Origin of the sequence: Nocardia salmonicida NBRC 13393 (genome assembly GCF_001613085.1) — a bacterium.
In the GTDB taxonomy this organism is placed as follows: Bacteria; Actinomycetota; Actinomycetes; order Mycobacteriales; family Mycobacteriaceae; genus Nocardia; species Nocardia salmonicida.
The window spans coordinates 343,964-394,827 of record NZ_BDBR01000009.1 but is presented as its reverse complement, the minus strand read 5'-3'; the positions used below and the strand labels follow the sequence as shown (position 1 = coordinate 394,827).

General features: G+C 68.4%; 38 protein-coding genes and 1 pseudogene. 19 read left to right on the top strand and 20 right to left on the bottom strand.

The annotated features are described in order from the left end of the window. Window positions 1–293 (top strand): annotated as a pseudogene (locus tag NS1_RS40775) (MBL fold metallo-hydrolase); the annotation flags it as partial. A 12-nt stretch (window positions 294–305) separates the two neighbouring features. Here NS1_RS40775 and NS1_RS11620 read toward each other — a convergent pair. Continuing rightward, entirely contained in the window at window positions 306–1,880 is a 1,575-nt protein-coding gene (locus NS1_RS11620) for a GMC family oxidoreductase (RefSeq protein ID WP_062984046.1), read from the bottom strand. A 23-nt stretch (window positions 1,881–1,903) separates the two neighbouring features. Further along, window positions 1,904–3,619 (bottom strand): aldehyde dehydrogenase family protein, encoded by a 1,716-nt coding sequence (locus NS1_RS11615; protein ID WP_062984045.1) that lies wholly within the window; start codon window positions 3,617–3,619, stop codon window positions 1,904–1,906. 288 nt (window positions 3,620–3,907) lie between these two features. Here NS1_RS11615 and NS1_RS11610 point away from each other — a divergent pair, with 288 nt between their 5' ends. From NS1_RS11610 to NS1_RS11585, 6 genes are all read left to right on the top strand, one after another. Further along, on the top strand, window positions 3,908–5,098 hold the full coding sequence (locus NS1_RS11610; RefSeq protein ID WP_062984043.1) for a PucR family transcriptional regulator: 1,191 nt from the start codon (window positions 3,908–3,910) through the stop codon (window positions 5,096–5,098). A 93-nt stretch (window positions 5,099–5,191) separates the two neighbouring features. Further along, window positions 5,192–5,773: a dihydrofolate reductase family protein gene (locus NS1_RS11605; protein WP_062984041.1), complete on the top strand. Its 582-nt coding sequence runs from the start codon at window positions 5,192–5,194 to the stop codon at window positions 5,771–5,773. 45 nt (window positions 5,774–5,818) lie between these two features. Beyond that, window positions 5,819–6,304: an Lrp/AsnC family transcriptional regulator gene (locus tag NS1_RS11600; RefSeq protein ID WP_062984039.1), complete on the top strand. Its 486-nt coding sequence runs from the start codon at window positions 5,819–5,821 to the stop codon at window positions 6,302–6,304. Window positions 6,305–6,460: 156 nt separating this feature from the next. After that, window positions 6,461–9,934 carry an indolepyruvate ferredoxin oxidoreductase family protein gene (locus NS1_RS11595; RefSeq protein ID WP_062984125.1) on the top strand — a complete coding sequence of 1,158 codons (3,474 nt, stop codon included), beginning with the start codon at window positions 6,461–6,463 and terminating at the stop codon, window positions 9,932–9,934. A 114-nt stretch (window positions 9,935–10,048) separates the two neighbouring features. After that, window positions 10,049–11,131 (top strand): Glu/Leu/Phe/Val dehydrogenase dimerization domain-containing protein, encoded by a 1,083-nt coding sequence (locus NS1_RS11590; protein WP_062984037.1) that lies wholly within the window; start codon window positions 10,049–10,051, stop codon window positions 11,129–11,131. Then, on the top strand, window positions 11,128–12,621 hold the full coding sequence (locus NS1_RS11585; RefSeq protein WP_062984035.1) for an APC family permease: 1,494 nt from the start codon (window positions 11,128–11,130) through the stop codon (window positions 12,619–12,621). The genes NS1_RS11590 and NS1_RS11585 overlap by 4 nt, the downstream gene beginning before the upstream one ends. Here the strand turns inward: NS1_RS11585 and NS1_RS11580 are convergent. Then, window positions 12,614–13,291, bottom strand: coding sequence for a TetR/AcrR family transcriptional regulator (locus tag NS1_RS11580; protein ID WP_062984033.1), 678 nt, complete (start codon window positions 13,289–13,291; stop codon window positions 12,614–12,616). The genes NS1_RS11585 and NS1_RS11580 overlap by 8 nt on opposite strands. Window positions 13,292–13,376: 85 nt before the next feature. Here NS1_RS11580 and NS1_RS11575 point away from each other — a divergent pair, with 85 nt between their 5' ends. Beyond that, window positions 13,377–14,189, top strand: a complete 813-nt coding sequence (locus tag NS1_RS11575) for a thioesterase family protein (RefSeq protein WP_062984032.1) — start codon at window positions 13,377–13,379, stop codon at window positions 14,187–14,189. A gap of 8 nt (window positions 14,190–14,197) precedes the next feature. On the opposite strand, the gene NS1_RS11570 is transcribed toward NS1_RS11575, so the two are convergent. Continuing rightward, the gene (locus NS1_RS11570) at window positions 14,198–14,938 is read right to left on the bottom strand and encodes an IclR family transcriptional regulator (protein WP_062984030.1); all 741 of its coding nucleotides are present in this window, start codon (window positions 14,936–14,938) and stop codon (window positions 14,198–14,200) included. Beyond that, window positions 14,935–16,428: an APC family permease gene (locus tag NS1_RS11565; RefSeq protein ID WP_062984028.1), complete on the bottom strand. Its 1,494-nt coding sequence runs from the start codon at window positions 16,426–16,428 to the stop codon at window positions 14,935–14,937. The genes NS1_RS11570 and NS1_RS11565 overlap by 4 nt, the downstream gene beginning before the upstream one ends. A 235-nt stretch (window positions 16,429–16,663) precedes the next feature. On the opposite strand from NS1_RS11565, the gene NS1_RS11560 reads away from it, so the two are divergent. From NS1_RS11560 to NS1_RS11550, 3 genes are all read left to right on the top strand, one after another. Next, on the top strand, window positions 16,664–18,229 hold the full coding sequence (locus NS1_RS11560; RefSeq protein ID WP_062984026.1) for a flavin monoamine oxidase family protein: 1,566 nt from the start codon (window positions 16,664–16,666) through the stop codon (window positions 18,227–18,229). Between the two features lie 29 nt (window positions 18,230–18,258). Further along, window positions 18,259–18,903 (top strand): Rid family hydrolase, encoded by a 645-nt coding sequence (locus NS1_RS11555; RefSeq protein WP_062984024.1) that lies wholly within the window; start codon window positions 18,259–18,261, stop codon window positions 18,901–18,903. A gap of 142 nt (window positions 18,904–19,045) precedes the next feature. Further along, window positions 19,046–19,897 (top strand): 3-hydroxybutyryl-CoA dehydrogenase, encoded by an 852-nt coding sequence (locus NS1_RS11550; RefSeq protein ID WP_062984022.1) that lies wholly within the window; start codon window positions 19,046–19,048, stop codon window positions 19,895–19,897. Window positions 19,898–19,960: 63 nt separating this feature from the next. Here the strand turns inward: NS1_RS11550 and NS1_RS11545 are convergent, their stop codons facing one another. The 4 genes from NS1_RS11545 to NS1_RS11530 all read right to left on the bottom strand — a co-directional run bounded on the left by NS1_RS11545 (window position 19,961) and on the right by NS1_RS11530 (window position 29,859). Continuing rightward, complete coding sequence (locus NS1_RS11545; RefSeq protein WP_084503653.1) at window positions 19,961–26,113, bottom strand: non-ribosomal peptide synthetase; 6,153 nt, start codon at window positions 26,111–26,113, stop codon at window positions 19,961–19,963. A 379-nt stretch (window positions 26,114–26,492) separates the two neighbouring features. Then, window positions 26,493–27,407, bottom strand: a complete 915-nt coding sequence (locus NS1_RS11540; protein WP_255284495.1) for a lysophospholipid acyltransferase family protein — start codon at window positions 27,405–27,407, stop codon at window positions 26,493–26,495. A 46-nt stretch (window positions 27,408–27,453) separates the two neighbouring features. After that, window positions 27,454–28,272 carry a GNAT family N-acetyltransferase gene (locus NS1_RS11535; RefSeq protein ID WP_056812233.1) on the bottom strand — a complete coding sequence of 273 codons (819 nt, stop codon included), beginning with the start codon at window positions 28,270–28,272 and terminating at the stop codon, window positions 27,454–27,456. Window positions 28,273–28,521: 249 nt separating this feature from the next. Continuing rightward, window positions 28,522–29,859 carry an NAD(P)/FAD-dependent oxidoreductase gene (locus NS1_RS11530; RefSeq protein WP_084503662.1) on the bottom strand — a complete coding sequence of 446 codons (1,338 nt, stop codon included), beginning with the start codon at window positions 29,857–29,859 and terminating at the stop codon, window positions 28,522–28,524. A gap of 145 nt (window positions 29,860–30,004) precedes the next feature. Here NS1_RS11530 and NS1_RS11525 point away from each other — a divergent pair, with 145 nt between their 5' ends. Further along, on the top strand, window positions 30,005–30,859 hold the full coding sequence (locus NS1_RS11525) for a LysR family transcriptional regulator (protein WP_062984016.1): 855 nt from the start codon (window positions 30,005–30,007) through the stop codon (window positions 30,857–30,859). Window positions 30,860–30,884: 25 nt separating this feature from the next. On the opposite strand, the gene NS1_RS11520 is transcribed toward NS1_RS11525, so the two are convergent. The 4 genes from NS1_RS11520 to NS1_RS11505 form a co-directional block, all read right to left on the bottom strand. After that, window positions 30,885–31,871 carry an aminoglycoside phosphotransferase family protein gene (locus NS1_RS11520; protein WP_255284494.1) on the bottom strand — a complete coding sequence of 329 codons (987 nt, stop codon included), beginning with the start codon at window positions 31,869–31,871 and terminating at the stop codon, window positions 30,885–30,887. Window positions 31,872–31,909: 38 nt separating this feature from the next. Next, window positions 31,910–33,481: a serine/threonine-protein kinase gene (locus NS1_RS11515; protein ID WP_084503652.1), complete on the bottom strand. Its 1,572-nt coding sequence runs from the start codon at window positions 33,479–33,481 to the stop codon at window positions 31,910–31,912. Between the two features lie 151 nt (window positions 33,482–33,632). Continuing rightward, window positions 33,633–34,589, bottom strand: coding sequence for an electron transfer flavoprotein subunit alpha/FixB family protein (locus tag NS1_RS11510; RefSeq protein WP_062984012.1), 957 nt, complete (start codon window positions 34,587–34,589; stop codon window positions 33,633–33,635). A 37-nt stretch (window positions 34,590–34,626) separates the two neighbouring features. Then, a complete protein-coding gene (locus NS1_RS11505) occupies window positions 34,627–35,412 on the bottom strand; it encodes an electron transfer flavoprotein subunit beta/FixA family protein (RefSeq protein WP_056812244.1) in 786 nt (261 codons plus the stop codon). A 187-nt stretch (window positions 35,413–35,599) separates the two neighbouring features. Between NS1_RS11505 and NS1_RS11500 the strand changes: the two genes are divergently transcribed. The 4 genes from NS1_RS11500 to NS1_RS11485 all read left to right on the top strand — a co-directional run bounded on the left by NS1_RS11500 (window position 35,600) and on the right by NS1_RS11485 (window position 41,319). Further along, a complete protein-coding gene (locus NS1_RS11500) occupies window positions 35,600–36,403 on the top strand; it encodes a class I SAM-dependent methyltransferase (protein WP_062984010.1) in 804 nt (267 codons plus the stop codon). Further along, a complete protein-coding gene (locus NS1_RS11495) occupies window positions 36,400–37,944 on the top strand; it encodes a 1,4-alpha-glucan branching protein domain-containing protein (RefSeq protein WP_062984008.1) in 1,545 nt (514 codons plus the stop codon). Before NS1_RS11500 ends, NS1_RS11495 begins: the two co-directional genes overlap by 4 nt. Then, a complete protein-coding gene (locus NS1_RS11490) occupies window positions 37,941–39,194 on the top strand; it encodes a glycosyltransferase family 4 protein (RefSeq protein WP_062984006.1) in 1,254 nt (417 codons plus the stop codon). The genes NS1_RS11495 and NS1_RS11490 overlap by 4 nt, the downstream gene beginning before the upstream one ends. A 175-nt stretch (window positions 39,195–39,369) precedes the next feature. Beyond that, on the top strand, window positions 39,370–41,319 hold the full coding sequence (locus NS1_RS11485) for a TerD family protein (protein ID WP_062984004.1): 1,950 nt from the start codon (window positions 39,370–39,372) through the stop codon (window positions 41,317–41,319). Window positions 41,320–41,359: 40 nt separating this feature from the next. Here the strand turns inward: NS1_RS11485 and NS1_RS11480 are convergent, their stop codons facing one another. Then, complete coding sequence (locus NS1_RS11480; RefSeq protein WP_255284493.1) at window positions 41,360–42,670, bottom strand: putative glycoside hydrolase; 1,311 nt, start codon at window positions 42,668–42,670, stop codon at window positions 41,360–41,362. 184 nt (window positions 42,671–42,854) lie between these two features. Here NS1_RS11480 and NS1_RS11475 point away from each other — a divergent pair, with 184 nt between their 5' ends. Next, window positions 42,855–43,847 (top strand): polysaccharide deacetylase family protein, encoded by a 993-nt coding sequence (locus NS1_RS11475; RefSeq protein ID WP_255284492.1) that lies wholly within the window; start codon window positions 42,855–42,857, stop codon window positions 43,845–43,847. Window positions 43,848–43,857: 10 nt separating this feature from the next. Here NS1_RS11475 and NS1_RS11470 read toward each other — a convergent pair whose 3' ends face one another. After that, window positions 43,858–45,150 (bottom strand): outer membrane protein assembly factor BamB family protein, encoded by a 1,293-nt coding sequence (locus NS1_RS11470; protein ID WP_062983998.1) that lies wholly within the window; start codon window positions 45,148–45,150, stop codon window positions 43,858–43,860. A 121-nt stretch (window positions 45,151–45,271) separates the two neighbouring features. Here NS1_RS11470 and NS1_RS11465 point away from each other — a divergent pair, with 121 nt between their 5' ends. Then, window positions 45,272–46,018 carry an acyltransferase gene (locus NS1_RS11465; RefSeq protein ID WP_062983996.1) on the top strand — a complete coding sequence of 249 codons (747 nt, stop codon included), beginning with the start codon at window positions 45,272–45,274 and terminating at the stop codon, window positions 46,016–46,018. A 63-nt stretch (window positions 46,019–46,081) separates the two neighbouring features. Then, the gene (locus tag NS1_RS11460; RefSeq protein WP_084503651.1) at window positions 46,082–46,621 is read left to right on the top strand and encodes a DUF1697 domain-containing protein; all 540 of its coding nucleotides are present in this window, start codon (window positions 46,082–46,084) and stop codon (window positions 46,619–46,621) included. A gap of 9 nt (window positions 46,622–46,630) precedes the next feature. Here NS1_RS11460 and NS1_RS11455 read toward each other — a convergent pair whose 3' ends face one another. The 5 genes from NS1_RS11455 to NS1_RS11435 all read right to left on the bottom strand — a co-directional run bounded on the left by NS1_RS11455 (window position 46,631) and on the right by NS1_RS11435 (window position 50,762). Beyond that, a complete protein-coding gene (locus tag NS1_RS11455) occupies window positions 46,631–46,837 on the bottom strand; it encodes a helix-hairpin-helix domain-containing protein (protein WP_062983994.1) in 207 nt (68 codons plus the stop codon). A gap of 67 nt (window positions 46,838–46,904) precedes the next feature. Next, window positions 46,905–48,083 (bottom strand): THUMP-like domain-containing protein, encoded by a 1,179-nt coding sequence (locus NS1_RS11450; RefSeq protein WP_062983992.1) that lies wholly within the window; start codon window positions 48,081–48,083, stop codon window positions 46,905–46,907. After that, entirely contained in the window at window positions 48,084–49,061 is a 978-nt protein-coding gene (locus NS1_RS11445; protein WP_056812277.1) for a class I SAM-dependent methyltransferase, read from the bottom strand. A 107-nt stretch (window positions 49,062–49,168) separates the two neighbouring features. Continuing rightward, window positions 49,169–49,945 carry an enoyl-CoA hydratase-related protein gene (locus tag NS1_RS11440; RefSeq protein WP_062983990.1) on the bottom strand — a complete coding sequence of 259 codons (777 nt, stop codon included), beginning with the start codon at window positions 49,943–49,945 and terminating at the stop codon, window positions 49,169–49,171. A gap of 10 nt (window positions 49,946–49,955) precedes the next feature. After that, entirely contained in the window at window positions 49,956–50,762 is an 807-nt protein-coding gene (locus NS1_RS11435; RefSeq protein ID WP_062983988.1) for an NUDIX hydrolase, read from the bottom strand. Between the last annotated feature and the right edge of the window lie 102 nt (window positions 50,763–50,864).

Genomic DNA, 50,864 nt, shown 5'->3' with positions numbered 1-50,864 from the left:
TTCTGCGAGCGCTGCCCGGCAGCGACGTGCAATTGGGCGCCATCCAGGGTTTCAACCAGCCGCTCAACGGTTTACGCGATGTGCGCCAGTACATCGAGGCGATCAGACCGGCGATGTTCGTGCCCAGCCATCACGACAACTGGCTTCCCGGCTTCACCGCGCGTGGCGACACCTATGAGCACACGTTGCGCGGCGAGCTGGAACGCATTCCCGCGCAGGGGCGCCCGACCTTGCGTTTCCTCTCCGATCCCGGCGACTACCTTCGACCGGACGCCCTGACGTTCACCCTCTGAGCGACGGCGGTTTCAGCGGAGGAGATCGGCTGCCCTCTCACCGATGACCACCGACGGCGCGTGGGTGTGGCCGCGGATGATGGTCGGCATCACCGAGGCGTCGGCCACGCGCAGACCATCCAGGCCGCGGATCTTCAGGTCAGGGGTGACGACACTGGCTGCGTCGGTACCCATCCGACAAGTGCTGGTGGGGTGGTAAAGAGTGTGAGATTGCCAAGTCAGGGCCTCCTCGAGGGTTTCCGCGAGCGTCGACTGCTCGCGTCTGGGCCGGAGAAATCCGCCGATTCGGGAGCCCAGTGGCTCGGCGGTCGCGATGCGGTGGGAGATCCGCAGGCCGGCGAGCAGCGCGGCGCGGTCGGCGCCGTCGGGGTCGGACAGGTACCTGGGGTCGATGAGCGCCTTGGCCGTCGGGTCGGCAGAGGCCAGGGTCACCGTGCCGCGGCTGCGCGGCTGGAGCAGGATCGGGCCCACCGCGATCCCGTGGCCGGGCGCGACGCCGATCCCCTCGTCGTAGAACGGTGCGGGCCCGAAGATGATCTCGAGATCCGGCAGTTCGAGTTCGGGGCTGCTGCGCACGAAGCCGTACGCCTCACCGACATTGGACGTGAGCATGCCCTTGCGGCGGGCGAGGTAGTTGAGCAACTCCCACGGCTTCTCCGCGTCGAACAGCGTGTCGGAGTCGACGGCGAAGCCGAGCAGCGAGACGAGGTGATCGGTGAGGTTGCGGCCGACCTCGGGCAGGTGGTGCACCACCGGAATGCCGTGGCGGCCGAGCTCTTCCCGGTCACCGACACCGGAGAGCTGCAGCAGCTGCGGGCTGTTGATCGCCCCACCACACAGCACCACTTCCTTACTCGCGCGCACGATCTGGGTGATGCCGTCCTTGCGGTATTCGACGCCGACAGCCCGGGTGCCCTCGAACAGGATCCGCGTCGCCTGCGCGCCGGTGAGCACGGTCAGATTCGAACGCTTGCGCGCCGGCTTCAGATAGGCATCCGCGGTGCTCCACCGGGCGCCGCGTTTCTGACTCACCATGGTTTGCGTGAAACCTTCGGGCTGGGGCAGATTCGCGCGCTCCCGCTTGAAACCGGCGTGCTCGGCCGCGGCGAGGAAGTCGTCGGTCCACCGGCGCGCGCTGCGCTGGTGCGAGATCCGCAGCGGTCCGGAGCGACCCTCGTCGGGTTCGGTGGCGTCCTCGACGGACTCGATGCGCCGGAAGTACTCGACCACGTTCGCGAACGACCAGTCCGGCCCGGCGGCGCGCGCCCACTCGTCGTAGTCGGCCGCGAAACCGCGGACCCACATCATCGCGTTCATCGACGAGGACCCACCGAGCATCTTGCCGCGCGGCCAGAAGATCTGGCGCTCACCGAGTTCGGACTGCGGGGTGGTCAGGTAGTTCCAGTCGAGGTCGGTCTGGAACAGCTTGGAGAACGCCGCCGGAATGTGGACGGCCTGATTCTTGTCCTCGGGACCGGCTTCCAGGGCGATGACGCTGGTGGCCGAGCGCTCGCTGAGCCGTGCCGCGAGCACCGCGCCCGAGGAACCGGTGCCGACGACGACGTAGTCGGCGATGCTGTTGTTCATCTGATTCTCCAAGGAAGTCGGGCTCAGCCGCGCAGGGCGGAAGCGAAGATCTGGGGCAGGCGCAGCCAGCCGGGGTCGGCGCCGAACCCGGCTAGCAATCTGCCCGTACTCGCGGCGGTCTTGTTGCCCACGAACCACGGCGGCTTCGGCGAGATCGCGAGCTCGCCGCGCAGCAGCGACCGCGGCGCGGGACGGAACGGGCCGCGCACGACGGTGCGTTCCACCCGGTCGATCAACCACGCGTTGTGGACGACGCCGATGCCGCTCTGCACGTCGTCGACGGTGTGGCCGGGGAAGGCGCCCCACGACGCGGTCGGCGTCAGGTAGCCGACGCCGGTCCACGCGTTGATCGCCACCGTGCCGTAGCGCAGATCCTCGATCATTTCGTCGAAGGCCGTACCGAGCTCGGAGATCGTGGCGGGCGCGGCGATCACATTGACGCCGAGCGTGCCGACGAACGCCTCGTTCGCGGCGCGAGCCGCCGCGTAGGTGAATTCCGCGCCGGTTCCGGGCAATTCGACCACGCCGAGCACCGGCGCGAAGTATTCCTCGGCCAGCAGCGGCTCGACCGGCGACGGCGCGACCCCGGTGACCAGCAGCCGCTCACCGCTCGGTCCGAGCCGCTCGGCCCCGGGATAGGACTCGAAGGCCCGCGCCACGCGATCGTCGCTGCCCGGGTAGTACGCGCGACGGGCGGGCGCCTTCGCGAGCGCGTCGCGCAGCGCGGCGAGGAACTGGTCCTTCTGCGCCCAATCGGCGGAGATGATCAGCGCCTGGGCGGCGACGCAGTTGTAGCCGCCGTTGTGCAGGCGCTGGGTGGCGACGTGCTCGGCCTGGTAGCCGATATCGGCCGCGCTCCAGTCGCCCGGCAGCACGATCGTCGGCGACACGCCGCCGAGCTCGCTGGTGACCGGCTTGGTGAGCTTCGGCGTGCCCGCCAGCTTCCGCTCGGCCGCCTCGGCATCGGCGCCCCAGACGATCGCGTCGTGGGTGCGCGCACTGCCGGTCATGTGCACGTGGTCGACGAGATCGTTGTCGACCAGATAGCCGCCCACCTCGGCGCCACCGGTGAGCAGCCGCACCGCGCCGAGCTCGATCAGCGGGGCCAGGATCTTGGTGAACACCGGCAGCATCGGATCGGTGATCGGGTTGAGCTTGAGCGCGACGACCCGGTTGTGCGCGATGAGCTCGTAGAGGACGTCCAACGGCGCGATCGAGGTGATGTTGCCCGCGCCGAGCACCGCGCCGATCCCCTGTGTTCGGCTCGGGTCCAGTTGGGCCAGACCGGCATTCGCCTTCGCGGCGGCACTGCTGACGCCGCGCTGCAACCACACCTCGGCGCTGAATCCGTTGAGCAGCAGCGCGTCGAACGGGCTCGCGGGCAGCACATCGACGGTGATCCGGTCGCCCGCGACACCGAAAGAGGCGTTGTGGAGCGGACTTTCGCCGCGGGCGAGGACGTCGAGCGTCTTCGCCAGCGCGCCGAGTCCGGCGGCCATCACATACGGTCCCGAGATCCACTCCTCACCGACCAACGGAGAGGAGGCGTCGAGCCCCTTGATGCCGATGGCTGCGGCGACCCACTCCTGACCGTGCCGCCCGGTGAGCTCACGCACCCGATCCAGCAGCGCACGCCTGTCGGACAGCGAGGTGGCCGCCCACTTCTTCTCGCCTTCGGCGAGTTCGGACAACGCGATATCGACCGCGGCACGGGCGGACTCTGCCTTCTTGGTGACCACTGACGATCCTCCACAACTGTTCGGTACGGTCCACGGCGCAGCGGACGAGATGGATCAATTCTCTCGCCGCCGAGCCGGCAGGCACCATGTGCGCTCGTTGCGGATCGACCCCCACCTCAGTTGTGTGCGAGCACAACGACGACGTGATGCGGCTCATGTCGAGATCTGCGCGCTCTGGCCATCGATCCCGAGTACGACCGGTGTCGACTCCGCTGGTCGATTCACTTGATGTGCCCGTGCACAAATCTATGGTGGCGTGGATCATGTCGTGTCACCTAACATCGAGGGGTGACCGCACCACCGCCGACCACCGCCACGTCGACCTTCGAGCCGGCCGCACAGCTGCTCGACTCGGTCGAGCAGCTGGCCGAGGAGCTGGTGAGTCGCATCGCCGCCGCGGACCGTTCCTATGCCGATCCGGGGCTGCTCACGGCCGAGGAACTCCAGCAGGCATGCCTGGACAACCTCACGGCGATCATCACCACCCTGTCCGGCGCCGAGCCGACGCGGCTGCACACCGCGCGCGCGGTCGGACGACTCAAGGCCGAGCGCGGAGTCCCGATCGCCGCGCTGCTGCACGCCTTCCGGCTCGGCGGCCGATTGCTCTGGGAGGAACTCACGGCCCGGTCCACCGGTCCGGGCGATCCGCGCCTGCACGACCTCGCCACCGCGCTGTGGGAACTGATCGACTCGTTCTCCGACGCGGCTGTCGAGGCATACCGCGAGACCGAGATCATGCTCGCGCATGTCGACGCGCAGTCCCAGAACCGTTTGGTCCGTACGCTTTTCGACGACCACTCCGACAATCCCGCGCACACCTTGACCGCGCTGCGCACTTTGGGCCTGTCCGAGAACGGCACGTTCGCGGTTGTGTCGATCGAGACCACCGACCCCGGCGCCACCCTCCCCGGCAGCCTGGTCGGCGCGTTGCGAGATCTCGGCGCCAGATCCGTGTGGGATTCGCAGATCGACTCACACACCGGGCTGCTGTCCTCGGCGACGCCCGTGGCGGTCGAACGGGCCGCCATCGCATTGCCCGAGCTCGTCGACGGGCGGACCGGCCTCAGCGCCCCCTTCACCAGCCCGACCGCCATTCCCGGCGCACTGACCGAGGCACGCCTCGCCGCCCGCAGCGCGCGACCCGGCGCGCACACCGTCGTCCGATTCGGCAGCGAGCCCGTGGCCCACCTGCTCGTCACGGTGCCCGAGGCGAGTCGGCGGGCCACGACCCAGATCCTCGGGCCCGTACTTCGACTGCCCACTGCCGAACGCGACGATCTGATCGGGGCGCTCGACGCCTGGTATCAATGCCGCGGATCGACCGCCGCCGCCGCCGAACAGCTGCACTGTCACCGCAATACGGTGCGCTACCGCCTGCGCAAGATTCGCGACCTCACCGGCCGTGACACCGCCGACCCGGTGCAGTCGGCGGAGCTGCATCTGGCGCTGCAAGCGGTCACCCTCCTCGGGCCGTCGTAACCCGATCGGCCGGGGAATGCCGCATCGGGCGATGAGTTTGCCCGGGTGAGCTCGTCTGCATCGATACAACCCGCAGACGATCAGGAGAACCCGATGGCGACCACTTACACCTTCGATGTCTTTTCCAGCCTCGACGGCTTCGGCAGCTACAACGGTAATGGTGACTGGGGTGGGTACTGGGGCAAGCAAGGCCCCGAACTGCTCGACCACCGCCTCGCTCTGTTCGAGGTGGAGCAGCGAATGATCTTCGGGCCCAACACCTATCGGGCGTTCGCGGACATGCTGGCCGCGGGCGACGTGGACGAGGTGCGCGACCCCTGGGTCACCCGGATGCGCGATCTCCCGGCGACGGTGGTGTCGAACACCCTCGAGGGGCCGCTCGACTGGCCGGACGGGACCATCGCGCGCGGCGACGCGATCGATGTCGTCGCCCGGCTCAAGGAGGAGTCCGCGGTGCCGTTGCGCTCCCACGGCAGTTTGTCGATGAACCGGGCGCTGATGGCCGCGGGACTCGTAGACCGAGTCCAGGTGACGCTGTTCCCGGTGATCACCGGACAGACCGGTGACGACCCGATCTTCCGGGGCGCGGCCGACTTCGACCTCGAACTGCTCGAGCACCGCACGCTCGACGGCGACATCCAGGAACTCGTCTACCGACCGACCCTGCACGGCTGAGTCCGGTGTGAAGTCAGCCGGTTCGCGGCGTGTCAGAATGCGCCCATGACCATCAAGTTCGACGCACTCGATGCCGCGTTGCTGGCCGAACTGGCCCGTGATCCGCGGGCGCCGATCCTCGAGCTGGCGCAACGGCTCGGGGTCGCCCGCAATACCGTGCAGGCGCGGATGCGCAGGCTCGAGGCCTCGGGCGCCGTGCGGGGGTATCCGCCCGATATCGATGTGCAGGCGATCGGGTTCGCGGTGCACGCGTTCCTCGGCATCGAACTCGACCAGAACAAGCTGGATCCGATCATCGAGACGCTGCGCGGGTTCCCGCACGTACTCGAGGTGCATGCCACCACCGGCCGCGCCGACCTGCTGGTCCGCATCGCCGCGCGATCCCAGCAGGACCTGCTGGAGATCATCCAGCGGGTCCACGCCATCGAGGGCGTGAAACACACCGAGACGATGCTCGCGCTGGCCACCCCGATCGGGTACCGGAGCCTGCCCCTGGTCGAGCATCTGACGAACACCCGCGATGTGACCTAGGTCTCGCGACTCGAGCAGATTGACGCATTCGAGTCAGTGGCGCAGATCACTTTTGAGCAGTCTGATCAACTTTTTAGCCGACTGTTGACACAGATCACCTATCACCGGCACATTTCGCTGCACCGATAGCAAGTTCCTTCGCGCAGTGAGGTGATCATGACCAGCGTCGTCTGTTCCACCGCCCGACCGCTGGCCGACCCGGCCGCACCCTACGACCTCGCCGATCGCTACCGCTCCGGCGCGGGCCCGGTGCTGCTGACCGGGGTCCAGGCCATCGCCCGGCTGATGGTGGAACAGCACGTGCGCGATATCCGTGCCGGTCGCCGCGTCGCCACATTCGTCTCCGGCTACCAGGGCAGCCCGCTGGGCGGGGTGGACAAGATGCTGCTCGGCATGCCGGAGGTGCTCACCGAGCACGACATCACCTTCGTTCCCGGGTTCAACGAGGAGCTGGCGGCCACCTCGGTCTGGGGTAGCCAGGCCGAGCTGCCCGCCGGACAGCCGACCCACGACGGCGTTGTCGGCGTCTGGTACGGCAAGGGCCCCGGCGTCGACCGCGCGACCGACGCCATCCGGCACGCCAATATGTACGGGGTGAACCCGCGCGGCGGCGTGCTGCTGCTGGTGGGCGACGATCCGGCCTCGAAGTCGTCGACCGTGCCCGCGGTGAGCGAACGCTCGCTGGCCGCCATGGGCGTTCCGGTGCTGTTCCCGCGCAATGCCGAGGAGATCATCACCCTGGGCATGCAGGGCATCGCGCTGTCGCGGGCGTCGGGCTGTGTGGTGGCGCTGAAGATCGTCGCCGATGTCGCCGACGGCGCCTGGACGGTCGACGCTGGCGTGGCCGACCTGGCCGTGACGGTGCCCGAAGTGCATTGGGAGGGAAGGCCGTTCGTCTACCGGCAGCGGCCGATGGCGGCGCCGACCGACAGCGTGCTCGCCGAGGCGGACCTGTACGGACCGCGCTGGGCGACGGTGCACGCCTACGGCGCGGCCAACGCCCTCGACGTGATCGAGGTGGACCCGGCCGAGGCTACGGTGGGGATCGCGGCCACCGGCACCACCTTCGACGCCGTCCGCCAGGCCCTGCTGGATCTGGGCGTCGACGACGCGACCATGCACCGGGCCGGAATCCGGTTGCTGCGCATCGGCATGCCGTACCCGCTCGGCTCCGCCGCGCTCACCGAGTTCGCCCGTGGCCTGGAGCAACTGATCGTCGTCGAGGACAAGACCGCGTTCATCGAAACCCAGGTCCGCGAGATCCTCTACGGCACCACGGACGCGCCGCAGGTGCTCGGCAAGCAGGACGAGCGCGGCGCGCGACTGATGCCCGTCGACGGCGAACTCACCGCGGGACGCCTGCTCGCCCCGCTGCGCCGGGTGCTGCGCGGGCGGGTCGAGCTGAAACGGGCAGCGCCACCGGCACTTCCGCTCGAAGTCCTCTCCGCCAAGCGGACCCCCTACTTCTGCAGCGGGTGCCCGCACAACCGCTCCACCGCCCTGCCCGACGGCTCGATCGGCGGCGGCGGCATCGGCTGCCACACGCTGGTCACCATGTCCGGGCGCACCGACAGCGCGGTCACCGGGCTGACCCAGATGGGCGGTGAGGGCAGCCAGTGGATCGGGCAGGCGCCGTTTACCGACGTCCCGCATCTGTTCCAGAACATCGGCGACGGCACCTTCTTCCATTCCGGGCAGCTGGCCGTGCAGGCATGCGTGGCGGCCAAGGTGAACATCACCTACAAGCTGCTCTGGAACGAGGTCGTCGCGATGACCGGCGCCCAGGATGTGGAGGGCGGGATCACCGTCGCCCAGCTCACCCACAAGCTCACCACCGAGGGCGTCGGACAGATCATCATCTGCGCCGATGATCCCAAGCGCCACCACAAGCGGGCGCTGGCCAAGGGCACGCTGCTGTGGCATCGCGACCGGCTCGACGAGGCGCAGCGGATGCTGCGCGAGATCGAGGGCGTCACCGTGCTGATCTACGACCAGCACTGCGCCGCCGATGCCCGCAGGCAGCGCAAACGCGGAACGCTGCCGGTTCGCAACACCAGGGTGGTGATCAACGAGGCCGTCTGTGAGGGCTGCGGCGACTGCGGCGCCAAGTCGAACTGCCTGTCCGTGCAGCCGGTCGAGACGGAATTCGGGCGCAAGACCCGCATCGACCAGACCTCGTGCAACACCGATTACAGCTGCCTGGACGGCGATTGCCCGTCGTTCGTGACGGTGGAGGTCGACCCGGAGAAGGGGAAAGCCGAGCCGCGCAAAACCATCGAGCCGCCCGCGGTGACCGATCCGGCCGTGGACGCACCGCAACGCACCCAGAACGTACTGATCGCCGGCATCGGCGGCACCGGCATCGTGACGGTGAACCAGGTGCTGGCCACCGCCGCCCTGCGCGCCGGATACGAGGTAGAGAGCCTGGACCAGATCGGCCTGAGCCAGAAGGCCGGACCCGTGCTGTCGCACCTGCGTTTCTCCGCAACGGAATTGGAGCCCGCCAACCGGCTCACCCCGGGGAGCGCGGACTGTCTGCTCGCCGTCGACCTGCTCACCGCCACCGATCCGAAATACCTCCAGTACGGCGACGCGGCGAGCACCACGGCCGTGGCCTCGACGAGTCAGACCCCGACCGGCGACATGGTGTTCGACAAGTCGGTGGCCTACCCCGCGACGGAAACGCTGCTGGAACGCCTTGCCACGGTGACGAATTCGATCAGTCACTTCGACGCGCTCGCGGCGGCGCTGACCCTGTTCGGGAACACCGCGGCGGCGAACTTCCTCATCGTCGGCGCGGCCGTGCAGACCGGCGGGCTGCGACTGCCCGTCGCGGCGATCGAGGAAGCCATCGGGATCAACGGTGTCGCGGTGAACGCCACCATCGCGGCGTTCCGGTGGGGGCGGGTCGCCGTCGCCGATCCGGCGGCGTTCGCGGCGGCGGTCGAAACCGGTCGGCCTCGGCGCACCCAGCCGGTGGCGCCCGCGGAGTTGCTGGCACACACCAGCTTCGAGGGCGAGGTGCGCAGGCTCGTGGAACTTCGAGCAGCGCAGCTGATCGGCTACCAGAACGCGAAGGTGGCGCGCCGCTACCTCGAGACGGTCGAATCAGTTTGGGCGGCAGAACGTTCCGTCACCGAGCGCACCGAGTTCAGTGAGGCGGTCGCACGCGGGCTGTTCAAGTTCACGGCGTACAAGGACGAGTACGAGGTGGCCCGACTGCTCGTGGACCCGGACTTCCTCGCCGACGTGCAAGCCCAGGTGCCGGGTGGCGAGAAGCTCACCTACAAACTGCACCCGCCGATGCTGCGCGCACTGGGTCGGGACAAGAAGATCGGACTCAGGCCGAAGTCGCATGTGGCGCTGAAGGTTCTGGCCAAGGGTAAGTTCCTGCGCGGCACCATGCTCGACCCCTTCGGCTACGCCCACGTCCGCAAGGTCGAACGCGAACTGCTGGCCCACTACACCGACATGGTGCGACGACTGGCTGATGGCCTGACCACCGAGAACTACGACACAGCCACCGCAGCAGCCGCACTGACCGATGTAGTGCGCGGTTACGAGGACATCAAACTCGGCAATGTCGAGCTGTACCGCGCCGGACTGCGCGATCTCGGCATCGAGGACTGAAGCCCTCCGGCACCTGCCACGCACCCACACCGCCGCATACCCGCGGCACCACCACAACACCGTCGCACGCCGGGCACGACCCTTGCTGCGCGGTAACAAGAAAGGAAATCGACAGTGACCGTTGCGCACACCGAGGCAGGAGTCTTCGGCCGATCGCACGAGCTCAGTGCCCGCGCCCACGAGCAGGTCGTGTTCTGCGAGGACGACAGGTCCGGGCTGAAGGCGATCATCGCCATCCACTCGACCGCGCTCGGCCCCGCCCTCGGCGGTACCCGCTTCTACCCCTACGCCGACGAATCCGCCGCGTTGCAGGACGTCCTGCGACTGTCGTGGGGCATGACCTACAAGGCAGCGGCGGCGGGGGTGGATCTCGGTGGCGGCAAAGCGGTGATCATCGGCGACCCGGCCACCATGAAGAACGAGGACCTGCTCGCCGCCTACGGACGCTTCGTCGAAACCCTCGGTGGGCGCTACATCACCGCCGGTGACGTGGGCACCGGCACCGACGATCTCGACGTCATCGGCAGGCACACCCGCCATGTCACCGGCCGCAGCGTCGGCGCGGGCGGCAGCGGTGACAGCGCCCGACTGACCGCGCTCGGCGTGTTCCACGCGATGCGATCCGGTGCCGAATTCGTCTGGGGTGCACCCACACTGGCCGGTCGCACGGTCGGCGTCGAGGGCGTCGGCAAGGTCGGCCGCGAGCTCACCGCCCTGCTGCTCGCCGACGGCGCCGAGGTCTGCGTGACCGATGTGAACGAGGCGGCGCTGGCGCGCATCACCGACGAACTGCCTGCCGTGCGGCTGCTGTCGGCGGTGTCCACCGCACCGGTCGACGTGTACGCACCGTGCGCCATGGGCGCCACCCTCACCGCGGCCGGCGCCGCGACGATCGAGGCGAAGCTGATCTGCGGCGCGGCCAACAACCAACTCGCGACCCCCGAAGTCGAGCGGGCGCTCACCGAGCGCGGCATCGTCTGGGTGCCCGATTTCGTCGCCAACGCCGGTGGCCTCATCCAGGTGGCCGGTGAACTGCGCGCCGCCTCGCCCGCCGAGGTAGAAGCCGAGGTCGCCGACATCTACCCGCGCTGCCGCGAGATCATCGCCGCCGCCGTCACCGAGGGCATCGGGACCGGCGCCGCCGCCAACCGCTTCGCCGAGCGCCGTCTCGATGCCATTCCGAGGTCGCTGCGATGATGTCGAAGAGCGGACTGTTCCGCACCAAGTCCGTCGAACAGTCGATCCGCGACACCGACGATCCGGATGCCAAGCTGCGTAAGGATCTGACGGCCAAGGACCTGACGATCTTCGGTGTCGCGGTGGTGATCGGCGCGGGCATCTTCACCCTCACCGCGCGCACCGCGGGCACGGTGGCGGGACCCGCGGTCTCGCTGGCCTTCGTCTTCGCCGCGATCGCCTGCGGGCTCACGGCCCTGTGCTACGCGGAGTTCGCCTCGACCGTGCCGGTGGCGGGCAGCGCGTACACCTTCGCCTACGCCACCTTCGGTGAGGTGATCGCCTGGATCATCGGCTGGGATCTGATCCTGGAGTTCGCGATCGCGGTGTCGGTGGTCGCCAAGGGCTGGTCGCAATACCTCGGCGAAGTGCTCGGGTCCTCGGCGCCGGTGATCCATCTCGGATCGGTGACCTTCGACTGGGGCGCGGTGCTGATCATCGCGGTGGTCGGCGTGCTGCTGGCGACCGGGACCAAGTTGTCGTCGCGGGTATCGGCCGTCGCCGTCGCGATCAAACTGGGTGTGATCGCGCTGGTGCTGGTCGTCGGCGCGACCTATTTCAAGCCGTCGAACCTGACGCCCTACATCCCGCCCGCGCAACCGTCGGAGAAGGCCGAGGGGATGCACCAGTCGCTGTTCGCCTTCCTCACCGGATCCGGTGGCACCAGCTACGGCTGGTACGGACTGCTCGCCGCGGCCAGCCTGGTGTTCTTCGCCTTCATCGGCTTCGACGTAGTGGCCACCACCGCCGAGGAAACGCGCAATCCGCAGCGCGACATCCCGCGCGGCATCCTGGCGTCGCTGGCGATCGTGACGGTGCTCTACATCGCGGTCTCGGTGGTCCTCACCGGCATGGTGTCCTACACCGAACTCGCCGACGGCAACGCCACGCTCGCCACCGCCTTCGCCATCCAGGGCGCGACCTGGGTGAAGAACATCATCGCCATCGGCGCGCTGGCCGGGCTGTCGACCGTGGTGATGGTGATGTTCCTCGGCCAGACCCGGGTGTTGTTCGCCATGGCCCGTGACGGTCTGCTGCCCCGAGGTCTGGCCAAGACCGGCAAGAAGGGCACGCCGGTTCGGCTGACCGTGCTCGTCGGTGTGGTGTGCGCGCTGCTGGCCGGCTTCGTCGAGTTCGGCACGCTGGAGGAAATGGTCAATGTCGGCACGCTGGTCGCCTTCGTGCTGGTGTCGATCGGGGTGCTGGTGCTGCGCCGGACCCGTCCGGATCTGCCGCGCGGATTCCGCGTCCCGTTCGTACCGGTGGTTCCCATCCTGGGCGCCCTGGCCTGCCTGTGGCTGATGGTCAACCTCTCGATCGAGACCTGGCTGCGCTTCGTGATCTGGATGGCACTCGGTGTCATCGTCTACTTCGCGTACGGTCGCAGGCACTCGATCCTCGGACGCGGACAACCAGAATCCGCGGAGCCGGAGTTGACGCCGGTCAGATAACCGAAACCGCTGCACGCTCGTCGGGGTCGGCGCTCCCACCGGATCGCCGGCCCGCGATCGACGCGACATCACCGACGGTTGTCGCGACCGTGGTGCACCGCACCAGCATCTCGGGGATGCTCACCTCATCGATATGGCGTTGGTACCAGCTCACCAGTGCCGACAGGATCCCCAGCCACACGTCGGCGAGGATCTCGCGGTCGGTCGGATCCACCGGGCCCCGAGGACCGAGCAACGCGAAGGTTCCGTCCATCGCGAGTGCGCGGATCGACGCGCGATAGGTCAGCGCTGCCCGCCCGCCGGCCGTGGTCTCCAGCACCGTCGTGTCGTGGAGCAGTTCCCAGTCGTATCGCCGGTCACGCAGTGATTCGAAGATGCACCGGAGGGTGTCGGAAGCCATGTATTCGGCCGGACTGGTGGCGAGCACTCCGGTGATCGCGGTGACCAGCACCTCGCCCGCCTCTTGCACGCACCGCAGATGCAGGGCGTCCTTGCTGCCGAACAAGCTCAGGATCAACGCCTTGGAAATGTCGGTCTCCGCGGCGACAGCCTCCAACGACGTTCGCCGATATCCGTCGGTGCCGAAACGGAGCGTGGCAGCGGCCAGTATTCGTCGCTCCCGTTCCTGACGCGGCACCCCTTTGGTCCCCGAGCCGGTTGCCTGACGCACCGCCCCAGCTTACAGTCGAGTCACCGATATGACCGTGTGGTCATATCGGTGGCGAGAACGAGAATTGATCGAAAGGCGCAACCCGGTGACGTATACGGCGCAACCGCGACCCAGTTATTTCGAACGGGTCGGTGCGCACAGCTTCGTGCCGACGGTTCACGCCAGAGGGGCCTGGGCTGTCGATGAGCAGCACTTCAGCCCGCTCGGCGGGCTACTGGTCCACGAGATCGAACGAGCGCGAGCCGACGAAGGACGAGCCGAGCTACTGATCAGCCGCTTGAGCTTCGACATTCTCGGCCGAAACACGTTCGAGCAGTTCGATATTCACGTGGAAACCATCCGTCCGGGTCGAACGATCGAACTCGTCGAGGCGACAGTCACCATCGCGGGCCGTGTCACTGTGTCGGCGCGCGCCTGGCTGATGACGGCCGAGGACACCTGCGCCGTCGCGGGCGGAGAGCCGGACCGACTCCCCGCGCCGGAATCGCTGTCGCCGTGGCCGCTCGGTTCCGTGTGGCCCGGCGGGTATGTCGCTTCACTGGAGACTCGGCCGGTCGGTATCCCCCAGCCCGGACGCACCACGGCGTGGCTGTCCACACCTCTCGATCTGGTCGCGGGCGAAAAGGCAAGCGCCCTGGCGTCGTATGTAGCCCTGGTCGACACGGCCAACGGCATCGCGGTCCGCCAAGAACCCACCAAATGGATGTTCCCCAACCTGGATCTGACCGTTCACCTTTACCGGCAACCCGAGGCGGGGTGGACGGGCCTCGACACCACTGTCACCTTCGGCCACACCGGCCAAGGCATCACGAGCACCGTCTTGCACGACATCCGCGGCCCAGTCGGGCGCGCCGAGCAGATCCTCACCGTTCGACCACAGCCGGACAGCGAGAAATAGCGCCGCTGTCACAGCGTCAGCTGGTCGGCGGAGGACGTGAGCAGGTCGATGAGGTCGCGGTCGTGCACGGGCAGACGGCCGGTCTTGCCGATCGCGGCCAGGGCGCCGGTGATGGTGCCGTCGGCGGTGCGGATCGGAACGGCGACAGCGCTGCGGCCGAGGCGGCATTCGTTCACCTCGACAGCGACGGCGTTCGCGGCGACTCGGCGAAGCTCGGCGGCGAGGTCGGCAGCTTCGGTGATGGTGAAGGTGGTGACCTTGCGCAGGGTTGCCTCGGCAGCGAATTCAGGGTGCCGCACCATCAGTATCTTGCCGATCGCGGAGGCGTGCGGATAGTTGACCAGCACCTTCTCCCCGCTCAGCTCGTGGTCGGGGTCCTTGTCGATCATCCTGATCCGGCCGCAGTCGAAGGAGGCGAGATGGATGCCGAAGCGCAGCTGGGCGCGTAGTTCGCCGAGGATGCGGGGATTGCCAGAGGCAGGCTCCGGCGCGGCCGCCCCGGCGAGTTCGCGGGTACGGCGGCCGAGGGCGAAGCCGGACAGGTCCTCGATCCGCACCAGATAGCCGTCGGCGACAAGGAGATTCAGGAGGCGGTACGCGGTCGCGGGGGCGATGCCGGTCTGCGCGGCGATGTCTTTCGCGGTGGCGCCCGAGCCGAGTTGCGCCACCGCTTCGAGCAGGGCCAATGCCTTCTGGACAGCCCTCGGCTCGTGCCCGGTCGGGCCGTCGCGGCGGGTCGTCGTTGTCACTGTTCGCCGCGGTCCGCCCCCACCAGGGCCATCGCGCCGCGGGCGTTGACGGCGAACACCCCGGCACCGGGCAGCACGTCAGCGGATTCGGGACTGTCGAAAACACCCATGCCCGTGAGGGTTCGGGGATCGGTGTCCCGGAGATATCGATACCAGGCGGCACCGACCACCAGCACCGCGAGCACCGTCGCGGGCACGACCAGCACACCGTCGCTCGCATCCGACACCGTCAGACAGAGCAGCACCGAAGCGAGCACCCCACTGCCGACCCACCCGGCGACGAGGTCGACCCGGCTCAGCTCTCGGATACGGCCGAGGAACAGCACAGCCCCCACCGCGACCAGGATGTAGGACAGAGCGAGCGCCGTGCGCATAACAGTCTTGGCCTCGGCCGGCACACCGTCGAGCGCGACGAAACCCGAACCGGCCGTCGCGACTATGCCGATGATCAGCACCAATGCCACGTGCGGGGTCCGCAACCGCGGACCGACCCGGCTCAGCAGCCGCGGCAGCACACCCTCCACACTCATCGAATACACCAGTCGCGACGCCGCGTTGGACGAAGCCATCGACGATCCGAGCCACGAGCACGTCAGCCCCGCGTCGAGCAGGATCACCACGAGCAGACTCGACCCACTGGCCGTCCCGTGCAGATACGCGTTGACCACCGCTCCCGCATGCCCGGACCAGGCCGCCCACGACGCGAAGATGAACAGTGCCCCGCACAGGACCGGGGTGAGCAGCACGGTGCGGGTAACGGTGACCAGCGGACGTCGCGTCTCCGGTGCGAAGAAGGTGGCGCTCTCGAAGCCCGCGAGCGCGAAAAGCGCCGACATCGCGATCGCCAGCACCGCGGGAACATTCGGTGCGGTCGGCGTGATCGCGACGGCGGGCCCCGATACCAGCATGAGGCCGATGATGAAGGCCAGCGAACACGCCTCGACCGCCAGAATCGCGATCGCGGCGAACCGCACGCCGCGCACGAGCACCGCCCCGACCAGCACCGCGATGCCGAGGTAGACCGCCCCGATCTGCCAGCCGCGCAGCGTGATTCCCAGTTGCGCCGCCAACGCGAGCGCGGTCTGCGACCCGTGATACATCGTCAAAGACGCACTGCCCAGATACTTCACGAGCATTCCGACACCACACGTCAGCGCCGCACGCGGTCCCGCGCCATGGCTGACGAACGTATACAGGCCGCCCGCCGCGGACAGCCGCCGGGTGAACTGTGCGACGCAGAACGCGATCAGGGTGACGACCAGAGTGGCCACGATGATGGTCACCACCCCGGGCAGCAGCGTGTCGTGGGTGAGCATGGTGACCGGCAACAGCACCATCGACGCGGCGGGCGCGGTGGTGGCCACCGACTGACCGAGCAGCGCCACCCCGGACAGTTGCCTGCGCCCGAGCGCGCGCAACGGCGACACCGCAGGTCGCTCGGGCTCCCCCGCCGCGAACGACCGCGCGACCGCGTCGGCCAATGCCGTCACCACACACCTCCCAGTTGCCGGTGCGGGCGAGGTTAACCAGAGCTGGTTTCGGGGGTATTGCGGGCGCGAGTCAAGCGATGGACACCGAGCGAGAAAGTGCCGACGGCGATCTCACTCACCGATCGGTGAACGTTTTCCACGGCGTAGCGGCACCGACCCACCCTCGACGGACGCTGTCGCAGAACGGATATCGCGGCGGACGGAGCTTCCCATGGCAGTCACCAGAAGATCATTCATGCAGAGTCTCGGCATCACCGGTGGTGCCGGTCTCGCCTACGGCGCGATGTCGACCCTCGGCCTCGCGCCCGCGACGGCGCAGGTGTCGTTCCGCTCGCCCGCCATGGGCGACCTCATCGGCAAGGCCGACGGTGGCGCGAAGGTGGCGATCCTCGGCGGCGGGCCCTCGGGGTTGTGCGCGGCCTACGAACTGGGCAAAGCCGGCTACGACGTGACCGTGCTCGAAGCCAGGAAGCGCGCGGGCGGGCGGGTGTGGTCGGTGCGCAACGGCACCACCGAAACCGATCTCAACGGCGAAACCCAGAGTTGCACCTTCGCCGAAGGGCATTACTTCAACCTGGGCGCCACGCGAATCCCGCAGAGCCACATCACCCTCGACTACTGTCGCGAACTCGGTGTCGAGATCCAGCCGTTCGGCAATCAGAACGCCAACACCCTCGTGAATTACCGGAGCGACACCTCGATCTCCGGTCAGTCGGTGCAATACCGCGCGGCCAAGGCAGATATGTACGGCTACATGTCCGAGCTGCTGCAAAAGGCAGCGTCGCGTGGCGCACTCGACGATGTACTCTCCGGCGCCGACAAAGAGGCGCTGTCCTCGTTCCTGCGCGATTTCGGTGACCTCTCCAGTGACGGCCGCTATCTCGGCTCGACCCGGCGCGGCTACACCTCCGAGCCCGGTGCGGGCCTGAACTTCGGCGAACAGCCGGCGCCGTTTCCCTTGTCGGACACGATCCGCAGCGGCCTCGGCCGCAATTTCAGCTTCGAATTCGGCTACGACCAGGCCATGATGATGATGACTCCGGTCGGCGGCATGGACCGCATCTACGCCGCCTTCCAGCGCGAAATCGGCAAGGAGCGCATCCATTTCGGCGCCGAGGTGTCGGCGATGAAGAACACCCCCGACGGTGTGCGGATCGAATACACCCAGGACGGCACGAACATGTCCCTCGATGCCGACTACTGCATCTGCACGCTGCCGCCCAATCTCGTCGGTCGCCTCGCCAACAACCTGCCCGCCGACGTACTCACCGCGCTGAAGGCCGCGATCCCGGTGTCCTCCGGCAAGCTCGGCATCGAATACTCGCGCCGCTGGTGGGAGCTCGACGACCGGATCTACGGCGGCTCCAGCAACACCGACAAAGACATCGCACAGATCATGTTCCCGTACGACCACTACAACGGCGACCGTGGCGTGGTGGTCGGCTACTACAACACCGGCAAACGCCATCAAGGGTTCGAATCACTCACGCACCGGCAACGTTTGGCGAAAGCCGTCGACGAAGGCGCGGCGATCCACGGCGACAGGTACCGCAGCGACATCGCCTCGTCGTTCTCCGGCAGCTGGCGACGAACCAAGTACTCCGAGGGCGCGTGGGTCGGCTGGTCGGGCAGCGGTTCCCACGGCGGCGAGGCCACCGCCGAGTACACGAAACTCCTCGCCCCCGTGGAGCGCATCTACTTCGCCGGCGACCACCTGTCCAATGCGATCGCCTGGCAGCACGGCGCCTTCACCTCCGCCCGCGATGTGGTGACCGCGCTGCATGCCCGCGTCGCCGCCTGAATCTCTCACCCCGACAAGGAGTATCGACCATGAAAACGACGATCACCCTGGCCGTGACAACCCTCGCGGCGCTCGCCCTGACTTCCTGTTCAGCCGATCCGGTCGAGTCGAAGCCGACCGGTGCGCCGAGTACGTCGGTTCTCGAAGTGGGACAGGCGAATCCGATGATCGCCCAGGGCGTGACGATCGCCGCCGACGCCGCCGTCTACAAGACCAGCGGCCTGGGCCCCACCGCCACCAACAAAGCCGCCCCCACCGGCAGCCCCGAATCCTTCATCGACACCCAGCAGTTCGCCGACGCGAAGCTGCCCGCCGGTGTCACCGTCACCGAAGCACAGGGCATGTCGGTGCTGGCCAGAATCCGGGAGAACCTCGAAGCCCAGGGCCTGACCCTGGACAACGTGATCAGCATGCGCGTGTTCCTCGACAACGCCCCCGGCACCGACCGCGCCGACTACGCCGGCTGGAACCGCGCCTACCGGCAGTTCTTCGCCAATACGAATCTCACCACCGGCGACACCGAGCTGGTCCCCCTCGGCACCGCGGCACCGGCCGCGCCCCTGGTCCGCAACGCGGCACGGCCGAGCCGCTTCGCCCTGGAAGTAGCGAGTCTGCCGGTGGCGGGATGGCTGGTCGAAGTCGAAGTCGACGCGGTGTACCCGGTGAGTAAGTGAATCGTGCCTGACGAATTCCCTGTTCAGGGGCATGTCCGGCCCGTGCGATAGCTCACGTTCCGGCAGCCTGTGGCACTGAGTGCCAGCCCGGGTGAAATAATCCCCGGGACAACCAGGGCAATGCGATGTTGGGAGTTCGGCAATGGAGTTGATCGGTGTAATCGGCGGCGGCACGATGGGTGCGGGTATCGCGGAGGTGTGCGCCAAGGCGGGCAGCTCGGTGCTCGTGCTCGAGACGAAGCCGGAGTTCGCCGAGGCGGCGCAGAACCGGATCGCCACCTCGATCGCCCGCGGCGTCGCCAAGGGCAAGATCACCCAGGACGAGGCCGACGCCGTGCTCGCGCGGGTGCGCGTGACCCTGGACATGAACGAGTTCGCCGATCGCGACCTGGTGATCGAGGCGGCGCCGGAGATCGAGGCGCTCAAGTACGAGATCTTCGGCAAGCTGGACAAGATCGTCAAGCCCGAGGGCATCCTGGCCACCAACACCTCCTCGATCCCCGTGATCAAGGTGGCGGGCGCGACCGAGCGGCCCGAGCGGGTCGTCGGTGTGCACTTCTTCAACCCCGTGCCGGTGATGCCGCTGGTCGAGATCATCTCGACCCTGGTGACCGCGCCGGAAGCGGCCGCGGCCGTCACCGACTACGTGAAGAACACCCTCGGCAAGATGGCCGTGCAGGCCGGTGACCGCTCCGGGTTCATCGTCAACGCGCTGCTCATCCCCTACCTCTGTTCCGCGATTCGGATGCTCGAGTCGGGCTACGCCACCGCCGAGGACATCGACGCGGCGATGAAGGGCGGCTGTGGCTACCCGATGGGCCCGCTGACGCTGCTCGACACCGTCGGCCTCGACATCGCCCTCGCGGCGTCGGAGTCGCTGTACGCGGAGTTCGCCGAGCCGCACTACGCGCCGCCGGCACTGCTGCGCCGGATGGTGGACGCGGGCCGACTGGGCCGCAAGACCGGGCGTGGGTTCTACGACTACGCGAAGTGATCCGCTGTCCCGCAGGAGCTCGTGCTCCTGCGGGACGCCTCCGCCACAGCAGTGGTCCTGGATTCAGGCCCGCGCCAGGTTCTCGGCATCGGGCGCGGGGAAGAAGCCGATGTCGATGTAGTGGTCGAAGTAGCGGGCGATGACCTCGGCGTCGACCGCGGGGAACTCGATCGGCAGGCCGCGGAAGGGCTCGACCGGGGCCGATTCCACCTCACTCAGCACCGCCACCGGGTTCGCCTTGGCGAGAGCGGCCGCGTAGTTGCCGCTCAGCGCGGAGGCCCGAGCCAGGATGGGGTCCGCGTCGGGGCGTTCGGCGGCAGTGGAGAGCTGCAGGCCGAATTCCATCGGGTCGATGAAGTCGAAACGGTAACCGCGGCTGCGGATTTCCTCGTAGACGACCTGCAGCGGCACCTGCGCGCCAGCGGCCCGGAAGATATTGCCGATGGCCGCCGCCTGGCGGGATCGGCGGACGATCCCCGCCGCGACATGGTCGACCGGGGCCATCTCGATGGCGATCGCGCGCACATCGACAGCCACCCCGAGCACCAGCATGGACCGCAACATCGTCCACCAGGCGTCTTCGGCGGGGGCCACGCCCGTGCGGGAGTCACCGGTGATCAAGCCGGGGCGGTAGACGGCGATGGGAACGCCACGCTCGATCGCGGTGTGCACGAGCTGCTCGGCGACCCACTTGGTCATCGCGTAACCGGGCAGACCGGCGGGCACACCGTTGGCCTGCGGGACCCCCGCCAGCACCGACAGGGTCGACACATAGTGGATCGGCTTGACCCGGGTGGTGGTGGCCAGGCGCAACACCTCGGTGGTGCCGCCGACATTGGCCGCCCGCATCCGCGCATACGGTTCGAGGTGGTTCACCAGCGCGCCGTTGTGATAGATCGCGTCGGCCCTCGCGGCGAGTTCGGCGAAACGCAGCGGGTCCATGCCGAGGTTCGGTTGCGCGAGATCGCCGGGTACGCCGACGATTCGGTCGACGTAGGGCGTCAGGTCGATGCGGTACTTCGCGGCGGTCGAGACGATGCGATCCACCGCGCCCGCGTCATCGGTGGCGCGGACCAGGCAGTGGATGGTCGCGGAGGTCTGCTCCAGGAGTTCGCGCAGCAGGAAGCTGCCGAGGAATCCGGTGGCGCCGGTGAGCAGCAGCGTGGCCGGTGCGCCGATGCGCTGTGGTGCGCAGCCGGTGAGGTCGATCGACGGGTCGAGGATCGCGTCTACGGCCGGATCCGGCCCGGCGGCCGAGGCCGAGGACTCGTCGCGCAGGGCCAGTGCCAGGTCGCTGACCAGCGGATAGCTGAACAGCAGGCGCAGCGGCACCTCGATGCCCAGTTGCTCGGCGAGGGTGGCGCGCACCCGGATCGCCGCGAGGGAGGTGCCGCCGAGCACGAAGAAGTCGTCGTCGCGGCCGACCCGTTCGAGGTCGAGAACCTCAGCGATCGCCGTCGCGACGATCTGTTCGTCGGCGGTGGCAGGCGCCTGGTATTCGCGGATCTCCACGGTGGGCGCGGGCAGCGCCTTGCGGTCGAGCTTGCCGGTGGCACCGAGCGGGAACTCGTCGAGCACCAGCAGGCGGTGCGGAATCATGTACGGGGGCAACAGGGTTCGGATGGTGGCCAGCACCTCGGCGGTGTCCACCGCGGCACCGAGGGGCGTCACGTAGCCGACCAGCTGCTCGTGGTGCACCGCGACCGCCGCACCCGCGACCGCCGGATGCGTGCGCAGCGCCGCCTCGATCTCACCGGGTTCGATGCGCAGGCCGTGCAATTTGAGCTGAACGTCGGTGCGGCCCAGGTAGGTCAGGTCACCGGACGGCAGCCTGCGCACCAGATCGCCGGTGCGGTACATGCGTTCGCCGACAGGACCGTACGGGTCGGCGACGAATCGTTCCATCGTCTTGTCGGGGCTGCCGAGGTAGCCGCGGGCCAGTTGCGCACCGGCCAGATACAGCTCGCCGGGCGTGCCGACGGGCACCGGCCGCAGCCGCGCGTCGAGAACGTAGGCGCGAGAGTTCCAGTGCGGCACGCCGATCGGAACGATGCCGTCGCCTACCTCGGTCACGTCGGCGCCGGTGATCGACACGGTGGCCTCGGTGGGACCGTACAGGTTGTGCAGTCGGCCCGCGGTGACAGTGGTGAAGCGTTCGATGGTGGCGTTCGGCAGTGCTTCACCGCCGACCCATACCGCGCGCACCGATCGCAGGGCGCCGGTCGGCGCGGAATCCAGGAGCATCTGGAGCACCGAGGGCACGATGGTGGTGCCGGTGACGCGGTGGCGGGCAATGAGTTCGGCCAGATAGGCCGGATCGGTGAGCCCGTGCGAAGCGGCCACGATCATGTGCGCGCCCGCGCGCAACGGGGTGGCGAAACCGATCATCGAGGCGTCGAAGGTGAACGGAATCGACTGCAGGACAGTATCGGACTCCCCCACGCCGTACTCGCCGACCATGAACGCGGCCTGGTTGACGATCGCCGAATGCGGTACGCCGACGCCCTTGGGCTTGCCCGTCGAGCCGGACGTGAAGATCACATACGCCAGGTCGAGGGTGCGCAGCGGGCGCAGGCGGTCGGCATCGGTCAGCCAGGTGTCGGAGAAGGCCGACAGCGCGACCCGGTCCACCGACACGACCGGCAGGCCGTCGGCTTCGATCGCGTCGGCGGTGGTGGTCAGCAGGCACACCGGCTGCGCGGCGGCGAGGATATCGGCGCGACGTTCGGCGGGTGAATCGGGATCGAGCGGCACGTAGGCGCCACCGGCCGCGAAGACCGCGTACATGGCCACGACGAGCTCGATCGACGGCCGAATCGCCACGCCCACAGTGCTTCCGGGACCCACGCCGTCGGCGACGAGCAGCCGGGCCAGTCGGTTGACGCGACGGGCCAGCTCGCCGTAGCTCAGCGTGACCTCGCCGAAGGTGACCGCGGGCGCGTCCGGACGATGCTGTGCACGGGCCCGGAATTCGTCGAGCAACGTCGAGTCCGCGACGGGGCGGAGTTCGCCCGAGGGCTCGGTCAGCTCGTCCGCCGTCAGCAGCGGCAGGTCGCCGACGGGCCGGTGCGGAGCGGCGACGGCCGCGGCGAGCAGCCCGGCCAGGCGGGTGCCGAGCGTCTCCATGGTCGAGGCGTCGAACAGGTCGGTGGCGTAGCGCCAGGAGCAGCGCAGACCGGCGGGCCCGTCGCTGTCCTCGAGCGGAACGACGGTGAGCTGCAGGTCCACCGGCGCGGCTTCCTCGCCCAGATCGACCGCCGACACCGTCAACTCGGGCAGCTCGAGGCGGGTGGCGCCGAAGTTCTGGAACGACAGCGCCACCTGGTACAGCGGGTGGTGGGCCTGGGTGCGCGGCGGATCCAGTTCGGCAACCAGCCGTTCGAAGGGCACATCGGCGTGGGCGAAGGCGGCCAAGTCGATATCGCGGACCCGATCGAGCAGGGCCGCGAAGGATTCGGCGGCGTCGATGCGGGTGCGCAGGACGACGGTGTTGACGAACATGCCGACGAGATCGTCGAGCTCGGGTTCACCACGGCCCGCGACAGGAGCGCCGACGGTGACGTCATCGGTCCCGGCGACCCGCGCCAGCAGCACCGACAGCGCGGCACGCACCACCATGAACAACGAGGCGTTGTGTTCGCGCGCAAGGGTTTCCAGTGCGGTATGCACCTGCGCGGAAACAGCGAAGTCCTGTGCGGCACCGCGGGTGCCCGCGACCGGTGGACGCGGGCGGTCGGTGGGCAGCTCGAGCAGAGCGGGGGCACCGGCGAGCGCGGTGCGCCAGAACCCGAGCTGCGCGGCCAGCAGTGAGCTGGAATCGTCTGCCGCGCCGAGCATTTCCTGCTGCCAGAGCGTGTAGTCGGCGTACTGCACGGGCAACGGCTCCCAGCCCGGCGCGACGCCGCCGGCACGGGCGGCATAGGCGGTCATCAGGTCGCGCGTCAGCGGGCCGAGCGAGAAGCCGTCGGTGGCGATGTGGTGCACCACGACGGCCAGCACGTGGTCGGTCGCGGAGAGCTGGAACACGGCCGCGCGCACGGGAACTCGACGGCACACATCGAACCCGCCGAAGGTCAGCCGGGCCAGTTCGCTCGGCAGGTCGGATTCCGCGATCGGGTCGACCACCACGTCGAGACCGGCCTGGGCCAGGGGCAGCACCTGCTGGAAGCCGGCGCCCTCGTGCTCGGGGTACACCGTGCGCAGCACCTCGTGCCGTTCGAGCACGTCGTCGAGCGCGGCGGTGAGCGCGGCGGTGTCGAGTCGGCCGGACAGGCGAAGCGCGACCGGGATGTTGTAGGCGCTGGATTCGGGATCCAGTCGCGCCAGGAACCACATGCGCTGCTGGGCGAGCGACAGCGGGACGTGCGCTCCGCGGTCACGCCGGGTCAGCGGCACGCGTACCGACGCGTCACCGACCAGCGCGTCGAGCGCGGTCGCCAGCTCGGCCACCGTGCCGTGTTCGAAAACGGTGCGGGCCGGGACTCGCACACCGACCGCGGCACCGAGGCGACCGGCCAGCTGGGTGGCGAGCAGTGAATTGCCACCGAGGGCGAAGAAATCGTCGCCGCGCCCGATCGGGTCCGCGCCGAGCAGCTCGGCGAAGACTTCCGCCACCGTGAGTTCGGTGGCGCCGCGTGGCGCGACGAACTCGCGCGCGACGAGTTCCGGCGCGGGCAGTGCCCGGTGATCGAGTTTGCCGACCGGCGTCAGCGGCACCTCGTCGAGCACCACGATCGCGGCGGGCACCGCGTGCTGGGGCAGGTGCTGCTCGGCCAGCCTGGTCAGCGCCGCCGTGTCGATGGTGGCGCCCGCGGCCGCGACGAGATAGGAGACGAGCGCGCTCTCCCCGCTGGGCAGCGTTCTGATGAGGGTGGCGCAGAAGCGCACCGTGTCGTCGGCGGCGAACAGCGCGTCGATCTCGCCGAGTTCGATGCGAAAGCCTCGCAGTTTCACCTGTGCGTCGGTGCGACCGAGGAATTTCAGGCCGACCCCGCCGGGCACCGGAACCCATTGCACCAGGTCACCGGTGCGATAGAGCCTGCCGCGACCGAGCGGGTCGGCCACGAACCGGCTCGCGGTGAGCCCGGCCCGGTCGTGATAGCCGCGGGCCAGACCTTCGCCCGCGAGGTAGAGCTCACCGGGCACACGGTCCGGAACCGGACGCAAGCGGCCGTCGAGGACCAGTGCCGTCATTCCCGGGATCGTGTCGCCCATGGTGATCACGTCGTCGGCGGTCAGTCGATCGCTCATCGCGCAGACGATGGTGGTCTCGGTCGGGCCGTACACATTGAAGAACGCGCGGCCCGGTGCCCACTGTGCGATCAACTCGGGCGGATACGCCTCGCCGCCGACGGCGAGCGCGGTCAGTTCCGGCAGCACCGCCGCGTCGAGCCCGGCCAGGGCCGCGGGGGTGATGAAGGCATGGGTCACGCGTTCGGCGCGCAGTAGTTCGGTCAGTTCGTCGCCGCCGTAGACATCGGGCGGTGCGATCACCATCGTCGCGCTCGCCCCGATCGCCAGGAGCATCTCCAACATGCTGGCGTCGAAGCTGGGCGAGGCGAAGTGCAGGGTGCGCGAGTCGCCGGTGATACCGAAGCGGCGGACCTGCTCGGCGCACAGCCCGGCCAGGCCGGTGTGGGTGACCGCGACGCCCTTGGGGACGCCGGTCGAGCCGGAGGTGTAGATGATGTAGGCGAGATCGTCCGGGGAGAGCCTGCGCAGGCGTTCGCCCGCACTCACTGGTTGGTCCGACATCGCGGCCGACTCGGCGCGGAACTCGTCGGAATCGATGGAGAGCCACTGGATTCCCGCGTCGAGACGTGCCGCGTCCGCCGCCTTCGCCAGCCCGAACCCGGCACCGGAATCAGTGAGCATGTGGGCGACTCGTTCGGCCGGGTAGCGCGGATCGACCGGCACGAAGGTGGCCCCGGTCTTGGCCGCCGCCCACACCGCGACCACGGACTCGATCGAGCGGGTCAGCGCGAGGACGAAGCGGTCGCCGGGCCCGAGGCCGCGCGCGATCAGCACCCTGGCCAGGCGCGAGGACCACTGGTCGAGTTCGGTGTAGGTGAGGGTCTGCCCGTCGAACCGCAGCGCGGGCGCTTCCGGGGCTCGCTCGACGGCGGCCAGCAGCAGCCGCGGCAGCGTGGACGACACCGGCGCACGGCGAACCCGGCGCGTGGCTCGTCGGCGGACGCCAGGAGCTTGCTCAGTCACCGGAAACGCTTCCCTTCACCATGGATCAAGCATGCGATCGCACATCTCTCACGTCGCCTGGATTTTCGGCTACACGGGGGTATCGGAAAAATCCTGCGTGACGGTACCGCAAATATCTCATCAATTTTGATGTCGTGGCAATTTGGTCGTTTCAACTCACAAATCGCTGGGTATAGCCGACTGAACAGTTTGTTACACAGCTCATACGCAGGTCATACGCAGGGCGAAGGACATTCGGGCGGACGCGAGATTTTCACATTCCGCCGAGGCGCCGCCTCACCATGGACCTGGCTATCTGTGACGATTCGCCCGCCACACACGACAAAACCGGAGACCGCGCACACGGCCTCCGGCAGTCGATGAATGCGAACGGAAATGGTTACCAGGCAGTAGCCCTTACCGGTCGGCGAATCTGCTCCTGCTCCGCCATCGAGGGGTCCTGCACGCGGGTGTTGCCCGCTTCGATCCACTGGGTATCGGCCACGCCGTGGCGGGAACGGTCGGTGCCGCGCACCGCCGTCTCGCAGCGCCGGGCCAGGTCCCGGCGGTCGACTCCGGGATGTTCGAGCGGCTCGAGCACGATCTCGACGACCATGCCCTTGCTGCGCAGTACTCGCTTCGCGGAATCGGCGAAGGTATCGCTGCCCACGAAACCCGGTACGGTGCAGGGCATTCCGTCGCTGTCCAGGTAGCGCAAACGCACCGGCTGGACCGGGGTGGCGGTGTCGACGGCGGCCTGGAACATGGCGGGCCGCATCGAGCCGTAAGCCCGGCCACACCACGTCGTGCCCTCGGGGAACACCACGATCCGGTTACCGGAGGCCAGCCGATCGGCCACCTGCGCGACCACGCCGGGCAGCTCACGCAGACGTGCCCGCTCGATCGGGATGACGCGGGTGAGCTTCGCCAGCTTGCCCAGCAGCGGCCATTCGACCATGTCGGCACGGGCGACGAAGCTGACTGGCTGGACCGCGGCCAGCGCCACCACATCCGCCCAGCCGATGTGCCCGGCCACGATCATCACCGCGGTGCCGGTATCGGCGAAGCCCTCCGCCGACGCGCTCTGCTCGGGCGCGCGGTTGTCGATGATGCGCAGCCGCATCCCGAGGCAACCCAGCGCCGCCCTGGCGTAGCGACGCTGCACCTGCTCGCGGCGCGACTTCGGGGTGGCCACGGTCAACACCGGGAAGCTGAGCACCAGCCCGGCGATTCCGGCCAGGCGGGCGAACATCCTGGCGGTGCCGACCTCGTCGATCGGCTCGATGCAGCCGGAACCACAGGGGCTCGACGGCATCCACGAATGAGAGTGCGTTGCGGGCGGCGCGTCGAACACCATGGTTTTACTTCCCGTCGAAATTGGCGGCCGCGCTCTGCAGCCGCTCCAGATACCGGGTGTTGATGGTTTCCATGCCGAGCAGCGCGACGAAGTCGGCGACGGCGAAATCGGGATCGTGTGCCGGTTCGCCGCAGATCTCGGCGCCGAGGCGTAAGTAGCCGCGCAACAGCGGCGGCATCTTGGGACGACTCGGCGGGATCATCTGGTCGAGCGAGAGTCCGTCGACGATCACCGGGTTGTACGGGTGCACGCGACGCTCGGGGTCGCAGGCGTGGCGGCCGAGCAGCTGGTCGCGCACGCCGCGCACGTTCACCCCGGCCGGATCGGTGGGCGAATCCTGCATCGGCACCGACACGCAGCCCATCACCCAGTCGTAGCCGGTGAGCTGGATGTAGTGCAGGATGCCCGCCCACATGAGGGTGAGCACCGAGCCGTTGCGGTGATCGGGCACCACACAGGCCCGGCCCATCTCCACGATCCGGTTGCCCGTGGGATCGAGCTGGGTCAGATCGAACTCGGTGGCGGTGTAGTACCCGCCCGCCGCGTCGACCTTGTCCGGCGGCAGCATGCGGTAGCAGCCGACGAACTGTTCGGAGAACTCGTCCCGAACCAGCAGGTGGTCACAGTGCTCGTCGAACCTGTCGGCATCGAGGCCGGTGCTGTTCTCCGGCATCTGGAAACCTGGTTCGGAGGCGAACACCTGGTAGCGCAGTCGCTGCGCGGCTTCCCGGTGCTCGGCATCAGACGCGACGACCAAGGAGTACCGAGATTTCCCCACCCCGGAGTCCGGCGCCGGGGCGGTCAACACGGACGAAATTGTCATACTGCTGATGAAGCCAGCCCGAGCTGGCATCGGAGCGACACCTCAGTGTCGTGCCGATGCCCGTTCGGTGAACGAGATGGGGGTCACACCGGGCGTTTACCGACCCGCTGCCCATCGTTCGCCCACCTGCGGGTTTCTAGCCGAACACGCCCGATTTCGGCGCTGGACCCGGTGCGCGATCGGGTATTTCGAGGGTCGCGCGACGACAACAGCCCGCCGATTCCTCGGCGGGCTGTTTCGTGGGCCGGGTCAGACGTGCACCCGCTCCTTGTCGGTCACCTCGGCGGCGTCATCCGTGCGATCGGCCTTCGCCGGCGCAGCCTTCACGGGCTCGACCTTCGTACGATCGACCTCCGCGCGCTCGATCTCGTCGAAGCCCGGGCGCGCTGTTCCGATGAACGCGACCAGCCAGCCCGCCACCGCCGCGAAGCGGTTGCGGAAGCCGACCAGGTACATCAGATGCACGGCCAGCCACATCGCCCAGGCGATGGTGCCCTTGAACGTGACGCGCTCGTTGAGCTTCACCACCGCGCTGAAGCGGCTGATCACGGCCATGCTGCCCTTGTCCCAGTAGACGAAGGGCGTGCCCGCGTCCTTCTTGCGACGGATGATGTCGGCGGCGTGGCGACCCTCCTGCATGGCGACCGGCGACTGGCCGGGGTAGCCGTTGAGCGAGGTCATGTCACCGATGGCGTAGATGTCGGCGTGGCCGCCGACGGTCAGGTCGGGGTTGATCAGGAGGCGGCCCGCGCGGTCGGTCTCGGCGCCGGTGGCCTCGGCCAGCAGGGTCGCGAAGCCGCCGACCTGCACGCCCGCCGACCACACCACGGTCTCGGCGGCGATCCGGCGCTCCATGCCCTCCTTGTCCTTGACTGTCACCTTGCCCTCGTCGATATCGGTGACGAAGGTGCCGAGCAGCACCTCGACGCCGCTGTCGGTGAGCGAGCGCTTCGCGTATTCCGAGAGCCCTCCGCCGAAGGGCGGCAGCACCGCATCGGCGCCCTCGACCAGGGTTACCGAGACCTGCTGGTGGAAGTGCCTTTTCGCGAGTTCCTTGATCTGGCCGGCCACCTCTACGCCGGTCGCGCCCGCGCCGACCACCACGAAGCTGAGCAGCCGGTGCCTGGTCACCTCGTCGGCGTTCTCGGCCAGGGCGAACACGTGGGCGATCTGGTCGCGCAGGCGCTGAGCGTCGTCGATGGTCTTGAGCGAGTAAGTCTTCTCGGCGAAGTCGTCGCGGCCGAAGTAGCTCTGGCTGGCGCCGGTGGCGGCGATCATCGAGGCGTAGGCGATCTGCCGGGGGCCGTCGGCGGTCTCGTAGGTGAGGACCGCGTTGTCGGCGTCGATGCCCGTGACCTTGCCGAGGCGGACGTCGATCTCGGGGTGGCGGCGCAGTACGTTCTTGATCGGCGGCGCGATCTCCTCGGGTGCGAGCACACCGGTCGCCACCTGATAGAGCAGCGGCTGGAACAGGTGCTCGGGCGTGCTCGAGATCAGCACGACACCGACTCGTGACTTGGCCAGTTGCTTGGCTGCGGCCAGGCCTCCGAAGCCCGAGCCGACGATGACGACATCTGTGTGTTCCATGATCACTCGCTCCAAGATCGCGTTCCAGATCGGTAATAAATCCTTTCCTATGAGTAAACGCGATGCGGAACGAAGATGTTTCCACTGCCTGGGCGCATAATAGAGATGACTCTTATCTGCATAACTAATCAATGGGAGGTACCTGGTGGAACTTCGACAGTTGGCCTACTTCGTGGCCGTCTGCGAGGAGCTCAGTTTCAGCCGCGCGGCCAACCGCTGCTTCATCTCCCAGTCCGCGATCAGCCATCAGATCGCGAGACTGGAACGTGACCTCGGCGCGCAACTGTTCGAGCGCACCACCCGCGCCGTCGTCCCCACCGACGCGACCCTGCGGCTGCTGCCGCTGGCCAAGCAGATGCTGAGTCTGGAATCGGCGATCCGGGCCGCCGTGCGCACCACCGGCCCGCGCATTCGCCTCGCCGCGAACATGTCTTTCGCCGCGCCGTCGCTGTCGGCGATCGCCACCGCGCGGGCCGCGCACCCCGACGCCGAGATCGAGTACGTGATCAAACCGTTCCGTCAGCGGATCACGGCGGTGTCCGACGGTGACTGCGATCTGGCGCTGATCCGCGGCAGCGTCGACCAGCCCGGTCTCGCGGTGGAGCAGCTGTGGGTCGAGGACCTGGTGATCGCCATCTCGAGCAGTCATCCGCTGGCCGGACGCGGCGCGGTCACCCTCGCCGATCTGAGCCCCTATCCCCTGCTGCTCCCGCCCGAGCAGGAACAGGTGTTGTTGCACACACTGATCCGCTCGGCCTTCGCCGACCTGCCGACCGGCCCCACCTTCGGCCCGCCGATCCCGCCCGACCACACGGCCACGATGGAACTGCTCAACCGTCCCGAATCCTGGACGATCCTCTACGAGGGCCCGACGAAGGGTTTGCTCACCCTCGACCTCACCGACCACCGCCTGCGCATCCCGGTGTCGGCTGTCCTGCGCGAGGAGGCCAGGGAGAATCCGATCGTGCAGACCCTGCTGGACGCTCTGCACCGACCGTGAGCGACCCCGCGTGTGGCCCGGCCGTTCAGGTCGGGACGCCGGATCGCCATGGATCGTCGGCCAGCGCCGTCGCGACCGCCAGGTGCAGTGGCAGAGTTTCGTCGTCGCCGTCCTCGACCGACCAGACGATCTCCTCGATCGCGCGCAGGAAGGCCCAGCCGCCCGCGCGGTCGACCGGCACATCGAGGTGCCGCGCGGTCGTGGCGACAACGGCGCCCGCGTGCTCGGGGGTCGGCGTGGACTGCACCTGGATCATGATCAGGAAGCCCGCGTCGAAGGCGGCTTCGCCGAGACAGGGTTTCGGATCGATCAGGAGCCACGGTTCGCGTTCGGCGGCAACGATATTGCCGAGGTGGGTGTCGCGGTTGACGATCAGCAGTTCGCCGGTCGGCTCACTCAATTCGGCACACCAGTGCGCAACCCGCTCTCCGAGCAGCGGCGAGATGTGTTCGGCCAGTGCGGGTTCCGGATCGGCCAGGCGTGCGCGGAGACCTACCACGATGTCGGTGACCTCTGGTAGTTCCGGGAAGCCGACAGGAGTCGCGGTCGGGGGTCGTCGCAGTCGGCGATACAGCCCACAGGCGAACGCCACCTTGTCGGCGTTCGCCGGTCGACCCTCCAGGCTGGGGAACCCCGGCTGCGTGAGCAATTCCGTTCCCGGACGCGCCCATTCGAGCAGGAGCGCACCGCTGTCCGGATCGAAATCGAGCAGCCGGACCGCACCGTCGCCGTCATAGCTGTGCAGGGCGGTGGCCTCGGCGAGGTTCTCCTCGTCGACCATCGGCACCTTCAGCACCGCCCACGCGCCGTCCTCGCGCCGCGCGGACGCGACATAGGCATGCGTTCCGCCACCGAACGGCGCGGAGAACTCCGTCAGCCCCCACCGAGTCGCCAGCCCCGCCACGACATCGGGCAACTCATCGATCCATCGTGCCCCGGCAGCCCCGAACACAGCGCGAACCGTGTCCTCGACCGAGGACGGCAACACCACCGGCAGACGCCCCAACGACATCAACCCACCCTACTGACCACCGCGCATGTCGCTTCCCCTCATCGCCACCGACTTTCGCGCACCGCCTTGCGATACCGGATCCAGCGCCCGGTCGACGATGACGCAGCGAAACCGACCAACGCCGCCGCGAGGACGAACACCGCGGCGGCGGCCGCGGTCGCGGCATAGACTTCGCCAATTGCAGACCCGATGACCCCGAAGAGGGCGAAGAGCCCGACGAGCACCGCCGAGATGATCGACATGACACGACCGGCGGTGCGTGCGCAGAGCAGCAGGACGGCGCCAATGCCGGTGAACGCGACGACGACCGTGAGAATCGCGATCGCCATGAAGGATCCGCTCGGATCCTTGCCCTCGTCGATCTCCTGAAGTGTCTCGGTGATGCCGTAGACCAGGAAGGCGGCGATCGACAGACTGAAGAGCAGCGTCACGATGCCGACGAAGAACGCGGTGGCTTTCGACGGCTCCGGGCCGCCGACGGGCGCCTGGTACCACTGATTGCCCGCCATCGGGTACATCCGCGGATCGCCCACCGGCGCACCGTATTCCGCACGACCCCAGCCCGGTTGCAGGTGCCCACCGGAGCCCTGCGCCTGCGGACTGTGTTGCCGTACACCGTGACCATGCGCCGGGAGAGCGGGCTGCTGCGGATGTCCACCGGAGCCGTGCCACTGCTGGGCGGGATCGGTCCACGGTCGCTGCGCGTGTTCACCGGATCCTGGGACCTGGCGCGCGGGGTCGGTCCACGGCTGACGCACGGTCGGCGCGCCGACATGCCTACCCTCGATGGCATCCCGGATCGCATCGGTGAATTCCGTTGCGCTGCCGAACCGCTCGTCGCGCCGCTTGGCCATCGCGCGGGCGATGACGCCGTCGACCGCGGGCGGCAGATCGGTTCGGACCGTGGTGAGGCGCGGCACCGGGTGCGACAGGTGTCCCGCTACCACCTGGCCGGGGTTGGTCGCGGTGTAGGGCGGATGCCCGGCGTACATCGCGAACAGGGTGCAGGCCAGCGAGTACTGGTCGCTGCGGTGGTCGACGATCTCGCCCGAAAGTTGTTCGGGTGAGGCATAGGCGAGGGTGGCGGTGAAGGTACCGGTGGCCGTGAGCTGGGTATTGGCGGTGGCGACCCGGGCGATCCCGAAATCGGTGAGTACCGCACGGATTTCGCGGCCGTGCTCGGCATCGGCGATCAGGATATTGCCCGGCTTGACGTCGCGGTGCAGCACTCCGTGCTGGTTGGCGTAGTCGAGCGCCGACGCCGTCTCACCGATCAGGCGTGCGGTGACCCCGGACTCGTGCGCACGCGAATCCCACGTGGCGGCATCGGTTCCGCGAATGAACTGCATCGCGATCCACAGATACCCGTCGTCGCGGCCACGGTCGTACACCCCCACGATGCTCGGATGATCCAGCTGCGCAACAACATCAGCCTCCCGCTCGAACCGCCGCTGCAATTCCTGATCGGCAGAGAACTCCCGATTCAACAATTTCAGCGCGACACTGCGCGGCAACCGAGGATGCTCGGCCAGATAGACCGTCCCCATCCCCCCTTTCCCGAGCACCCGTTCCAACCGATATCCAGCGAAGCCCGCCCCCGATTCCAACACACCATGCACGCTACCGGCCGTCGACGACGTTCACCGAAGTACGGTGCCACGCCTGACGATCGGATCGGCAAACGGCAACGGCCCGCGAAACCGGGCTGCGCTGGCGCAGGAACAGGTTTCGCGGGCCGGGGTCGAATCGACCGGGTGGCGATCAGCCCTTGTGGGACTTGACCGCTTCGGTCAGCTGCGGGGAGACGTTGAACAGGTCGCCCACGATGCCGTAGTCGGCGATCTCGAAGATGGGTGCTTCCTCGTCCTTGTTGACAGCGACGATGGTCTTCGAGGTCTGCATGCCGGCGCGGTGCTGGATGGCGCCGGAGATGCCGAGTGCGATGTAGAGCTGGGGGGAGACCGTCTTGCCGGTCTGGCCCACCTGGAACTGGCCCGGGTAGTAGCCCGAGTCGACAGCGGCACGCGAGGCGCCGACAGCGGCACCCAGCGAGTCGGCCAGCGCCTCGACGACCGAGAAGTTGTCGGCGGAACCGACACCGCGGCCACCGGAGACCACGATGCTCGCCTCGGCGAGATCGGGGCGGTCGCCACCGACGATCGGGTCACGCGAGATGACCTTCACGACGCCGTCTTCCTGCGCCGGAACCTCGACGACGACCTGCTCGCCCGCGCCGGCCTGCGGAGCGGACTCGATGGCGCCCGGACGGATCGAGATCACCGGCACGTCGCCGGTGGCCTTGGCCTCCACGGTGAACGCGCCACCGAAGATGGAGTGCACGGCAGTGCCGTCGGCCTTGACGCCGATGACGTCGACGAGCAGACCGGAGCCGATGCGCGCGGCGAGGCGGCCCGACACCTCCTTGCCCTCGGCGGAAGCGGCGACCAGCACGGCGGCGGGCGCGGCGGAATCGACCAGGCCGGCCAGGACGTCGACCTTCGGGGTGACCAGGAAGCCCTCGATGTCGTCGGACTCGGCGACATAGATCTTCTCGGCGCCACCGGCGGCCAGCGCGGCGGCCAGCTTGTCGGCGGTACCGGCGGGGCCGGTCACGACGGCGCTGGGCTCGCCCAGCGCACGGGCGGCGGTGAGCAGTTCGGTGCTGACCTTCTTCACGGCACCGTCGGCGTGCTCGATGAGCACAAGTACTTCAGCCATTAGTTCTTTCTCCTTAGAAGTCTCGGACGGCGCCGGATCAGATGATCTTCTGACCGATGAGGTAGGACGCGATCTGGTTGCCGCCCTCGCCCTCGTCCGCGATCTTCTCGCCCGCGGTGCGAGCCGGCTTCGGGGTGGCGCTGGTGACCTTGGTGCCCGCGTTGGCGACACCGACGGTCTCCGGGTCGACGCCCAGGTCGGCCAGGGTGAAGACCAGAACTTCCTTCTTCTTCGCGGCCATGATGCCCTTGAAGGAGGGGAAGCGAGGCTCGTTGATCTTCTCGGTGACCGAGACGATCGCGGGCAGCGACGCCTCGAGCTTGAAGACACCCTCGTCGGTCTCCCGCTCGCCGGTGATCTTGTCGCCGTCGACGGTGAGCTTGCGCAGGTGCGTCAGCTGCGGGATGCCGATGTACTCCGCGATGATCGCGGGCACGGCACCGGCGCGGCCGTCGGTGGCCTCGTTACCGGCGATGACCAGCTCGACACCCTCGACCTGGCCGAGCGCGGCGGCCAGCACGTAGGCGGTCTGCACGGCGTCGGAGCCGTGGATCGCCGGGTCGTTGATGTGGATGGCCTTGTCGGCGCCCATGGACAGCGCCTTGCGGATGGCCTCGTTGGCGCGGTCGGGACCGGCGGCCAGCACGGTGACCTCACCGCCCTGAGCCTCCTTGATCAGCAGCGCTTCCTCGACGGCGCGCTCGTTGATCTCGTCGAGCACCGCGTCGGCGGCCTCGCGATCGAGGGTGTAGTCACCATCGGTCAGCTTGCGCTCGGACCAGGTGTCGGGGACCTGCTTGATGAGTACGACGATGTTCGGCATCGGTCTTCGTCGACCTCCTTCTGGGGACACGTGTGTGGTGGGGCCGCACGAGCTCAGCCGTACGTCCGTGTGAGATATCTAGCTCAGATCGGAACACTACCCTACGCTAAGTTACTCGTGGGTAACCTACCTGCGCAAGAGGTCCCTGACTCCTGCGTGAACCGGCGGTACCAGTAACCTCGGACCAATGAGCGAGGCTGTGATCCCTGCCGCACCCGTGGCCGCCACACATGAACCACTGCCGTTGACCGGCGAGCGGACGGTGCCCGGCATCGCCGAGGAGAACTACTGGTTCCGTCGGCACGAGATCGCCTATGCCCGGCTGCTCGACCGCTGCACCGACAAGATCGTGCTCGAGGCGGGCTCGGGCGAGGGCTACGGTGCCGACATGATCGCGGGCGTGGCCCAGCGCGTCACCGGTCTGGACTACGACGAGAGCGCCGTCGCGCACGTCCGCGCGCGCTACCCGCGCGTGGAGATGATCCAGGGCAACCTGGCCGCGCTGCCCCTCGACGACGAATCCGTCGACGTCGTAGTGAATTTCCAAGTCATCGAACACCTCTGGGACCAGGGACAGTTCCTGCGCGAATGCCTGCGCGTGCTCCGCCCCGGCGGCGTGCTGCTGATCAGCACCCCGAATCGGATCACCTTCTCCCCCGGTCGCGACACCCCGCTCAACCCGTTCCACACCCGCGAACTCAGTGCCGCCGAGCTGACCGAACTGCTCGTCGAGGCCGGGTTCACCGTCTCCGAGATGCTGGGCGTGCACCACGGCGCGAGTCTGAAAGCCTTGGACGCCAAGCACGGTGGGTCGTTCATCGACGCCCAGATCGAGCGCGCGCTGGCCGGTGAGCCGTGGCCCGCCGACCTCACCGCCGACGTCGCCGCCGTCACCATCGACGATTTCGACCTGCGCGAAGGCGACATCGACGCGAGCTTGGATCTGGTCGCGATCGCCGCAAAGGCAGAGGTCGGGCAGGCAAGAAATTGACCGATTCCCGCTCCGCCGTGCCGGGTCAGTTCACGCTGGTCCTGCACTCCCACTTGCCCTGGCTCGCCCATCACGGGCGCTGGCCGGTCGGCGAGGAATGGCTCTACCAGTCCTGGGCCGCGTCCTATCTGCCGCTGGTTCGGGCGCTGAAAAACCTTGCCGCCGAAGGACGTTCGCATCTGCTCAGCCTCGGCATCACGCCGGTGCTCGCCGCGCAGCTCGACGATCCGCACTGCCTCGCGGGCATGCACCACTGGCTGGGCAACTGGCAGTTGCGCGCCGATGAGGCGTCGATGTCGGGCAACGTGGCGCTGGGTCGTCACGAACATCGGCTCGCCGCGACAGCGCTGGCCGATTTCGAACAGAACTGGAAGCACGGCGGTTCGCCGGTATGGCGTTCGCTGATCGACGCCGACGCGATCGAGCTCCTCGGCGGGCCCCTCGCGCACCCGTTCCAGCCGCTGCTCGACCCGCGCCTGCGCCAGTTCCAGCTCACCGAGGGCCTGGCCGACGCGCGACTGCGCTGGGGCACCACGCCGACGGGCATCTGGGCGCCGGAATGCGGCTACACCCCCGGCATGGAACGCGGTTACGACGCCGCGGGCATCACCCACTTCATGGTCGACGGTCCGTCGCTGCGCGGTGACACCTCGCTCGGCAGGCCGGTCCGCGATTCCGAGGTCCTCGCCTTCGGGCGCGACCTGGCCGTGAGTTACCGGGTCTGGTCGCCGAAACAGGGCTACCCCGGCCAGAGCGCCTACCGCGATTTCCATCACTACGACCACGCGACCGGGCTCAAACCCTCCCGCGTCACCGGCAAGACCGTCGACGGTCCTGACAAGGCCCCTTACGATCCCGAACTGGCGACCGAAGCGGTCACCCGCGACGTCGCCGATTTCGTCGAGACCGTCCGCGCGCGGCTGATCGAGGAGTCCGCGCGGATCGGCAGGCCCGCCCTCGTGGTGGCCGCTTTCGACACCGAACTGTTCGGGCACTGGTGGCACGAGGGGCCGCAATGGCTCGAGCAGGTGCTGCGCGCGCTGCCCGAAGCGGGCGTGCGGGTCGGCACCCTCGCCGATGCCCGCGAGCACGGCTTCGTCGGCGAACCCGTGCAGCTCAACGACTCCTCGTGGGGTTCCGGCAAGGACTGGCGGGTGTGGGCGGGCGACCAGGTGGCCGACCTCGTCGAGCTCAACGCCGACATCGTTCGCCTGGCGCTGGACACCCTCGACAAGGTGCGTCGCGACGGCTCCCTGCGCGACCCGGTCGCCGATCAGTTGCTGCGTGAGGCGATCCTCACCGTGTCCAGCGACTGGGCGTTCATGGTCAGCAAGGACTCCGCCGCCGGGTACGCCCGCGACCGGGCGCACGAACACGCGCACGCCGTCCGCGAGCTCGCCGAGGCGATCGGCGCCGGACAGTTCGCCAAAGCGACCCGTCTCGCGGCAGGATGGGCGATGGCCGACGGATTCTTCCCTGGTCTGGACGCGCGGCGGTTGCCGACCGCTGTCCCGTCGGCCGCCGTTGAAGGATCCGCATGAAGATTTTGATGGTGTCGTGGGAGTACCCGCCGGTCGTGGTCGGTGGGCTCGGTCGGCATGTGCATCACCTGGCCGTCGAGCTGGCCGCGGCCGGTCACGAGGTCGTCGTCCTGGCACGCCGGCCGACGGGCACCGACTCGGTCAGCCACCCCACGCACTCCTACATCGCCGACGGCGTGCTCGTCGTCGCGGTGGCCGAGGACCCGCCCTGCTTCGACTTCGGCGAGGACATGCTCGCCTGGACGCTGGCGATGGGGCACGCGATGGTGCGTGCCGGGGTGGCACTGGGCAAGCCCGGCGTGGGCGAGGGCTGGACGCCCGATGTGGTGCACGCGCACGACTGGCTCGTCGCGCACCCCTCGATCGCGCTCGCCGAGTACTACGACGTGCCGCTCGTCTCGACGATCCACGCCACCGAGGCCGGGCGGCACAGCGGCTGGGTCTCGGGCCGGGTCAACAAGCAGGTTCACTCGGTCGAGTGGTGGCTGACCAACGAATCCGATCAGCTCATCACCTGCTCGACCTCCATGCAGGACGAGGTCGACCGCCTCTACGGACCCGAACTTCCCCCGATCACGGTGATCCGCAACGGTATCGACGTCGGCTCGTGGACCTTCCGTCCCCGCGCGCCACGCTCCGGTCCGCCGCGTCTGCTCTACGTCGGCCGCCTCGAGTACGAGAAGGGCGTGCAGGACGCGATCGCCGCGCTCCCCCGCATCCGCCGCGCCCACCCCGGCACCACGCTCACCATCGCCGGCATCGGCACCCAGTTCGAGTGGCTGCGTGAACGCGCCCGCGTGCACCGCGTCGCCCGCGCCGTCCATTTCGTCGGCAGCCTCGGCCACGAAGAACTGCTCGGCTGGCTGCACGGCGCCGACGCCATCGTCCTGCCGAGCCGCTACGAGCCCTTCGGCATCGTCGCCCTGGAAGCCGCCGCCGCGGGCGTCCCGCTGATCGCCTCCACCGCGGGCGGCCTCGGCGAAGCCGTGATCGACGGCGTCACCGGCGCCTCCTTCGCCCCCGCCGACATCGACGGCCTGGTCGACGCCACCCGCGCCGTCCTCGACGACCCGGCCACCGCCCAGGCACGCGCCCGCACGGCCCGCGAACGCCTCACCGCCGACTTCGCCTGGGACGTAGTAGCCGCCGAAACCGCCCAGGTCTACTCCGCCGCCAAACGCCGGGTCCGCACCTCCCTCGGCCGCCCCGACATCGTGGAACGCCCACTCCCGGAACGAGATCCGAAGTAAGCCCGATTACCATTCGCCGAATACTTCAAACGTGATCTGTGTAACACAGTAGGTTTCACCGCCGACAACCCTCGGCACCGCCCGGAATCGCGGTGTGCGGCAAGGGGGTCAGCGAGTGGGTCGGCTGCATCAGCCTTGCGACTGACTGCCGACCATCGAAGGGTGAACCGCCACTGTGACGTCTCCACTGCTGTCCAAGGGCCAGAACATTCCGCTTCCCGAGGATGTCGACCGCATCGACATCGTGATCGGCTGGCCGGAACCCGAGCTCGAGGTCGACGCCTCCGCGCTGCTACTCGGCGTCGATCGGCGCGTCGGATCCGATGCTGATTTCGTCTTCTACAACCAGACCGAATCATCCGACGGCTCAGTGCGTTTCCTCGGGACGAGCGCCACCGAGGAGGGAAAACAGGCCAGAATCTCGATCGAGCTGTCGGCGGTTCCCGCACACGTACACACCATTGCGCTGGCGGGCAGCGTCGGCGAAGGCACCTTCGGGGCGCTGGGCAAACTCGCGTTCCACGTCATGGATCCCGCCGGACACTCGCTGGCCGAATATCTCACCGCCGACGCGGATACAGAGTCGGCGTTCGTGTTCGGCGAGATATATCGACGGGACGGCAGCTGGAAGGTGCGCGCCGTCGGGCAGGGATGGGATTCGGGATTGTGCGGGCTCGCCACCGATTTCGGTGTCGCGGTCGAGGACCCCGAACCCGCGGCCGTCGAGACAGCGGAGCCGGAAGTCGTTACTCCCGAGTCACGGGCGGTTCAGGCACCGGCTCGTGGCGTGGTGACCACCAGGCGCGTGGTGCGCAAAACCAGACCGATCGAATTCCGGCAGGCCGAATCCGACGCCTGGCAACCAGCTCGCCTGTTCTCGGTCATCGGGGTGGGAGCGGGTGAGGAGCAGGAGCGGCGCACCACCTCCGCGCTCATCGCCACCATGCAGGCCGTCCGGCCATTCGCCCGCGCCATCTGTGCCCGGATGGGCGCGCCCGCAGGGGCTTTCGAGGGCTACTTCGAAGTGCAGTACGAAACGGGTGATACCAAGGTCATCCCGGATGCGGTGCTGAAGGTGAGTCGCGGCGCCAAGCAGTGGACCGGTCTGCTGGAAGTGAAGACGGGTAACGGCAAGCTCCGGCGTGATCAGTTGGAGAGCTACCTCGATGTCGCGCGGCGAAAGAAGTACGACGCCGTCGTCAGCCTGTCCAACGACATCCCCGCCGGGCCGGGCGAACTGCCTGTCCAAGTGGACCGCCGCAAGCTGACGAAGGTCGCACTGCGCCATCTGTCGTGGGCCGAAGTGGCCCACGAGGCGCGCATGCTCGCCACGCACGGTGGCATCGACGACGCCCTGCAAGCGTGGATTCTCGCCGAGTTCCTGCGTTTCCTCGACCATCCCCGTTCGGGCGCAGCCGAGTTCGTCGACATGGGCAGGCACTGGGTCACAGTCCGTGACTCCGTCACCCAGGGCACCCTGCGGGCGGGCGATGCGAAAGCGCTGACGGTCGCCGACACGTGGGTAGCGCTGTGCAGGCACCTCGCATTGCGACTCACGGCCGAGCTCGGCGTCGAGGTCAAGCATGTTCTCGCCCGCAAGTTCCAGTCCGATCCGGCGGCGCGCGCCGCCGCCGTGGCCGACCGGTTGGCCACCGACGGTTCGTTCGAAGCCGTCCTCCGTATCCCCGAAACCGCTGGCGACCTCACCGTCATCGCTGATGTGCGTACCAACAAGGTCCGCTGCCGCACCACCATCGCCGCACCTGACGAAGGCACCCAGGCCCGGCGGGTGTCCTGGCTGACCAAGCAGCTCACCGACGCGTCGGGCCGCGTCCAGGTCGAAGCCGTCTTCGCCGAACGTGGCAACGAAACCTGCGAATTCCTCGACACCGTCCGCACCACCCCCAAGTCACTCATCGACGGCCGTACCAGCCCGATCGTCTCGTTCACCCTCGAACAGACCTTCCCGATGGGCAGCAAACGTTCCGGCACCGCGGCCAGCTTCATCGCCAGCGTCACGACCGCCACCGACGCCTTCTACGGATCGGTGGTGCAACCTCTGCGCGAGTGGGTTCCCGCGGCCCCCAAACAGGCCGAGGTCACTGCGACGGAGCCGGTCGAGTAGTTCTACGACCGCTCAGCGGATGTGCGAGATCCTGGGGCGTTCACCTGCGGGGCGGCTCAGGAAGGGTGGAGGCAAGGCCGCCGCCGTGGTAGCGGGTGGCGGCGTTCCAGAGGAAGAAGCTGTCTATGCCCGCGTCTCGGGTGGCGTCGATCTGGGCGCGGAGTTCGGCGTCGCCGTAGGTGACGCCGAGGCTGAAGTCTTGGAGCCAGGGGGCTACTTTCGCGCTGGTGCCCGCGGTGGCCGCTCGGAAGTCCTGCAGTGAGCGGAAGACGATGTCGTAGGGCTGGGCGTTGGGGTTCGCGACGCCGTATTCGCCGGGGCCCCAATGCGATGGGTAGATCATGGGCGCCACGAAGTCGACGCTGCGCGACATCAGGGGGATGTCCTGGGCGATCTCGTCGGGGCGGGTGGAGGCGATTCCGTAGACCGCGGCGCTCAGGTGCGCGCCCGCCAGGTGCACGGGGTAGCGGCTCTCGGCGAGGAAGTCCGCGACCGCGGTGGCGGGCGTGGTGGCGAGTCCGGCGAAATTCATGCTGGTCAGGCTGCCGTCCGGGCGGCGGACGTAGTCGTACATGATGCCGTCGAAGCCGAGCTGTGCGGCTTCCACCGCGAGAGCGATGTTGTATTGCCGCACTTCGGGATCGGCGAAATTGGTGAACGCGACCGGGCCGTAGTGGCTGGAATAGGGCTGCCCGGAAGGATTCTGGACAACCCAGTCGGGCCGTCCGTTGTGCCAGGCCCAGCTCGCGAGAGTCGGGTCGCGGAACGCGACGATGCGGCCGACCACCTGCAGGCCCATGTCGTGCAATTGCCGGAGGGCGGCCGGGGCATCGTAAATCGCTGCGGTGGCGCCGGATTCGACAGCCAGTGGTACCTGGGAGGCGTAACCGACCACGCCGTCCTCGTCTTTGATATCGAGCTGCACGGTATCGATACGGCCTTCGCGGGCGAGGTCGAGGACAGCTTCGCGCAGGCCCTCGTGCGACCAGGCGTGCGCGGTGACGTGCACCGCGCGCATCCTCGGCAGGGTGCTCTGTGTGACCAGGGTGCTGCCGGCCTGATTGCCCTGGGCGTCCACCGCGACGACCTCGAAAGCCGGGGCCCATCGCACCGAGAGCTCGAATGTCCCGTCGGCGGCGGGGACCACCGAATCCGGTCCGATGGATACGCGCACCGCGTCGACGGCGGTGCCGCGCACCACGACCGGCGCACGATAGGAGCTCACGGGCTCGGGCGGCGCCATCCGGAGCGTCGGCGGCACGGTGTCCGCGGACGGCAACTCGGCCGATCTACTCAGTGCGAATCCGGCCACCAGGGAGACGACCAGCGCCGCGAGACCGACACCGATCACCGGGGCCATCCATCGCCGTCGATCGGCCCATCGGAGCTGCAATCCCAACGTCAACACCGCCTTCCAAAAACATTGACGCGCCAACTATTTCGCAGTTCCGACAGGGTGTACTCGGTATCGATAGATCGACTGTAATCCGTCGCCGCGGCGTAATATCGCATTGATGATGGGCGGTTCGAACACAATGTTGTGGCTCGCGTCGGCGGTAACGCTGGCCGCCGCACTCACGGCGTGTGCCGGGGTGGACAACGAAGCGGCGTCGACGGGTCAACCGGCCGCGCCCGTGACGACAGCGAAACCCGCACCACCGAATCCAGCCGAGATCGCCGCCAACGAACTGGGATTCGTTCCGGTGCTGATGTACCACCAGATCGCACCGAACCCGGCAGGCGAATACGACCAGACCCCGGCGGAGTTCCGCGACGAACTGGAACGGCTGTACCGCGAGAACTATCGCCCGGTGACCGCCGCGCAATACATCGCAGGCGACCTCGACCTGCCCGCCGGCACCCACCCGGTGGTGCTGACCTTCGACGATTCCACCAGCAGCCAAGTCGGTTTCACCGACTCCGGCGCGGTGGCCCCGGACAGTGCCGCGGGCATCCTCACCGAATTCGGCGCCCGCTACCCGGACTTCCGGCCGGTGGCCACCTTCTACGTCAACAACGACCCCTTCGGCGGCGACCCGCGCGCGCTGCCATGGCTGATCGCCAACGGCCACGAAATCGGCGCGCACACCGCCGATCACGCCAACCTCGCGAGCCTGAACGCCGACAATGTGCAGCGCGAACTCGTGCAGAATGTGCGCGCGGTGACCACGGCCGCGCCGGGCGTCACCGTACGCACAATGGCGCTTCCGCTCGGCGTCTTTCCCCGCGATCACGCGCTGGCCACGGCGGGCGCCTGGGACGGCACCCCCTACCGCTTCGACGCCGTGATGCTGGTCGGCTCCAACCCCGCCCCGGCCCCGTACGGCGCGGTCGACCCCGGCGCGGTGCCGCGTATCCGATCGGGCCGGGGTGCGGTCCCGTTCGATTCGGTCTATTGGCTGGACTGGCTCGCCGCGAACCCGGACCAGCGCTACACCGCCGACGGCGACCCCGCGCGCATCTCCTTCACCCGGCAGCGCGCGACAGAACTCGACGCGCGCTGGCAGGACCGAGCCAACCCGTACTGAGGTGGCCCGGTCAGGCGTCCGGCGTGAAGGCGAAGATCTCGCCGAGGCGGGTGGCGACGACGACTTCGCCTTCGGGCCCGATGGAGGTGCCCGTGGTGGTGCCGGTGGCCGCCGGAAGTGGGTCGGAGTCGACGGTGTTGCCGGTGCCGGTGTCGAAGGTGATGAGATTGAGGCCCGCGCCGATGGCGGCGACGGTGTAGCCGATGTCGCCCGCGGTTTGTGCCGGGGTGCCGCGGAGGGTGAGATCCTTGCGCTCCCAGACGATCTCGGCCTTGTCACCGTTGTCGCGCAGTGCGGTCAGGTAGCCGTCGTCGCCCGCCGGGATGATCAGATCGCCCGCGACGGAGATGCCACCGCGAGGGGCCCACGGCAGGGGCTGAACCCAGCGGGTGGCGCCGTCGGCGGTGTCGAGGGCGATCAGGCGCTTGCTGTTGTCGCCGATGTAGACGGTGTCACCGTCGGCGGACAGGGTCGGGCTGGTCGCGCTGCCACCGGTGAGGATCTCGGCGCTCCACTCCTGGGTCACGGCGCCGTTGCCGTAGCGCATCGCGCGCAGGGCGGCGGCCTGCTTGCCCGGCTCCCAGACGGTGACGAAGAAACGGCCGGTCGACGGGTCGACGGCGGTGGTGTTCGCGACGGCGCAGCGGGGGCCGCCGACCTGGCAGTCGTCGAGGCCGTCGCCGGAGGCGGGTCGGGTGAGGCCCGGGTATTTCAGGAAGTCGGGTTCGCCGAGCAACTGCACCGTGGGCACCTCACGACCGCCGGTCTGACGGCTGAGCACGTCGACCTGGCCGGATTGGGTCACCGTCAGCAGCTTGCCGTCGCCGGTGAACTGGATGGCCACCGGGACGCCCGCGACGGGGGTGCGCCAGCGCGGCTGGCCGAGGTAGTTGAACGAATTCACCGCGCCGTCGTCACCGACGTAGACATTGCTGACCCCGTCGAGCACCGTCGGCGCTTCGATCGTCGACGGTCCGAGCGGGTTGCAGAAGCGTTTGCGGCCGGTGAGCATCTGGAAGGAGAAGATCGCGCAGTTGCCGGTGCTCGTGGTGACGAACATCTGGCCGTCGGCGCCGATCGTCAACGGCTGGGCGATCGGGCCACCCACCGGACGTGACCAGCTCAGCGACACCGACTCCGCACCCGACACCGGACTGCTGCTCGCATTGCCGCCGTCGTGATGCGTTGCGGGCCAACCCTTTCCGGCGCCGACGGTGATGTCGTCCACATCCGTACCGCACCCGGCCAGCGCCACCACACCGGCGGCAGCGAGCGAGGCAACGACGCGAGTCCGAGTTCGCACCTGCTGATCTCCCTGTGTAATCGGGGTATGGCACGGTAAGTGTGCCCTGCGAAAGTACTCTGTGTACCCGACGACCGAATCCCCGGGGCAGGCCCGGCGGATCATGACGGGAGAGTAGTTCGTGACGAGCATGTGGGGCGCGCCGCTGAGCGCGCGCTGGCGTGGATCACGCCGCCGCGATCCGCAGCAGGCCCGATTTCTGACCAGGGACTCGCTGCGCTGGGTGCTCGCCAACCGCGCCTACACCCCCTGGTACCTGGTGCGTTATTACCGCCTCGCCAAGTTCCGCCTGGCCAACCCGCATATCGTGCTGCGCGGAATGGTCTTCCTCGGCCGCAATGTGGAGATCCACGCGACCCCGGAATTCGCGCGCATGGAGATCGGCCGCTGGGTGCACATCGGTGACGGCAACGCTCTGCGCTGCCACGAGGGCTCGCTGCGCATCGGCGACAAGGTGGTGTTCGGCAAGGACAACGTCGTCAACACCTACCTCGACATCGAGATCGGTGAGTCGACCCTGGTCGCCGACTGGTGCTACATCTGCGACTTCGACCATCGCATGGACGACATCAACATGCCCATCAAGGACCAGGGCATCGTGAAGAGCCCCGTGCGCATCGGTCCCGACACCTGGATCGCGGCCAAGGTCACCGTGCTGCGCGATACCAGGGTGGGGCGTGGGTGCGTGCTCGGCGCGCACGCGGTGGTGCGTGGGGACGTCCCCGACTTCAGCATCGCCGTCGGCGCTCCCGCCAAGGTCGTGAAGAACCGCAAGGTCGCCTGGGATGCGAGCGCCGAGGAGCGCGAGGCCTACATGGCGGCGCTGGCCGACATCGAGCGCAAGAAGAAGGCCGCGGCCGAGACCTAGCATTTCGCGGACACGGGCATCGGAAGCGAAGTGTCTGTCGGTGGGGGTCGGTACGGTCAGCCCGTGGAGAGTTATGCGGCGTTGCTGCGGGGGATCATGCCGACCAACCCGAACATGCGCAACGAGAAATTGCGGGGGGTGTTCGAGGGGCTGGGCTTCGAGAAGGTCGCCTCGGTGCTCACGAGCGGCAATGTCGTCTTCCGCGCCGCTGACGACCCCGCCGACCTGGAAGCCCGCATTCAGCAGGCACTCAACGCCGAACTCGGCATCCCCGGCGGCACCATCATCCGCAGTCGTCCCGAACTGCGCGCGCTCCTCGACCGCGACCCCTTCGAAGGCCTCCCCCACGAACGCGGCTCCTACCTCACCGTCACCTTCTTCAAGGCGAAGATGCGCGAAGCCGATACCAAAGCCTTCGACGACGACCCCCTCACCCGCGTCATCGGCTACGACCGCAAAGCCCGCGCCTTCCTCACCGTCCTCGACAACAGCACCGGCACGACCCCCGACTTCATGGCCCGCCTGGAGAAGACCTACGGCAAGGACATCACCACCCGTACCTGGCTCACCGTGCAGCGCGTGGTCAAGAAGATGGAAGCCTGAGCCCGCGCCTCAGTCGGCGAAGGCGAGCCCACGGGCCGCCAGTTCCTCGCCGAGGATGCGGATGGATTTCGGCCCGACGCCGTGGATGGCGAGCAGTACTTTCGCACTGACCTGGGTGAGCTGTGCGTAGCTGGTATAGCCGTGCGCAGCCAGCTCTCGCGTCGCTACCTTGCCGATCCCCCGGGGGAATTCCGTCTCGGCCACCGCATCCGCCATCGTGCGCACCTTTCGTGTCCGGCTGTCTCTGACGACAGACTAGGTGCGGTCACCGACACGTGAGCTGTCAGCGGGTGGGCGCGACTGCTCGGCAGAGGAACACGACACCGGCTCGGCCGATACGGGTGATCACCAGGGTGTACGGCGTCGAGCCCCGCTGCTTGAGCTTCTTGCGCAGGGCGTCGGGGTCGACGTCCACGCCGCGGATGAGGATTTCCAGGGAGCCACAGTCGCGGCGGGCGAGCTCCTGGCGCAGGGTCTTCTCGCGGAGTTCGAAGCGGCCTTCGATGCGAAAGCCGCGCATGCCCGTGGGGACCGTGTCGCCGGTGAGGTAGGCGATCTGTGGGTCCAGTTGCCAGAGGCCGTGTTTCGCGGCGTAATGCCGAACGAGGCCGGCGCGGACGACAGCGCCGTCGGGGTCGATGATCCACTCGCCGGGGGCGCGATCGGGGATGTCGTCGGGGGCGGCATCGGTGAGAGTTGTCGCGCCGCCACGGGAGTCCAGGACGGTGGCGCGGCGGGTGACGCCGGGCTCGGTGAGGCCGGGTGACCAGAGGCAGGCTTCGCGCACGGCCCCGTCGAGGGAGACGACCTCCACTTCGCCGTCCCAGCCGAGGCGATCGAAATCCAGGCCGGGAGCGGACTTCACGGCGATATCGCGGCCCGCGTAGGCGGCGAGCAGATCCGGCAGCGGGGGTTGGAGCTTCGCGGGATCGTAGGTCCGGCGACCGTCTGCTCGGCGAGCCGGATCGGCGATGATCACGGTGCCGCGAGTGGTCGGGACGAGGGCGTCGGCCTTGGCCAACACAATGTTTCGACCGACCGCTGCGAGATTATGGGCGGCCATGGCCAAGCGGACATCGTCGAGATCGCTGCCGACCACCGCCGGACAGGCCGCCGCCAGCTCGGAAAGTTCCGCACCGATCGAGCAGGTCACGTCGTGGACCGCGCGACCGGCCAATCGAGCGGCCCGATGCCGGGCCACCAGCGCGGGTGTCGCCTGTTGCAGTGAGTCGTCGGTGAACAACCACTCGCGCGCCGCGGGCAGCTTCACCACGGCCTTGCGACGCAATCGCACGGTCTCGATCAGCGCGGGCGCCGAGTCACCGTGCGAACGACGCACCTGCTCGATATCGCGCAGGTGCGTCGCGGGGGTCAGCTCCAGCCGGTCGACCTCGGCGAGCGCGGCACGGCCTGCCGCACTGCCGAGATAGGCGACGTCGTCGCGGCCGAAGCGGTAGCCCACCTACTTCTGCGCCGCGCCCGGCTTCACGCCGGTGATCATCGCGTTGTAGAAGAACTCGCGCGGCACGACCTTGCGCAGCACGTTCTCGTCCAGCCAGCTCAGGCCCAGCCACGCGCGGTACTGCGCCAGGCGGTACGGCATGGTCAGCTTCTCGTCGGGGACGGCGGCCTCGAAGGTGCGCACCGGCCAGCCCCACAGGGCGGCGGCGAGTTCCTCGGTGGTGGCCTTCACATCGACGGCACCCGCGGACTTCGCCTTCTTCTCGAGATCGCTCGGGTCGAAGGTGTGCAGGTCGACGACGGCCTCGAGCGCGGCGGCGCGGGAGGACTCGTCCAGCTCGGTCTGCGGACGACGCCAGCCGGACAGGAACGGCAGCTTGGTGATCTCGGTGGTCACCTTCCAGGTGGCCTGGCCGAGGCGACGGGCGTAGATGTTGCCGATGGTGGTCGGCTCACCGGCGAACACGAAGCGTCCGCCCGGCTTGAGCACGCGCAGGCACTCCTTGAGCGCCAGCTCCACGTCGGGGATGTGGTGCAGCACGGCGTGGCCGCAGACCAGATCGAAGGTGTCGTCGTCGTACGGGATGGTCTCGGCGTCGGCGACGCGACCGTCGACATCCAGACCGAGGTGCTCGGCGTTGCGCAGCGCGACCTTCACCATGCCGGGCGAGAGGTCGGTGACCGAACCGGACTTGGCGACGCCGCCCTGCATCAGGTTGAGGAGGAAGAATCCGGTGCCACAGCCCAGCTCGAGCGCGCGCTCGTACGGCAGCGGAGCCGGGCCGACGGCGAGGTCGAACCGGCCGCGCGCATACGCGATACAGCGTTCGTCATAGGAGATCGACCACTTGTCGTCGTAGGTCTCCGCTTCCCAGTCGTGGTACAGGACCTGGGCGAGTTTGGTGTCTTTGCGCGCTGCTTCGACCTGGGCCGCGGTGGCGTGGGGGTTCGGCGCCGGGTCGTCGGGATGGACCGTCATAGAGGCCAGCCTAATATGTGTGTCTCGGCACGCCGCTGCTGGGACGAGGGACGGCCCTTTCACTCGTCCGGTCGGCCCGGAACGGGTATTAACTTATCGGTAAGTTGCTACTTTCCGGTGAAGGTAGCGCTGTTCGGACCGTCGGCCGCGAACGTGCGGGTGCCGAGGCGGGCGTCGTCGGTGTCGAACAGGGCAGACCATTCGGTGACGGCGGTGGAGTGGCCGTGCGGCCCGGATTCGAAGACCGCCTTGGCGGCGGCGAGGGCGCGCGGGGCGGCGGTGACGAACTGGGCAGCCCAGGCGCGGGCGGCGGTGAGAACGTCGTCGGGGGCTACCACCTCGTCGACCAGCCCGATCTTCGCGGCTTCCTCGGCATCCACGAAACGGCCGGTATAGACGATGTCCTTGGCGCGGCTGGCGCCGATGAGAAGTGAGAGCCTGCGGATGCCGGAGAGCGGGATCAGGCCGGCTTTGATCTGCGGAAGACCCAGTTTCACGTTGTCGCCGATGATCCGGTGGTCGGCACCGAGCGCGAGTTCGAGACCGGCGCCGAGGCAGTAGCCGGTGATCGCGGCGACCGTCGGCTGCGGAACCCGCGAGAGACAACCGAGCGCGGCCTGGAGATCGGCGGCCATGGCGGCGGCCTGTCCGGCGTCGAGCGCGGCCAGCTCCGACATCTCGTCGCCCGCGCTGAACACCCGCTCGTCGCCGTAGACGATCAGGGCAGAGACCCCGGGATGCTCGGCTACCGTGGCCGCCGCGGCCGCCACCTCACGGGCCAGCTGGGCGTCGACGAGGTTCAGCGGCGGACGATCGATGCGCAACAGCGCGACGCCACGGGTGGTCGGCTCGGCGGGCAGTTCGAGGGTCACGAATTCGGCCATGGGCCACAACCTACCGGCCGCCGAATGCACCCAACTGCGGCAGTTCGTCGAAATACCGTTCACTGTCGGGGAAGTCCGACAGCGGACGACCGCCCGCTCCCGGCGAGTACTTCGGCATGATCGACTCGATGACGCGTTCGGCGGCCAGCACGGCCGCGGTGTCGGCGAACCCGCACAGCGCGTCGAGCTGCGACCACGTCGGTGGCATCAGCACGTGTTCGCCCTCGCGCCAGCTCGCCAGGGCGTCCTGCGGGGTCCGCCAGATCACCTGGGAGGCCTCGGAGGTGGCGCCGTCGGCGATCTGGCCCTGCGGGAGCACCGCGACGAAGAAGCGAGTGTCGTAGCGGCGGGGTTCGGCCTCGGGAGTGATCCAGTTCGACCACGGGCGCAGCAGATCGGCGCGCAACACCAGGCCCTCGCTCGCGAGGAAATCGGCGAGCGACAGTTCGCGGCGCTCGAGCTTGCCCCGCGCCTCGCGATAGCGCGCCGAGTCGTCGACGACGGTGTCCGCGGTCGGACCGGCGAGCAGCACTCCGCATTCCTCGAACGTTTCCCGCACGGCAGCGGCGACGAGCGCCTGCGCGGTCTGTTCGTCGGTGGCGAAACGCTTCGCCCACCACGCGGGTTCGGGGCCCGTCCAGGCGATATCGGCTGTGCCGTCGGCAGCGTCGACACCACCGCCGGGGAACACTGTCACCCCCGCGGCGAACGCCATCGCCTTGACTCGACGCTGCAGGAACACCTCGATCCCGGCCTCGCCGTCACGCACCAGCATCACGGTCGACGCGTCCCGCGCGGGGACCCCGGACTCACTCATACCGTTCCTCTCCACCACCGAACCGACTGCTCGGCGACCGACACCGCGGCCTCCCGGCCGCGATCGGCTACCTCCTGCGAGCGCAGCCGACCTCTCAGCACC

Bases quoted from the DNA above. Each gene is read 5' to 3' on its own strand.
- NS1_RS11620 (WP_062984046.1), bottom strand. From the start codon at position 1,880: ATGAACAACAGCATCGCCGACTACGTCGTCGTCGGCACCGGTTCCTCG.
- NS1_RS11455 (WP_062983994.1), bottom strand. From the start codon at position 46,837: ATGGCGGATGCGGTGGCCGAGACGGAATTCCCCCGGGGGATCGGCAAG.
- NS1_RS11500 (WP_062984010.1), top strand. From the start codon at position 35,600: ATGAGCGAGGCTGTGATCCCTGCCGCACCCGTGGCCGCCACACATGAA.
- NS1_RS11585 (WP_062984035.1), top strand. From the start codon at position 11,128: ATGATGTCGAAGAGCGGACTGTTCCGCACCAAGTCCGTCGAACAGTCG.
- NS1_RS11605 (WP_062984041.1), top strand. From the start codon at position 5,192: ATGGCGACCACTTACACCTTCGATGTCTTTTCCAGCCTCGACGGCTTC.
- NS1_RS11435 (WP_062983988.1), bottom strand. From the start codon at position 50,762: ATGAGTGAGTCCGGGGTCCCCGCGCGGGACGCGTCGACCGTGATGCTG.
- NS1_RS11475 (WP_255284492.1), top strand. From the start codon at position 42,855: ATGTTGTGGCTCGCGTCGGCGGTAACGCTGGCCGCCGCACTCACGGCG.
- NS1_RS11440 (WP_062983990.1), bottom strand. From the start codon at position 49,945: ATGGCCGAATTCGTGACCCTCGAACTGCCCGCCGAGCCGACCACCCGT.
- NS1_RS11560 (WP_062984026.1), top strand. From the start codon at position 16,664: ATGCAGAGTCTCGGCATCACCGGTGGTGCCGGTCTCGCCTACGGCGCG.
- NS1_RS11550 (WP_062984022.1), top strand. From the start codon at position 19,046: ATGGAGTTGATCGGTGTAATCGGCGGCGGCACGATGGGTGCGGGTATC.
- NS1_RS11520 (WP_255284494.1), bottom strand. From the start codon at position 31,871: ATGTCGTTGGGGCGTCTGCCGGTGGTGTTGCCGTCCTCGGTCGAGGAC.
- NS1_RS11530 (WP_084503662.1), bottom strand. From the start codon at position 29,859: ATGGAACACACAGATGTCGTCATCGTCGGCTCGGGCTTCGGAGGCCTG.
- NS1_RS11600 (WP_062984039.1), top strand. From the start codon at position 5,819: ATGACCATCAAGTTCGACGCACTCGATGCCGCGTTGCTGGCCGAACTG.
- NS1_RS11510 (WP_062984012.1), bottom strand. From the start codon at position 34,589: ATGGCTGAAGTACTTGTGCTCATCGAGCACGCCGACGGTGCCGTGAAG.
- NS1_RS11595 (WP_062984125.1), top strand. From the start codon at position 6,461: ATGACCAGCGTCGTCTGTTCCACCGCCCGACCGCTGGCCGACCCGGCC.
- NS1_RS11555 (WP_062984024.1), top strand. From the start codon at position 18,259: ATGAAAACGACGATCACCCTGGCCGTGACAACCCTCGCGGCGCTCGCC.
- NS1_RS11535 (WP_056812233.1), bottom strand. From the start codon at position 28,272: ATGACAATTTCGTCCGTGTTGACCGCCCCGGCGCCGGACTCCGGGGTG.
- NS1_RS11490 (WP_062984006.1), top strand. From the start codon at position 37,941: ATGAAGATTTTGATGGTGTCGTGGGAGTACCCGCCGGTCGTGGTCGGT.
- NS1_RS11505 (WP_056812244.1), bottom strand. From the start codon at position 35,412: ATGCCGAACATCGTCGTACTCATCAAGCAGGTCCCCGACACCTGGTCC.
- NS1_RS11445 (WP_056812277.1), bottom strand. From the start codon at position 49,061: ATGACGGTCCATCCCGACGACCCGGCGCCGAACCCCCACGCCACCGCG.
- NS1_RS11540 (WP_255284495.1), bottom strand. From the start codon at position 27,407: ATGCCGTCGAGCCCCTGTGGTTCCGGCTGCATCGAGCCGATCGACGAG.